The following is a 57,671-nucleotide window of genomic DNA, read 5'->3' as shown; positions in this document are numbered from 1 at the left end:
CGGTGAGCAACGTGGTGGCCGCGCCGACCGCCAGGCCGGCCGCGGCCAGCACCGCGCCGAGCACGGTCGCGCGGACCAGCGCCGCGGCGTCGCCGCCGAGCACACCGCCGTCGATGGCGTAGCGCACCAGCGGCGGGAACGCGATGGCGATCGCGGCGTCCGCGGCCAGCAGCGCCATGACGGTGAGCACCAGCCCACGCACCGGGCGCAGCAGGCGGCCGAGCCGGAAGCGCGGATCCGGCTGGCGAATGCGTTCGGAGTCCATGCCCGGCTGCTCGGTGGCGGGCGGCAGCTGCTCGATGGCCCGGCGCAGCTCGGGGGTCTCGCTGATGTCGGCCGCCGCGGCGCCGAAGCGCCGACCGGCGGAACCGGGAGAGATTCGCGTTTCCGGAGCGGACGTGTCCGGCTCGGGAGCGACGTGCCCGGCGGGCGCGGGCAGCCGGATCACGCGATCGGCGTGCGCGAGCGTCGACTCCCGGTGCGCGAGGATCAGCGTGGTGCGCCCGCCGCGGTCGGGCAGCGCGTCGAAGATCGCGGCCTCGGTCACCGCGTCCACCGCGGAGGTGGCGTCGTCGAGCACCAGGATGCGCGGCCGGGTCAGCAGCGTCCTGGCCAGTGCGATTCGCTGGCGCTGGCCGCCGGAGAGGGTGAGACCGCGCTCGCCGACCACCGTGTCGTAGCCGTCGGGCAGCTCGGCGATGAATTCGTCCGCCGCGGCCTGCACTGCCGCCCGCCTGATCTCCTCGTCGGTGGCATCCGGTCGCCCGAGCGCGATATTGGCCGCGATGGTGTCGGAGAACAGGAACGGATCGTCGAAGACGACGCCGATGGCGGCGCGCAGGTCGGCGGCGCGCACGTCGGCGATGTCGACGGTCTCGGCGCGCGCATTCGCCACGTCGACCGAACCGGCGTGCGGCGCGCCGGCTTCGGTGAACAATCGGATCCGGCCCGCGTCGGGCGCGTAGAACCGGGGAAGCAGCAGGGCGAGCGTGGACTTGCCCGAGCCCGCCGGGCCGATGATCGCCACCGTCTCGCCGGGGCGCACCCGCAGGTCGAGTTCGCGCAGCACCGGACGATCCGGATCGAAGCCGAAACGCAGCGCGTCGATCTCGATGCCGAGCGGGCCGTCCGGCAGTTCGACCGGGCGCTCGGGTTCGGCGATGACCGGCGCGGTGTCGATCACCTGGAAGACCCGCTCGGCCGCCGCCCTGGTCAGCTGGGCCATGACGATCACGGAGGAGAGGATGCGCGCGGTGCCGGTCATGACGGCGACGTAGGCGGCGAACGCGACGAAGGTGCCGATGCCGATATCGCCGTGCAGCGCGAGCAGCCCGCCGAGCGCGATGACCGCGACCATCCCGAGCTGGGGAATCGTCGCGACGGTCGGCGCGAAACCGGCATCGATCCGCGCGGCCCGCATCCGCTCGGCGAACAGCTTGCGGCCGTGCCGCTCCAGCTGATCGACCATCCGCGCTTCCTGGCCGAAGCCTTTGACCACCCGCACCCCGGTGACCGTCTCCTCGACGTGCTGGGCCAGGTCGGCGGCGCGTTGCTGCGCGGACCAGGTGGCCGCGTGCAGTCGCGGACGCATGCGGTAGACCACCAGGCCGATCGCGGGCACCACCAGCAACGCGACGGCGGCAAGCGGCGGGGAGAGCCAGATCATGACGGCGGCGGCGAGCCCGAATTCCAGCAGCGCCATGCCGGACAGCGGCACCATGGCCAGCAGCCCCTGGACGAGCTGCAAGTCGGTGATCGAGCGCGACACCACTTGCCCGGTGCGCAGGGTGTCCTGCCCCACGCCGTCGAGCCGTTGCAACGCGGCGAGCAGCCGCACCCGCAGCGCGTGCTGCACGTCCAGCGACAGTCGCCCGGCCAGCCAGCGCCGCCCGAACCCGGCCGCGGACCGGCTCACGGCCAGTACCAGGATCAGCCCGGCGACGACGCTGATCGCCGCCGTGTCACCGATCCCGGCCGCGTCGACGGCCCGCTTCGTCAGCAGCGGCCCCGCGGTCTCGACAACCGCCCCGCCGAGCACCGCAGCGGCGAGCCCGCCGAGCACCGCGCGGTGCGGTAGGCATTCGTCCCACAGCCTGCGTATCCACCCCGGACTGCATCCCCCGTCCACGTCTTTCGCTCGCCCCCTTCGTCGTACCGTGTTCGTCATCGACGGTACCGACACCGGCCGACAAGTCGTTGTTCCCGGGGCGGCCGGGGATCACAGGTCGCGGGTGCGCAGGTTCCACCAGCTCGCGGCGCCCAGACCGATGGCCCACAGCAGCAGGACCACCACGGCGGCCGGGGTGGGGGCGAGGATGTCGCTGTCGGGATAGGAGCCGACCGCGACCGTGCCGACGGTGGCGGAGACGGGCAGCAGGGTGACCACGCCCGGAATACCGAGACCGCGCGCGATCAGCCAGATCAACGGCTCGGCGAGCACACTCCAGCCGAGCAGCAGCGCCACCGCCCTGGTCGAAGACCGCAGCAGGATGCCCGCGCTCGCGCCGATCAGCGACCAGCAGACCGCGGCGAGCAGCCCACCGCCGAGCACCGCGAAGAACTCTCCCGTGACGGGGACTTTGCCGCGCCCGACGCCGAACAGCGCGCCGGCCGACACCATTTCCACCGCCACCGCCGCCGCCAGCGCGCAGCATCCGACGACGAGGAACTTCGCGGCGGCGAGCCGATCGCGGTCGGGACTGAACAGCGTGGTCACGGCCATGCTGCGGTACTGGTACTCCGCACCGGTCGCCACCGCGCCGAAGACCGCCGCCGCCAGCACCACGAAGGCCAGGCCGACGTAGAGGCCGATCGTCGCCGCGCCGGTGGCGGGCTGGCCGCGCGGATCCGGCGGCCCGGCCAGGCTCGCCGACGCGACGCTCGCCAGCAGCGCGACGACCAGCAGTGCGGCCGCGAGCGTCCGGCCGCGCGGCATGGTGAGCACCTTGCGCGCCTCGGAGTTGACGTTCGGCACGAGGTCCGCGGGCAGAGTGACGATCATCGTGGGATTCCGTACGGCGTCGGCGAGGGTGGCTGCGGGGCGAGGCCCGGGTAGTGCGGCGCGGGCGCGGCGGTGGGTCTGGTCAGCGACGCGAGCACGCGGTCGGGGTGGATCGGGTCGGGCACGATGCTATCGATCCGCACCTGCGCCGCGGTGGCCGCCGTCCTGATCTGAGCTTCGTTCGCCTCGGCGACGGCCAGGCGGCCGTCCGGCCGGATCACCGCGTCGGTGAAGCCCTGGGCGGCGAGCATGGTGGCCAGCGCGATGGGGGTGGACGCGGCGACGACCAGCCGGTCCGGATGCCCGCGCCGCAAGCGCGCCGGAGTGCCCTGATACACCACCGCGCCCTCGCTGAGCACGACCAGCTGATCCGCGGCGGGCAGCACGGCGCCGAGGGTCTCGCTGGTCAGCAGGACGCTGCCGCCGCGGCGGGTGTGCTTGCGCAGGAAGTCGTGCAACCAGCCGCGTTCGGCTGGGTCGGGCCCCTCCATCGGATCGTCCAGCACCAGCAGCGGGGGGTCGCCTAGCAGTGCGGTGGCCAGCGCCAGCCTGGTCTGCTGTCCGGCCGACAGCTCGCGGATCTGCGTCCCGGCGTGCTCGCCCAGCCCGACCAGCTCGAGCACGTCGGTCGCCCGGCTGTCGACGACGTTCGCCGCGGCGGCGTAGATCCACAGGTGGTCGCGTGCGGTGCGGGAAGGATGCAGTCCGCGTGGCGCGAGGACGCCGCCGATCACGCTCGCGGAGCCCGCGCCGTCGCGCCGGGATCCGGGCCCGCCGACCGACACCGTCCCCGAGGTCGGGGCCAGCAGCCCGAGCAGCACGCGCAGGATGGTGGTCTTGCCCGCGCCGCGCGGGCCGACCAGCGCGGCGATGGCGCCGGACGGCACGGTGAAACTGACGTCCGCCACGGCGGTCGCCAGTTCGTACCGCTTGGTCAGTCCCCGGACCGCGAACGCGATCGGCCGCGCCCCGCTCATCGCGGCGTGGCCGGAGGGCGCGGCTTCGCCGGGTCGATCGCGGTGAGCGGATCGGCGTCGACGACCAAGTGGCGGTCGGCGGGCCAGGTGCTGGGCGGCGGCCCGAATGCCTTGCGCGCGTTGGTGATCGTGGCCTTGCCCAAGGCGCGGTTACCCGCGCCGCCGATCACGGCGCCGATACCGGCGGGCAGCACCTTGCCCGCCATCAGCGCGGCGCGCTTGGTGATGAAACGGATGATGAACCGCTTCAGCAGCGAATCGTTCATGCTCGACAATCCGGGGATGCGGTTGGCGAACGCCGTGCCCCAGTTCTTCGCCGACGTGCCGACGCTCTTCTGCACGATCTGCATGCCGCTCTCGCCGAGCACGACCGCCAGCACGAGCGCCCTGCGCTGCTCCTGGTCTTCCGGCGTGATGCCGTGCACCGAGGCCACCGCCAGGGTGAACACCGCCGAGGCCTCCATGAAGAAGGTGGTCTCCGCGCTCACCGCGGCGATGGCCGCGACGGTGCCGACGCCGGGGAAAGCCGCGGTCGCGCCCACCGCGCTGCCGCTGCCGGTCACGGCGAGCAGATACTGCTTCTCCAGCCGGTCGATGATCTGTGCGGGGCTCTCGCCAGGGTGCGAGCGGCGAATGCGGTCCACGTACTTGGCGACCGCGGGGGCCTGCAGGCGGGACCCGGTGTCGAGCAGTTCGACCACCGTCTTCTCGAACGCGCCTTTGAGCATCGGCGGCATCCTCCTCTTCCGGTCTGCTGGGTAGAACTGTATGGCACCGGTTGCCGTCAGCTCGTCATGACAACGAAGTACCCAGCCGCATCGGTTCCACCGGCGGCTGCCTCGCTTTCGACCCGGACGGGTGCGCCTGTTACTCGGGAGGGTGGATCGCGGGCACGCGTTCGCCCGGCGGCGGAGGCGGCGGCGGGGTTCCGTCGCCGAACGGCCTGCCGCCCAGGGCTTCTCGGCCGTGCGGGGTGAGCCAGTTCGCCAGATCGGGGCCTTTGGGGACGATCCCGGTGGGGTTGATGTCCCGGTGCACCACGTAGTAATGCGTCTTGATCTGCTCGAAGTCGATCGTGTCGCCGAAGCCGGGGGTCTGGTACAGATCGCGCGCGTACGCCCACAGCACCGGCATCTCGGTGAGCTTGGACCGGTTGCACTTGAAGTGCCCGTGGTAGACCGCGTCGAAGCGCACCAGCGTGGTGAACAGCCGGACATCGGCCTCGGTGATCGTGTCGCCGACCAGATACCGTTGTGCGGCAAGGCGTTCCGACAGCCAGTCCAGCCGGGCGAAGAGCCGGTCGTAGGCGGCGTCGTAGGCGTCCTGCGCCCCGGCGAACCCACAGCGGTAGACGCCGTTGTTGACGTCGCGGAACACCGCGAGGTTCACCTCGTCGATCTCCGCGCGCAGCGGCTCCGGGTACAGTTGCGGCGCGCCGGGACGGTGGTGCGCGGTCCACTCGGTGGAGAAGTCCAGCGTGATCTGCGCGTAGTCGTTGGTGACCACCTGGCCGGTCGGCACGTCCACGACGGCGGGGACGGTGATGCCGCGCGGGTAGTCCGGGAACCTGGCCAGGTAGGCGTCGCGCAGCCGCGGGATGCCGAGCACCGGGTCGACACCGCCGGCATCCAGATCGAAGGTCCAGCTCAGCTTGTCGTGGGTGGGTCCGCACAACCCGAGCGAGAGCACCGGCTCCAGCCCCAGCAGACGGCGCACGATCAGCGTGCGATTGGCCCACGGGCAGGCACGCGCCGCGACCAAGCGGTAGCGCCCCGGCTCGACCGGGTAACCGTCGCGGCCGTCGGCCGTGATCCGGGTCGTGATGTAGTTCGTGTCGCGTTTGAACTCGCCGGGCTCGACGTAGGAACCGCTTGCACTGGCCGACTTGGTCACATCGACAGTCTTCCAGATCGACCTCGTACGCTGACCGGATGAGTGAAACGAAGGCCACCTGCCTGGAACGAGACGTCACCGAAGGCGGAGCGGAGGTGGCGACCCTCACGCTCGCCCACCCGCCGCTGAACCTCTTCGACCGGGCGATGCTGGACGCCCTGATCGCCGACATCGCCGAGCTGTCGGCGCGGCCGCCGCGTGCGGTGCTGCTGCGCGCCGAGGGCAAAGTGGTCTCCGGCGGCGTCGACGTGCACGTCTTCGACGGCCTGACCCCCGAGCAGGGCGCCGAGTTGTGGCGCACGCTGTTCGCGCAGATCATCCATCCGCTGGAGGCGCTGCCGTGCCCGGTGGTGTTCGCCGCGCACGGGCTGACCCTGACCGCCGCGTTCGAGATCGCGCTCGCCTGCGACATCCTGCTCGCGGCGCCGAAGGCCAAGTTCGGACTGGTGGAGATCGTGGTCGGACTGACCCCGTCGATGGGCGGTCCGCAGCGTCTGGCCGAGCGCGCGGGCTCGGGACGCGCCCGCGAGTTCGTGATGACCGGCGACCTCTACGACGCGGCGACCATGGCCGAGTGGGGCGTGGTCAACGCCGTGCACGAGGACCTCGACGCCGCGGCGCGCGCGCTGACCCACCGGCTGGCCGAGGGCCCGACGAAGGCGAACGCGGCGACCAAGAAGATCATCGAGGCCTGGCGTTCCGGCGGTGTGGCACACGCGGATTCGGTGACACCGGAGGTGTCCGGCGCGCTGTTCGACACCGAGGACCTACAGGGCGGTGTGCGCAGTTTCCTCGAGCAGGGTCCGGGGAAGGCGCGCTACGCGGGCCGGTGACAGCTGGGACACGTTCATCGCCTATTCCAGCGAAGTTGTGACATGCGTCATATAGTCGCAGTGCCTGATAAATCGAGGCACGCGGAGGACGAATGTCGCAGTTGCTCGTCGAATATCCCCTCACCCGCCCGCACGTCTGGGACAACCCGCTGGCCCGGGGCGCCGACGGGGTGCTGCGCTACGGAAACCTCACACCGGCGCTGACCGAACTACTCGACCTGCAAGTGCACGCCTTCGGCAGTCGTGAAGCCGTGGTCGAGGTCGGCGGCCCGCGCCTGACCTACCGGGAGCTGTGGCACTCCGCCTCCCGCATCGCCGGCGGCCTGCAGGAGCACGGCATCGGATACGGCGACCGGGTCGCCGTGCACATGCCCACCGGCGCGCGGTGGGTGCAGGCGTTCCTCGGCGCCCTGCTCAGCGGCGCGGTGCCGGTGCTGGTGCACGACGGGCTTCCGGAGGGGATGGCCGAGCGCGTGATCGCCGACAGCCGCGCGGATTTCGTGCTCGGCGACAAGGCCTGCGCGACCGAGTTGCCCGACGGCGCCGCCTACATCGATGACGGCGCGGCGCTGGGCGACCTCGCGCTGCTGTGCTACACGAGCGGGTCATGCACGCCCAAGGGCGTCGAGCTGACCAACGAGAACCTGCTGTCGGCCGTGCGCTCGGTGGTCGCGGCGCTCGACCTGCCGACCGACGGTCTGCGCAACCTGGTGCTGTTGCCGTTGGCGCACGCCAGCGGCTGTGTCGATCAGCTGTTGCCGACCTTCGCCGTGGGGGGCACCGTGGTGCTCGCCCGGGACACCCGCGGCATGGCCGAAGCCATCACCGCCGAGCGCGTCGACATGGTCTCCGCGACGCCGCGGATCTTCGCGGGCCTGCTGCCCCGGCTCGCCGAACTGCGCGCCGACGGATTGCGCACCGATGGCATCGCGCGGATCAGCAAAGCCGGTCATCGCGCCGAACGCGCCGCGTCTGCGGTCACTTCGGTCGACCTCACGGTCGAATTGCGCGGCGTGTTCCCCGCCGCACGGCAGTGGTCGGTATGGGGCGCGACCGAGACCAGCGGGATCGGTCTGGCGGTGGACGACGCCGAGCGGGCGGACTCGCCCGACACCGCCGCGGTGCTCGGTTTCCCGTTCGGCGGAACGGAATTGGCGCTGTGGGGCCCACGGGCGACCGCCGGGCACGGCGAACTGCTGTGCCGAGGGCCGAATGTCACCCCGCGCTACTGGGACGACCCGACCACGACCGCGGCGCGGTTCACCGGAACCTGGTTCCACACCGGCGATCAGGTGACGATCGACGCCGACGGCTTGGTGCGCAGGCAAGCAGTGCCCGTGGAGTGAGCTCGCCTCACTCCAGCATTCGCTCGCGCAGCCGCCCGAGCAGGTCGGGCGTCAGCCCGATCGTCGCGAGATAGCCGTGCAGATCGCCGTGCAACTCGCGCATCGAGGCGGTGGCGATGTCCAGGTATTCCTCGCGAACGCCGAGCAGGTCGATCGAGAGTTCCTCGCCGCTGAGCAGCTTGTCCGTCATGAGGGCGCGCAGCGCGGGGACGGCACCGTTGCTGAGCAGGTAGTCGGCCTGGACGTCGGCTTCGGTGACGCCGACCGCGCGCAGCAGCGTCGCGACGGCCCACCCGGTGCGGTCCTTGCCCGCCGCGCAGTGCACGAGCACGGCGCCGTCGCCGCGCAGGATGGACTCGGCGAGGGAAGCGATGGCGGCGTGCGCCTCGGGGAGCGCCGGGAACATCCGGTACACCTCGAGCATGTGCGTGTAGGCGGTCCGCGCGGTCGCCTCGTGCGGCGGCGCTTCGGCCATGCGGGAGTCGAACGGCGTGATGGTCAGCCGGACGTCCGCGGGCAGCCGGTCGGCGCCGATGTGGTCGATCTCGCGCTGTCCGCGCAGGTCGTGGACGGCACTGACGCCCAGCTCGCGCAGCGCGGCGTGGCCGGCGTCGTCGAGCCCGCTCAATTGCGCCGAGCGCAGCAGGACTCCGGGGCGGACCTTGGCGCCCTCATCGGTGCGCAGCCCGCCGGTGTCGCGGAAGTTGAACGTGCCGGAGAGGAAGTACTGGTCGGCGGGGGGCGAGAGTGTCACCGATCCAGGCTATCCCCAGCGCGGAACGGAAGGACGCCGGTCGCGGATCGAACCCCGCACGATAAGCTGACCGTTTTGGGCGGTTTCGCTGTGGCATTCGCCACAGGATTTGGGTTGCCCGGCGCCCGGACCGTACCGTTGTCAACGGTCTGTCCAGCGTGCCGGCGGCGCCGAGATCCACCGTCATAGCGCGATTTCCGGGCGACACGGCCTGATCGCATACCGATCCCGGTTGGGTAACAAAACATTCTTTCAGTCCGGAATTACCCATCGAACCCGTTCTCAAACCCCGAAAAATGTCTACCATTGGTGAACGTTGGACCGGGCAGCCAGGTGTTTCCCGAAGTTGCCCGCCCTGTTCAGCGAGTCGCGCCGACGCAGGTGCGTGAGTTCTTTCGCCGAGAGGGAGTCGTCGTTGAGCGCACGTGGAGAAGTGATAACAGAAATCCGGCTACGACCCGCCGTCATCGAGGCGGTCGAGGCGGCGGCGGCCACGCTCGACTACACGGGCCTGCGCGCGCTGCGCGTGCTGCTGCACGCGGGGGTCAGTGCCTACTGGCCGCTGGTCAAGGCCACACCGGAAAAGCAGATCAGGTCGTATGAGATGACCTTGCAGGCGCTGCGCGCCCGCTGGGCGGTCAAGACCGATTGCTTCCCGGATCCGATCGCCACCGACTTCTACCGGGAGAAGGACGCGGAAGTCACCGCCTTCTTGGAGATGTGTGCCGAGTTGTCGGGCACGCAGTGGCTGGAGCCGGTGGAGGCGATCGCCTGCAATGTCGTGTCGATCGTGCAGGGCACGGTGCTGCGCTGGCTGGCCGATTGCAATGACGAGACCATGCTGGTGGTGCTCGACGAGATGGTCAGCGCGCTCGCCACGAAGGCGACGGAGCGCTGACAAATACTGGACGTTTGACCAACTTGGTGGTTGAGTTGTCCTGGTGACCGAGACGTCGCCGATCGCGGGGCTGCACGCGGCCACCGCCGAACTCGACCCGCCGCTGGCCGCCATCGACCTGTCCACCCTGCGCGCGAACGCCGCCGACCTGGTGCGGCGAGCCGGTGGCACGCCGGTGCGGGTGGCCGGCAAATCCGTGCGCTGCCGCGCCGTGCTCGCCGAAGTCCTCGGCGCCGATCTCACCGCGGCGGGCGGCTTCGCGGGCATCATGTCCTACTCGCTGCGCGAGGCGCTGTGGCTCGTGCGCCACGGCGCGCGCGATGTGCTGCTCGGCTATCCGAGCGTGGATCGCGCCGCGCTGGCCGAACTGGCGGCCGACGACACCGCGCTGCGCTCGATCACGCTGATGATCGACGACACCGCGCAACTCGACCTGATCCGCGCCGCCGTCGGCTCCGACCTGGTGCGGCCACGGGTCTGCCTCGACGTGGACGCCTCCCTGCGGATCGGTCCGCTGCATCTGGGTGTGCGACGTTCTCCGGTTCGCACGCCGCGACAGGCGGCCGAGCTCGCGGGCGAGGCGCGGCGGCGTGGCTTCGACGTGGTCGGCGTGATGACCTATGAGGCGCAGATCGCGGGGCTGCCGGACGCGAACGTCGCGGTGCGCTTGGTGAAGCGGGCCTCCGCGGCGGAGATCCGCAAGCGCCGGGCCGAGGTCTTGGACGCGGTCCGGTCTGTGGTCGGCGCGCTCGAGATCGTCAACAGCGGCGGCAGCGGATCCATCGAGGTCAGCGTCGCCGATCCGGACGTCACCGAGGTGACCGCCGGATCCGGGCTGTACGTGCCGACGCTGTTCGACGACTACCGGTCGTTCGAGCCGAGACCGTCGCTGTATTTCGCCCTGCCCGTGCTGCGCAGGCCCGCGTCCGGCATCGCCACCGTCTTCGCGGGCGGCTACATCGCCTCCGGTCCGGCCGGGCGGTCGCGAGTGCCGAAACCGGTGTGGCCGCGCGGATTGAAACTGCTCGGCACCGAGGGGGCGGGCGAAGTGCAGACGCCGCTGTCGGGCGCAGCGGAACTGCGGATCGGGGACCGGGTGTGGTTCCGGCACGCGAAAGCCGGTGAATTGTGCGAGCGGTTCGACACCGTGCACTTGGTCGAGGAGGACGGCTCCCGCGTCGGCGTGCCGACCTATCGGGGCGAGGGCGTCTGCTTCGGCTGACCCGCGCCGGTCAGCCGCAGGAACGCGCCCAGATCGGCGAGTTCGTCGGGGTTCGCGGGCAGATATTCGGTGAGCAGCGGTGAGCGGATGACGATCGCCTTCCACATGGCGCGGCACAGCGCGTGGATCAGGCCGCGCGACAGCAGCGACGGCATGCCGTAGGGGGCGTCGGCGGGGGAAGAGGTGGTCATGGACAGCAGCACCACCGCCGCCTCCCGGCCGCGGAAGCGATCCGGCGTGCCCACCAGGACGTCCTCGATCTTGGCGCGGGCCAGCAGCGTCCGGATGCGTGCTACCTGAGCGGCGTACGGAGCGACCACGAAGATGTCGTGGGGGTGCATCCGGCGTGTGGTCGCGCCGCTGGTCCACGACCTGCCGAGCAGCGCGCGGACGCGGCGCACCACTTCGCGCGCCTCCGCCGGTGACTCGGTGGCGTTGCCGTAGTGGTCCACCAGGACGGTCTCCACGCCGGGGTCCTCGCCGTGCAGTTGCCGGGCCAGGGTGACGGTTTCGTTGGCGCGCAGGCGGCCGTCGTAGTACAGGCGGGAGACCGGTTCGCACACCGCCGGGTGCATCCGCCAAGTGCGGTCAAGGAAGTAGCCGCGCTCGGTGGGTAACGTCTGGCGTCCGTCGGCCAGCCAGCCCAGCACCGATTCGCCGACCGGGGCCGGATGGGCGCCGCGCGCGGCCGACGCCACGGGATCGCCGAGCAGCAGCAGATTGCGCGCGCACCCGGCGACGGACACGGTCTCGGCCAGCGGGAAGCGGCCCGCGTCGGCGATCACGAGCAGGTCGAGGCCGGCGCGGGGCACCGACTCCTCGTTCGCGAAATCGGCCGGTTCGCCGCCGAGCACGCAGCCGCTGATCGCGTTGTCCAGGAAACGCCGAGAGCGGGCGGGGTCGATCACCACCCACTCCGGCGCGACGGACGCCGCGTCCTTCTTGGCGACCAGCTCCGGCAGTACGCCCGCCCGCACCACCGCGTCGAGCAGGTTCTCCACGGCGGCGGGCGTTTGCGCGACGATGCCGATCCGCCACTTGTTCCGAGTGATCAGCCGCTCCAGCACCCTGGCCACGGTCGCCGTCTTCCCGGTGCCCGACGGACCCTGCACCGCGACGTAGGAATGGTCGAGAGCGCACAGCGCGGCGGTGATCGCAGCGGCGTAGTCGCCGTGCACCTCGGGCAACCTGGCGTCACCCCGCAGCCGGGGCCTGCGGCGCGCGAGGACGTCGAACACGGCCGTGCGCGGAGTGTCGGGCAAGGTCATCAGCAATTCCTGGGCAGCGAGTTCGATCGCCAGTTCGGCGTTCTCGTCCCAGGCCGGGAGACCGGGGGCGATCGCGGACGGCAGTTCGTCGTAGGGTTCGCAACCCTCGGGCAGCGATTCCTCCAGGCGGACCGCGTCGTCGAATTCGGTGTCCACCGAGCAGCCGAGCACCGTCGCCGTCGCGGTGGCCCGCCGCCCCGCGTCGGTGACCATGCCGTCCGGCATCGGCTGTTCGTAGAAGGTGTAGACAGCGGTGCCGGGGGTGAGCGCGCTCGGGCCAGGGGCGCCGCTGGGACCGGTGCCGATCCGTCCGGTCAGGGTGAGATAGCGCCGCATCGCCGGGCGGTCGGGGCGGCGATGCCATTTGGTGTCGACGGTGCCCCAGTCGGCGACCAGCACGCCCGGCGCGTCCGCCCATTCCTCCACCGGGTGAGTGAGCCGGTCGGCGTGCGCCCACCACAGCGGCTGCCGCTCGCGGCGGTGATAGCCGAGCGTCGCGGCCATCAGCGCGGCGGGATGCAGCGGATCACCTTGCGCGGCGGCGTATTCCGCGAGCGCGGCCTCCAGCGAGGACGGCCGCGACGCCGGTGGCGAAGGGTCGCCGGTGGCGCGCCGTGCGGCCGGTGTCCCGGTCCGGGTGGCGACTGGTTGTTCGGCCGCGCGATCGAGCAACCAGTCGCGCAACCGCAGCACCGTCCGGCAATCATGTTCGTCGGCCGCGCCGGGTCCCGGCAGCAGGCGGCGCAGCCCGTCGAGCCGGTAGGAGGACTCCCCGACGAGCAACGCGCCGCGGACGATCGGATACAGATCGACCAGCACGCCCTCGCGCAGTAGCTCGTCCACCAGTTCCTCGTTGACGCCGTGCCGCCCGGTGCAGCGCAGCAACGCCGTCCGCACCGCCGAGGAGTAGTGGTAGACGTGCAGATCGGGGTCGATCCGGCGGCGTTGGGTCAGGTAATCCAGCACCTGCTCGAGCACGCGGCGTTCGGCGGTCGCGGCACGGCCGGGTTCACTCGAACCGATCGGGCCGCGCAGCGAGAGACGCACGGCGTCGGGGCCGCCGACCTCGACGACGAGCGGGGTGCGCCCGCCGCCCGCGATGGTGAGCGACAGATCGCCGGGGGAGGGCGCGGGCAGCGCCGCGAGCACGGTCGCGTCGAGCACCGCGTAGGTCGGCTCGCCCGAAACTTCGCGCCGCAGCTGGATTGCCGCCTGGTGGCGCAGCGCGGAGACAGTGCGCGGCGGCACGCCGGGAACCGTGATCTCGGTGGTGGCCAGCCGATCGATGGTGTTCACTCCCGCCTCGCGCAGCCGGGCGCGGGCGGCGGGCCGCATGCCGGCCACCAGCAGCAGGTCACGCGCGGCGAAGAGGGCGTCGGCGCAGGTGCGGCAGCGGCCGCAGGCCAGGTAGCGGGGATCGCCCCACTGCACGGGCAGCAGTTCGCCCAGCTTCTCGTCCACGATGCGGTCCACCCGGTCCCTGCGCGCCCGGTACAGCGGGAGCAGTTCGCTCAGCGCCCGGGCGCTGCTCTGCGCGCCGAGATGCAGCCGGACCAGCGGCGCGGTGAGCGCGCCCGAGTGGTCCAGCGCCTCGGCGCAGGCGGCGAGTTCCAGCGCGGCGGCCACCCGGTCGGCGGTCGTGGGCGCGATGCCGTGCACGGTGTAGCGGACCCGATGTTCGGCCCGCACCAGAAAGTCGGCGGAGCAATGGAATCGGCCGTCGAAGAAGGTCGCGCCGTGCACCACGTGTGCGCCGGAGCGCAAGGCGGCGACCGTGTCGGCGTGCGCGGCGGTCAGTGCCGCGACGCGGCGGCTCGGATCGCCCGGTGCGTCCGGCGGCCGGTCGATCTCGACCACCGCGCCGCCGAACCGCGCGCGGTAGTCGTCGAGCAGGCGCCGCCGGACGTCATCGGTTCCGGAGGCGGGCTCGTATCCGGATGCGGTGCCACCGGGGCCGGCCGGGATGGTGCCGAGTTCGGTGTCGAGGGCGCGCAGCAGGGCGAACTCGCAGTGCGCCGCGCGGACGAGATCGACGGCGGTGCAGACGACACGATCACCGAACACGAACAAACGCGGCCCTCCTGTGTCTTCGCGGGACACCCGCTGCCGGCGTGCGCCGAATTACACACGGACCGCAACACTGTAGCTAGCGCGCCTGACCTCGGCCTACCCTGCCCGGCTCAGGAACGCGGCTTACGGCGCTCGGGCCGCTTGCCGCCCTCGCGCTCGCGACGCTGGCCGCGGCTGAACGCGCGATGCTGCGGCGCACCCTGATCCAGTTGCAGCTGGATGAGCACACCACTGATCCGCGTGCGCCGCAACGCTTCCAGCGTTTCCTCCGGCAGTTGCGCGGGCAGTTCCACCAGGCTGTGGTCGGGGCGGATGCTGATGTGCCCGAAGTCGCTGCGGCGCAGGCCGCCTTCGTTGGCGATGGCGCCGACGATCGCGCCGGGCACCACGCGATGCCGTTTGCCGACGCTGATGCGATAGGTCGCCAGCTCGGTCCCGGTGGCGCGGTGGTGCGTGCCACCCTGCCGCTCCTCGTCGAAACGCCGGACGGGCCGCTCGCGCGGCGTGCGGTCGCGCTGCGGGCGCTCCACCGGCTCCGGCTCGGGCTCCATGAAGAAGTTGTCGCCGTCGTAGGAGCCCACCGCCAGCGCCGCGGCGATGTCGGCCAGCGGAATGTTGTGCTCGCGCTCGTAATCCTCGATCAGCTTGCGGAACAGCGGCAGGTTCGACGAGGTGAGGTTCTCGGTGATGGCGTCGCCGAACTTGCTGACGCGCTGGGCGTTGACGTCCTCCACGCTGGGCAGCTGCATCTCGGTGAGCGGGTGCCGGGTGGCCCGCTCGATCGACTTGAGCAGATGCCGCTCGCGCGGTGCGACGAACAGCAGCGCCTCGCCGCTGCGCCCGGCCCGTCCGGTGCGGCCGATGCGGTGCACATAGGACTCGGTGTCGTGCGGGATGTCGTAGTTGACCACGTGCGAGATGCGGTCGACGTCCAGCCCGCGCGCGGCCACGTCGGTGGCGACCAGGATGTCCAGCGCGCCGGACTTGAGCTGTCCGATGGTGCGCTCGCGCTGGTTCTGCGCGATGTCGCCGTTGATCGCCGCGGCGGAGAACCCTCTGGCGCGCAGCTTCTCGGCGAGTTCCTCGGTGGCCTGCTTGGTGCGGACGAAGATGATCATCGCCTCGAACGACTCGACCTCGAGCACCCTGGTGAGCGCGTCCAGCTTGCGCTGGTGCGATACCAGCACCCAGCGCTGGGTGATGTTGGTGGCCGTCGAAGTCTTCGCCTTGACCGTGATCTCCACCGGATCGTGCAGGTACTGCTTGGAGATCTTGCGGATCGCGGCGGGCATGGTCGCGGAGAACAGCGCCACCTGCTTGTCCGACGGAGTGTCGGCGAGGATGCGCTCGACGTCCTCCTGGAAGCCCATCTTCAGCATCTCGTCGGCCTCGTCGAGCACCAGATACTGCAGCTGCGACAGGTCGAGCGTGCCCTTCTCCAGGTGATCGATCACCCGGCCCGGCGTGCCGACCACCACGTGCGCGCCGCGGCGCAAGCCCGACAGCTGCACGCCGTAGCTCTGCCCACCGTAGATGGGCAGTACGTGCAGGCCGGGAATGTGCGCGGCGTAGCGGCCGAACGCCTCGGCGACCTGGATCGCGAGCTCACGGGTCGGCGCGAGCACGAGGGCGCGCGGGGTGCGACCGGTGGCTTCGAGCCCCATCAGGATCGGGATGGCGAAGGCCGCCGTCTTGCCGGTACCGGTCTGCGCGAGACCGACGACGTCGGCGCCGGAGAGCAGCGGAGGAATCGTCGCGGCCTGGATAGGCGACGGCGATTCGTAACCGACGTCGGCGATGGCCGCGAGGATGCGGTCATCGATCCCCAGATCGGCGAAAGACGGGCCGTCGGTGTCCCTGTCGTTGTCGCCAGAAACGCTGTCGACCTGATTGGTGCTCATTGACCAGGAGTTTACTGCCTCGTACTGGTCGTCCCGGCCACCGCCCCAATACGGTGAGACCTATGCAACTGGACAACTCGCCCGCGCATCGCGATGTGACGCCGGATCAGCTGGACGTTGCGGTCGTCCAGTTCGCCCCGTCGACCGACCCCGCGCGCAACCTCGCCATGGTCCGCGACCATGTGCGAACGGCCGGTGAGCGGGGCGCGCGCGTGGTCGTCGCACCGGAGTACTCGATGTTCGCCGTGACCCGGCTCGACGAGCGGGTCGTCGCCGTCGCCGAGCCGCTGACCGGCCCGTTCGTCACCGGCCTCGGCGCGATCGCCCGCGAGTTCGGCGTGTTCCTGGTCGCCGGAACCGTGGAACAGATCGCGCCCGGCGGCGACCGCATCCGCAACACCTTGGTCGTGCTCGGCCCCGACGGCTCGCTCGTCACCCGGTACCGCAAGGTCCACCTCTACGACGCCTTCGGCCACCTCGAATCGGACGTGGTCGAGCCGGGCGTGCTCGAGGCGCCCGCCACCTTCACCGTCGGCGATGTGACATTCGGCATGCAGACCTGTTTCGATCTGCGCTTCCCGGAAGGCGTGCGCCGGGTCGCCGCCGCGGGCGCGCAGGTGCTGCTGCTGCCCGCCCAGTGGATCCCCGGACCGGGCAAGGTCGACCAGTGGACCACGCTGGTGCGGGCGCGGGCGATCGAGAACACGATCTACGTCGCGGCCGCCGACCAAGCCGCTCCCCGGGGCGCGGGCGCGTCGATGATCGTGGATCCCGCCGGTGCGGTGCTCACCGAACTCGGCGACGAGCCGGGCGTGCTGACCGCGGGCATCGACCTGGCGTATCTGAGCAAGGTGCGCACCACCAACCCCAGTCTCGCGTTGCGCCGATTCGCGATCACCGAGCGCACACCGGAGTAGCGTTCGGAATCGATGGTCTACTCCGATCGGACCTCGGCGGGGCACGCGCTGGGTGCGCATCTGGAACACCTACGCGCGGCGGACCCGCTGGTGCTCGGACTGCCCCGCGGTGGAGTCCCGGTGGCCGCCGCTGTCCGCGACGTGATCGGCGGTGACCTCGACATCCTGCTGGTCCGCAAGCTGGGCGTGCCGTGGCAGCCCGAGCTGGCCCTGGGGGCCATCGGCGAGGACGGTGTCCGGGTGCTGAATCAGGACGTGCTGGCGCACACCGGGATAACGCCGAAGAAGGTGGACTCGATCGAGGCGCGGGAGCGCGCCGAACTGGAGCGGCGCAGGCAGGTGCTGCGCGGCGCGGCGCGGCCGATCCCGCTGACGGAGCGCACGGTGGTGATCGTCGACGACGGCATGGCGACCGGCGCCACGGTGGTGGCGGCCTGCCGGGTCGCGCGCTTGCACCGGCCCGCGCGCGTCGTGGCCGCCGTCCCCGTTTCCTCGACGGAGGCGATGCGCCGGGTCGCCGACGAGGCCGACGAGGCGGTCTGCCCGTGGGTGCCACGCTCGCTCGGCGGCGTCGGCGGCGCCTACCGCGATTTCCACCAGCTCGAGGACGCGGAGGTCACCGCGCTGCTGTGCTGATCAGATCTCGCTGATGCCCTTGCGGTGGCGTTGCGCGAGTTCGGCGTAGAAGCCCGGGTTGAGCTGGACCCACATCTGCGCCTGGGTGCCTTCGATCGGCCGCTTCACCTCGGCGGGGGATCCGGCGGCGAGCACGCCGTCGGGGATCTCCGCGCCGGGCGGCACCAGCGAGTGCGCGGCGATCATGCTGCCCGCCCCGATCTTCGCCAGGTCCAGCACCGTGGTCCCGTTGCCCACGATGGCCTCGGCGCCGACGGCCGCGCCGTGGAACACCACGCTGTGCGCGATCGTCGCGCCGGGGCCGATCTCCATCGGCACGTCCGGCGGCACGTGCAGCACCGCGTTGTCCTGGATGTTGGCGCGTTCCCGGATGACGATCGGCGCCAAGTCCGCGCGCAACACCGCGCCGTACCAGATCGAGGCGCCCGCCTCGACCCGGACATCGCCGATCAGGGTCGCCGTCGGCGCGACGAACGCCGTCGGATCGACCTGCGGCCGTTTGCCTTCGAATTCGTAGAGTGGCACTCGTACACCGTAAATGGTTCGCTCGCCCCGACCTGGAGCGGTATGCGGCGCGGCTCGGCGGCGAATCCGATGTCGGCCGAGGTGACGCTGCCCCGTACGTCGTCGCCGGCCGACTCGCATCGGGCCTGCGAATGGTTCAGTGCGCGGCGTACGCCGTAGAGGTGCGCGCGGCCGCTGCCACCAGCGGTCGGAGCTGGGCGGCGAGACGTTCCGCGGTGACCGCGACGACGTCGACGTCCGTTCCGGTGCGCACCGCGTACCGGCCGTCGGCGACTACGTCGATCCAGCACAGCACGCCGAACGGGCGCAGCTCGCCCGCGCCGCGGCGGGCGGAGACGACCATCTGGCCGATGCCTTCGCGCGGCTGCCGCAGCAGCCTGCGGATCCGGGACGGAGTGGATGGACCGGCGACCGGAACGGTGACCAGGTTGCGGCTGTCCTCGCCGACCTGGGACAGGGGAGCGGTCAGGCGCGGGAGCGTGCCGGGGGCGTTCTCCGGGAGCATCGAGACGATCCGCGGGCACAAGGTCTTCGAGCTGCCCGCGAACAACCGCACGTCGCCGCCGCGATCGGGTGTCGCGCCGGAGCGCTGCGCGGCGACCACCGCGACGTTCCCGGCGGCGGCGCCGAGGATACGGATCGGCCGGGGTTGCGGCCCGCTGCCCGTCGCAGGCGATCCGCCTTTGTCCCGCGGCGCCGGGTCGGGCGCGTCACGCTGACCGAACACCTCGACCCGCAGGTCCGGTTGGGCGAGGATGCGCAGCGCGGCTTCCAGATCGGCGTCGAGCACCTGATCACACCAGCGATCGAGCGCGGGAAGCTGGGCGGTGCGTTCCGCGGTGTCGCGTGCCGACAGGCGCACGGCGAGTGGATAGGGAATGCGATCCCCGTCGGTGCGTGACCAGGCCAGCGCGAACTGGTCCGGGGTCAGCGTCCAGTTCACTCGTACTCGGTCCATTCGCCGAGCACGGGCGGCGTGGTCGGATCGAGCGACCCGATCAGTTCACCGCCGTCGTCGGAGGGCTCGAGGAAGGTGGGGAGATCGTCGAGGTCGAACTCGTCGTCCTCGTCGTCGATCGGCGCCAACCGTGCGCTCGCGGCGTTCGCGGCCACGCTCGAACCCGAGCGCGGGGTGTCGGCGGCGGCCACCGCACCGCCCATCAGGCCGCCCACCGCTCCGGCGCCGAGACCGGTGACCGCCGCGTCGGAGCCGTCGTCGTTCTTGCGCCGCTCGTCGCGCTTGCGCTGTTCCTCGGGCGGAACCTGGCCGCCGACTCCGGGCACGGCGGGCACCGTCACGGGCTCGCTCGTCACCGAGGCGGGCGCGGTGGCCGGACCCGGAGCGCCGGCAGCGGGCGCGGTGGGGAGAACGGAGGCAGCCGCGACCGTCGGGAGCGCCGCCGTCGCGGCGGATACGAGTCTTGGTGCATTCGGAGCCGGTGCGACGTCCGCGACCGTGGCGGCGGTGGTGGTCGGCGCGGCAGCGGCGGCGGGGGACGTGGCGGGTGCCTCGGAGCTGGGCGTCGGATCGGCAGGCGTCGCGAGGACGCCGTGCTCCACCGCGTGGATCGGCTTGGGCGCGTATGTCCCGGACGAAGTGGACGGGGCTTCCGAGGCGACCGGGATGGTTCCGGCGATCTTGCTTGTCGGTGTGGCGGTGGGCGCCGGGGCGGCCGGTTGGTCCGATTCGTCGGGGAAGGCGGGCACATCGGTGCCGGTCCGCGCGAAGACTCCCGCGTAGATGTCGTTCATCGCGCGCACGACGTCCTGGCGGGCGTGCTCGCTCGCCTTCTGCCCCTCGACATTGCTGGTCGCCCGGGACGGATCCAGCAGCGCCGCTCCCAGATCCGGTGCGCCGGTGGGCGGTTCGTTCACCGCGGCGCGCAGCGCCTCCGCCGCGTCGCTCGCCTGCCCGAGGCGCTGGGAGACGACCGCGAACACGTCGGCCAGATCTTGTCCGCCCTGCTCGAACACGCGCACCACCGCGTCCGCGCTCTTGGCCGCCGAGCCGCGCCAGCCGTCGGCGATGGCCGCGCGAATCTCGGCGTGCGCCTGGAAGACGGCGTCGGCGAGGTTCGCCGCCGCGTCGCTCCATGCTTGCCGTCCGCCCGCGAGCACGGCCGGGTTCAGCAACTGGACCTTCGCGTGGATCTCGTCGTGGGTGAGGTTGTCGAACACTTCGACGTTCGGGGCGTACGCGGGGTCGGTGCGCCGGTGGGTGGCCCGCTCGCCCGCGCGCGGCATCTCACGCATGCGCGGCTCCCGTCGCGTCGATCCGTTCGACCGCCCGCGCGAGCGCCTCGTCGGCCTGCCGGTAGACGGCGGCCGCGGCGCGGAAAGTCTGGGCGAGCTCTCGTGCGGCGGCGGCGTAGTCGCGCAGCCGGGCGATCGCGCCGTCGGCCTTGCGCTCGAAACCGGCGCGCAGCGCGTCACCGGAGGCGAACCCACCGAAGCCGGGCAGTGCGGTGGCGGCACTGAGGACGCTGATCTGCTCCTCGACCCGATCGGCGAGCAACTCGTACTGGCGCGCGCACCGTTCGTGCGCGCCGTCGGCGACCAGCAGGCTGTCGATCCAGAGCGATCCGTCGTCGACCGCACGGTTCAGCGCGGCGATGTCGACGCCGGGGGCGGTGACCTCCGCGGGCGGCTCTCCGCCGTACCCGTTCTCCTGCGATGGCATCTGCGCCGTCCCCCTTCCTCGTCCGAAGTGCGGTTCACGGGTGTCGTGCCAACCCCACGACGACACCCTGCATCCAATCCGCGATGTCGGCAGTGACCCGCGCGTGCACCGGCTCGTGCAGCAGGTCGTGCCCGGCGTCGATGTACTCACGTAAATGTACCGATTCGTGGCGGCTAGTCCAGACCCTGATCGCATCGATCGGCGCGCGCCGATCGTCGACGCCGTGCACGGCGAGTACCGGAAGACCCTGCGGCAGCGGCGTTCCCGGCGCGCCCGGCGCACCGCCGCCAAGCGCGCGTTTCGGAACGCCCGAAAGCACCAGTCCCGCCAACGTTTCCGGGGGCAGGGCGGGACGCAGCGGATAGTTCCGTTCCAGCGCCGCCGGACTCGTCGCGCCTGCCTGCTGCGGCACCGCTGCCCCGAGCATGCCCAGCGCGGTCACCGCGCCGAGCGAGTGGCCCATCAGGATCAGGGGCCGGTCGCCGCGTGCTAGTTCGACCAGCCGCGTCGCGTCCGCCACCAGTTCGGCCAGCGTGCCGGGCTTCTCCGGATCGCCCTCGCTCAACCCGTGCCCGGCGGTGTCGAGGGCCCACACCTCACCGGCGGGGTGCAGGGCGCGCGCGAAGCGGTGGTAGTGGCCGCTGTGCTGGCCGATACCGGGCAACAGGACCACGGTGTAGCGGGGGTGTTCGATCGGCCACCGCCGATAGTGCATCCGGCCGCGGGCGCCGTCGAAAAATGGCATCCACCGATAGTGCCAAAGATCGTGACGCGCATGGGACCGCGCGATTCCGCGCCGGAAACGGCTAAGATCCGCGACGACTCCTACCGACCCGAGCCCGAGGTGCCCGCGTTGCGAACTCTCCGCCGTCGAGGCGTCTTCCTCTCGTCCGCCGCCGCGCTCGCCCTCACCGGGGTGTTCGCGCCGAGCGCGGGCGCCGCGCCGCCGATCGCCGCTTGCGACCCCGCCGGCGCGGTCACGGCCGTCGCGGCACAGACGCCGGTGCTCGACTGGGCGGAGAACCTGGGCTACGACGCGCAGGGCAACCTGTGGGTCTCGCGGCTCTACCGCAACGAGGTGCAGCGCTACGACGCCGCGGGCGCGCTCACCGCGACCGTTCCGGTGGAATTCCCCGGCGCGGTCCGGCTCGGCCCCGACGGACTGCTGTATGTCGTCTACGGCGACGCGCCGGTCAGCGTCATCCGTCCCGGCGGCGTGGTCCGGTTCGATCCGGCGGCGGCCGTGCCGCAGCCGGAGGTCTTCGTCTCCGGCCTCACCATGCCCAACGGCGCGGCGTTCGACCCGAACGGCAACCTGTACGTCGCGGGCCTTTCCGGTGTGGTGAAGGTCCGTCCCGACGCATCCGTCGACACCGCGTGGAGCGCGCCGTCGGCCGGACTGGCCGCCAACGGCGCGGTCGTGCACGACGGCGTGCTCTACGTGACCGCCAACGGCGGCCCGCTCGGCCGTGTCATCCGCATCCCGCTCGACGCGCCCGCGTCCCGCAGCACCGTCGCCGACCTGTCCGCGCGGCTGGCGGGCCTGCCGGATTTCGCCGACGACCTCTTGGCCGATCCGAGCGGCATCCTCTACGTCACCACCCTCACCGGCCAATTGGTCCGCGTCGATCCCGCCACCGGCGCCACCTGCACCGTGCTCAACGGCCAGCCGCTCACCGCGGTGGCCGACGTCCCCGGCCGTCCCGGAGAAGTGATCGCCAGTACGGAATCCGGGGCTCTGCTTCGAATCAATCTTTCCCGCTGAGTCCGAGCCGCGGGCCGGGCTAGAACTTCGCGCGGGCAGTATTCGCTGCGGTCGTCCGACTGCTCCGCGTGCTGTCGCTACTCCAGGCGCCATGAACGGCCCGGCAGCGAATCGGGCGAACGGTGGCCCAGCGCCGGGGGTGTGCCGCACGAGTAGGTTCAGGCGCTGCCGCGCGATCCTCAGCGCGCTGACACGTTTTCTCCGGTTCAAGAAACACGGCCCGGCGCGTATAACCAGTGCCGTCACCGGGGTAGCGGCGCGTCGAGGTCATCGGGGTGCGTTGCGGGTTGCCCGCTCGGCGCGACCGGCGATGGTGCGCAGGTGGGCGATGAGTTCCGGGGGCTCGTGGACTTCGAAGTCCGCTTCCAGCGCGAGGAGCCGGTGGGCCAGCCATTCCGGCGCGTCGTCGCGCAGGGCATCGATCCGGCAGGTGTCGGCGTCGATCGCGACGACATCGCCGGGGTCATCGCCCAGCCGTCCCGTCACCTGGTCGGCGGAAGCGTGGATGGTCACGCGGAGCCGGAAGGACGGTGTGCCCCAGTCGGCGCGGCGGCCCGCGACGTAGGCGGCGGCATCGGCGGCGGGCAGTGGGCGCGGGGTGAAGCGGGCGGCGGTGGGCTGCGGACGGTCGATCCGGTCGACGCGGTAGACGCGCCAGGCGGCCCGGTCGAGGTCGTAGCCGACCAGATACCAGCGCCGCCGCGCAGGCACGAGGCCGATCGGCTCGGTGTTGCGCTTGGTCTCGGCGCCCGCCTCGTCGCGGTAGGCGAAACGCACTCGCTCCCGGTTGGTCACGGCCGCCGCGAGCGTGGCGAGCACGTCGGGATCGGCGGCCGGTCCGCCGGCGGCGGGCGGGGTCAGCGCGGCGGCGAGAACCCGCACTCTGCGCCGCAGCTTCGCGGGCAGCACCTGCTCGACTTTGGCCAGCGCACGCACCGACGCCTCCTCGATCCCCGCCACAGCGGACCCGGCGGCGGCTCGCAACCCGACCGCTATGGCGACGGCCTCGTCGTCCTCGACCAGTAGCGGCGGCATCGCCGTGCCCGCCGCAAGACGGTAACCGCCCGTCGCGCCGAGCGTGGCCGTCACCGGATAGCCGAGTTCGCGCAGCCGATCGATGTCGCGGCGCACCGTGCGGTCGGTGACGCCGAGTCGTTCGGCCAATTCGCTGCCCGGCCATTCCCGGGGTGTCTGGAGTAGCGACAGCAGGCGCAGCAGTCGGGCGGGAGCGTCGTTCACGACTTCAGAGGATGCCGTAAATCTAGGACTTGTTCGGTCCTAGTTGTTTCCTAACGTCGTCGCCGTACCGCAGCACCGACCGCCGAGGAGGCATACCGATGACCACCGCCATCCGCCCGTTCCGCATCGAGGTCCCGCAAACCGACCTGGACGACCTGCACGAGCGGCTCGCCCGCACGCGCTGGGCCGCCCAACTGCCCGGCGCCGGTTGGGATCGCGGCGTGCCGGTCGACTATCTGCGCGAGCTGGCCGATTACTGGCGCACCGGGTTCGACTGGCGGGCACGTGAGGCGGCGCTCAACGAGTTCCCGCAGTTCAAGACGCGCATCGACGGGCTCGACGTGCACTTCCTGCATGTGCGCTCGCCGGAGCCGGACGCGATGCCGCTGATCCTCACCCACGGCTGGCCGAACACCTTCGCCGAATTCGCGCAGACCATCGGCCCGCTGGCCGATCCCCGCGCGCACGGACTGGATCCCGCTCAGGCGTTCCACGTCGTGGTGCCCTCGGTGCCGGGTTTCGGCTTCTCCGATGGGCCGCGCGAGCTCGGCATGACACCGGCGAAAGTGGCCGCGATGTGGCTGACGCTGCTGGATCGGCTCGGCTACCGGCGCTTCGGCGCGCAGGGCGGCGATCTCGGCGCCTACGTCACGCCCGAACTCGCCGTCGCCGCGCCGGACCGGGTGATCGGCGTGCACCTCGACGGCGGGATCGGAATGCCCACCGAGGCGGACGTGCCCACCATGACGCCGGACGAGCGCGCCGAGTGGGATCTCATGCAGCGATGGATGACCGGTGGGGTGAACCACCACGTCCTGCTGCACGCCGCACCGCAGACCTTCGCCCATGCGTGGACCGACTCCCCGGTGGGTCTGCTCGCCTGGCTGATGCAGAAGTTCACCGAGTTCGCCCCGCTCGCCGACCGGGTGGAGGACGTGATCGATCGCGACCAGTTGCTGACCAACGTCAGCCTGTACTGGTTCACCGGCACCGCGGCCTCGTCGTCATGGCCGATGTACAACGGCCTCGGTGACGGCGGATTCACCTGGCCGAAGGGACAGAAAGCGGTGCCGACCGGCACCTACGGCGGCGGCTCCGCGCTGATGCGGCGGCTCGCCGAACGGGACAACACGATCGTGCACTGGCCGGAGGGCAACACCGGCAACCACTTCATCGCGATGGAACACCCGGACGCGCACGTCGCCGACATCCGCGCGTTCTTCGCCGCCGTCCGGTAGGCAGCGCCTACGGCGTCGGGGTGGGCTCGCCGCCGGAGCCGCTCGGCGCGGGCTGGGCCGGGGCGGGAGCCGGGGCCGAAGGCGGCGGAGCCGGGTTGTCCGGGACCGTGAACAGACCCACGGTGGGAGTCATCACGCAGTGGGCGAACGGGTAGTCGATGATGCCCCACATCGAGGCGAGCACCGTGCCGGGCCCGCTTCTGACCGTCTTGGACAGCGTCGGCATGCGGTACTCGGTCAGGTCGTCGAGCGGGTCGATGCCGCTGGCGCCGGTGTTCACGTTCACCCAGGCGACGACGAGCCCGGAGGCAAGGGGTGCGCCGGAGTGCGAGGGGGTGGCGCTGAACCGCAGCTCGCCGGGGGCGACGTTCAGGTCGCGGCCGTTGCCCGTCCCTTCGGTCGTCGCGGCGGCGATGATCGTGGTGATCGGCCCGTTGCTGCCGCAGCCGAAAGTGGGCGCGGCGTAGGAGAACGGGGTGAACACGCTGGACACCTCGCGCAGGTGCGCGGCGCCGATCAGGCCCGCGTAGCGGGTGAGCGCGGCGACGCCATCCTGGGCGGACGGGTCGGCGCCCGCGATCTCGGTGAGATGGGCCAAGCCGATGTCCACCGGGTCCCGGGGCTGCTCGGCGGTGGCGGGCGCGCAGAAGGTGAGGACCGCGCCGATGCCGAGGGATGCCGCGGCGGCCGCGGCGCGTGCGATGGTCCTGCCGTTCACTCGTTCTCCTCGATACCGAACCCTGTGGGCACCCGGCCCACCTGCAGCAACGTACCAGCTCGCCGCGGTCGCCGTCCCGGGGAGCGGCGCGGAAGACGCCGCCGCGGGCGACGCTGATGTCCCTTCCTTGTGATCCACTCGACAATGGAGGACTACCGGGGGGTAGGTTTGACTCGGACGTACGAGACACGCAGGGAGATGCGTATGAAACTATCCTTGTCCCCCGACGACGTCGCCTTCCGCGACGAACTGCGCAAGTTCTATCGGACCGAGATCCCGGCCGACATCCGTGAGCGCGTCCGGGACGGCCGTGAGCTGTCCCGCGACGACATCGTCACCGCGCACAAGATCCTCAACGACCACGGCCTCGCGGTGCCCAACTGGCCCGTGGAGTGGGGCGGCAAGGATTGGACGCCGATGCAGCGCCACATCTGGCAGGACGAGATGCAGCTGGCCTCGGTGCCGGAGCCGCTGACGTTCAACGCGCAGATGGTCGGCCCGGTGATCGCCCACTTCGGCTCGCAGGAGCTGAAGGAGCGTTTCCTGCCGCCCACCGCAGCGCTGGACATCTGGTGGTGCCAGGGCTTCTCCGAGCCGGACGCGGGTTCGGATCTGGCGTCGCTGCGCACCACGGCGGTCCGCGACGGTGATTCCTACATCGTCAACGGCCAGAAGATCTGGACCACGCTGGCCCAGTACGCCGACTGGATCTTCTGCCTGGTGCGCACCGACCCGAGCGCGGCGAAGAAGCAGGCGGGTATCTCCTTCCTGCTGTTCGACGTGAAGTCGCCCGGCGTCACCATCCGCCCGATCAAGCTGATCGACGGCGGGTACGAGGTGAACGAGGTCTTCTTCGAGAACGTGCGGGTCCCCGCAGACCAGCTCGTCGGCCAGGAGAACATGGGCTGGACCTACGCGAAGTTCCTGCTCGGCAACGAGCGCACCGGCATCACCGGTGTCGGTCGCACCAAGGTCAAGCTCGGCGTCGCGAAGCAGTACGCGGCGAAGACCAAGTCGGGCAACGGCACCCTGCTGGAGGACCCGATCTTCGCGGCGCGGATCGCCGAACTGGAGAACGAGCTGCTGGCGCTGGAGCTCACCCAGCTGCGGGTGGTCTCCAATTCCACCGACGGCAAGCCGAATCCGGCCTCTTCGGTGCTGAAGCTGCGCGGTTCGGAACTCCAGCAGGCCGCCACCGAGCTGCTGCTGGACATCGCCGGGCCGGACGCCATCCCGGTGGGCGCCGACGACATCGCCTCGCCCGGCTGGGCGCAGCGCAGCGGCCCGTCCTACCTGAATTACCGCAAGACAACCATCTACGGAGGCTCCAGCGAGGTGCAGCGCACCATCATCGCCTCCACGATCCTCGGATTGTGAGGCGCCACCATGGATTTCGATCTCACCGATGAACAGGTCATGCTCCGCGACACGGTCCGTGACCTGCTCGCCCGCAACTACGACGCCGAATCACGGCTGAAGGTGGTCGACTCCGAACTGGGCTGGAGCCGTGACGTGTGGCGCCAGCTCGCCGAACTGGGCGTGCTCGGCCTGAGCTTCGCCGAGGAGGACGGTGGCGTCGGCGCAGGTCCCGTGGAGACCATGGTCGTGCTCGAGGAAGTGGGCCGCAGGCTCGCGCCGGAGCCGATCCTGGACGCGGTGCTGGTCCCCGGTGGCCTGGTCGCCGCGGCGGGCAGCGCCGAACAGCGGCAGCGGATCCTGCCCGAGGTGGCCTCGGGCGCGAAGCTGCTCGCCTTCGCCCATGCCGAGCCCGGGGTGCGCTGGCCAGCGGCCGAGTTGGCGACCACCGCGACGGCGCAGGGCGGTTCGTACACGCTGACCGGTGTGAAGAACCCAGTCGCGCACGGCGACAGCGCCGACGAGCTGGTGGTCAGCGCCGCGCTGCCCGAGGGCGGGGTCGGCCTGTTCCTGGTCGCGCCGGACGCCGCGGGTGTGGTCCGCAAGTCCTACCGCACGGTGGACGGCCAGCGCGGCGCGCAGCTGGAGCTGACCGACGCGCCCGCCGAGCGGCTCGGCGAAGCGGACGCGACCGGGGCGATCGAGTCGGTGCTCACCCACGCGCAGGCGAGCCTGTGCGCGGAGTCGGTCGGCGCGATGGAGGAAGCGTTGCGGCTGACCACCGACTACCTCAAGCAGCGCAAGCAGTTCGGCGTCACGCTGTCGAAGTTCCAGACGCTCACCCAGCGCGCGGCCAACATGTACGTCTCGCTGGAGCTGGCGCGCAGCATGAGCCTGTACGCCACGGCGTCGCTGGCCGACGGGGCCGACGATCCGGTGATCGCGTCGCGCGCACGGCTGCAGGTCGGCCGCGCGGCCAGGCACATCGGGCAGGAGGCGATCCAGATGCACGGCGGCATCGGCGTCACCGCGGAGTACCCGGTGAGCCATTACGTGGCCCGGCTGACCGCGATCGAACGCACCCTCGGCAGCGGGCTCGAGCACCTGCGGGTGCTCAGCTCGCGGGTCGGCGAATACGAGCTGCCCGAACTGTGAGAAGTGGCGCGGTGGTGCGTGCCTGCGCACCACCGCGTCTCACTGGTCGTCCCCCGGCCCGCTCCGCAGTTGCGTGGGCGCCTCGTCCGTCGAGTCGCTGCTCGGCGCTCGCGCCGCGGTCGGCCTCGGCTCATCCGGCGGCGACGGCTGTGTGGTGTCCTCATGCGGATTCCCCGGGGACGGCTCGGCGGTGGTGCTGCTCATGAACCCCGCGAACGGGGTCGGGCGCCGCTGGTCGGCCGGTGCGATCCGCCAGGTGGGCGACGGCGGGATGACGACCTTGGGGGTGGTCGAGCCGGTGGTGTCCTCGTGGACAACGGGTTCGGCGTACTCGCCCGCCTTGAGCGGTGGGGGCGGCACGTAGGTGTCCTGTCGACCGACGCCGCAGGCGCCGATCAGGACGAGTCCGATGGAAACCGCTCCCGCGGCGATCGCCGGACCGGCGATCTTGGCCCTGCTGCTCTCCAACGGTGACGCTCCTCGTGTGTATCGAGTGGACTCACCTTACTCGAGGCCGGTCGGTCGGGCGAGGCGAGTGGGTCGCTGGGGATACGCCGGACGGCGTATTTAAAACAGTTCTGATTCAGATATCGAATTGGTCTCTTCGGCGTGTCGTGGGCACGTGTCGCTATCTTCCGGCGTCCCGGAGTCGTAGCGTGTGTGAGCAAAGTTACGCGTGAGACGCCGGTTCAAGGATGAGAGACACGTTGTGTGAGAACGTGATAGTGGTTCTCTGACCGGCGTCATCGAGGAGTAGATGATGGGAGCTTACTCGACAGCGTCGCGGCGTGGTTCGTCCCGCGCCGCAGAAGATGGCGTGTCGGCAACGGCACAGCATCTCGCGTCGAACCAGCAGGGCCGTTCGCTGTCCACGATCGTGTCGCGGACGCTCGCCTGGCTGATCTTCATCGGCGGACTCGTCGGGGCGGTGCTCGGCATCGCGGGCCTGCACGTCGAAATCACGGTCGCCGGACTCATTCTCGCCTGCACCGCGGGACTGGTTCTGCTCAAACTCCGCGAGGGTGGCGGCGAAGCGGACTGACCGGAAACCGGCCGGTCGCCTGCCGACCGGCTCGGCGTCGAGCGTGAGAAATCAAGGCGCGCAACAGTTCAGGCGCCTACCGTGATCTGTATGAGGATCGAGATCACCACCGACGCCGCCGAGTTCCGCTCGGTCGCGGGGGCGTTCCTGCTCCGCGATCCGCTGCGGCACACCGTGCTCACCACGAGCGTCGCCAACCATGTCACGGGCCTGGATGCCCCGGCCGAGGCATCGCGTTTTCTCTCCGTCCACGGCGAGGACGCCGCGGTGATCGGCGCGGCCATGCGCGTGGCGGGCCGCGACGTGTATCTCGGCGCGCTACCGCCGGACGGGATTCCCGCGGTGGCGCGCGCGCTGGCCGAGGTGGTGCCCGAGAACTCGGGCGTCGAGGGCGTGGTCGCGGACGCCGCCGCTTTCGCCGAGCAGTGGCAGGGTCTGCTCGGGAAGGGCTTTCGCGAGTCCTACCGCGCTCGGCTGCACCGGCTCGGCGCGCTGCGCCTCCCGGACGTGGCCGGAGCGCCGCGCCGCGCCCAAGCCTCCGACGTCGCGCTGTGCGTGGACTGGATGGCGGCCATGGAGCAGGAGTCGGGCGCGGGGCCCCGGCTGGACGAGGCCGCGATCCGGCGCCGGGTGGAGGCCGGCCGCTGGTGGTTGTGGGAACGCGAGGGAGAGCCGGTCAGCCTTGCCGCGCATCAGATCCCGATCCAGGGTTGGTCGCGGATCGGGCCGGTGTACACCCCGCCGGACGCGCGCGGGCACGGTTACGCCTCCGCGGTGACCGCGCACGTCGCGCAGCTGCTGCGAACCGAGAACCTGGACGTGTGCCTGTTCGCCGACCCCGCCAACGCCACGGCCAACCGGATCTACCGAGCGATCGGTTTCCACCCGACCCACGAGTTCGCCCACTACGTGTTCGAATAACCGGCGCCGCTCCCCAGGGGGAACTCAATTCAGCGGCGCGGATTTCCACCAATCCATGAACTCGGCTTCGGTGGCGATGAATCCGGCGCTGTACATCAGCATCGCCGCCCGGCTCGGGTCTGCGGGGAAGGCGGTGACCATTCGCGGGCGCAGGTTCCGGCTGTCGTGCAGGGTGTAGTTGGTGTAACTGCGTCCGCTGTCGTTGGCGGCGGTCGCGCGATCGTTGGCCGGTAAGGCGGCGAGTACAGCCTGCGTGTCGTCGGGGGAGCCGTACAGGTAGAAGTCGAAGGACGCCTTGTTCGGCCCGCCGAAGCAGCTCCACATCATTACCCAAGGGCCGAAATCGGGATCGTCGTGGTCGCGCGTCGTCGCGTCGTCCGGCCCGTGGGCGAAACAACCGGCCTTGTTGTATCCGGTGCCGGAATGCACCAGGCGCTCGGGGGAGGTCTCCGGCAGCATGCCGGGGAACGCGGCGCTCAGCTCCGCCGCGCGTGCGCCGATCGTGGCCCGGTCCGTGGTGGCCGCGCCGCTCGTCGTCGGGCGCTTGGTGGTCGGCGGCGTGGTGGCGTCGGTGCGCTGCGCTGGCACCGTGGTTGCCGGTGCGGCGGAACCGGACGGGGTGTCGCGGAACGAGGCCGCGACGAGCACACCCACCACGCCGAGCGCCATCAGCAGACCGATCCCGGCGCCGATCGAGGCTCTCCGCCGGGGACGCCGTGCCTTACCCGGCGCGAGGACCAGGGGATCCGCGTGGATCGCGGGCGTGGGCCACGGGGCGGCGGGTGCGGCCAGCGCCTGCCATGCGGCGGCCGCGAACTCGGCGCACGAGTCGAACCGATCGGCCGGACGCTTGGCCATCGCCTTGGCCAGCACGCCGTCCAGCGCGTGCGGCAAGCCGGGCCGCAGCCTGCTGACCTCGGGCGGCGGCGCGTTCAGATGCCCCTGGATCACCGCGACCGGATTGGTGGCGTCGAACGGCACCGTGCCGGTCAGCAGCCGGAACAGCGTGCAGGCCAGCGAATACTGGTCGGCGCGGTGATCCAGTGGTGCGCCGGACAGCTGCTCCGGCGCGGCGTAGGCCAGGGTGGCGGTGAAGGTGCCGGTCTGGGTGAGCCGTCCGGTGTCGTCCCGGAACCGGGCTATGCCGAAGTCGGACAGGAACACCCGCTCCTGATCCCCTTCGACGCGCTCGAGCAGGATGTTAGCCGGTTTCACGTCGCGGTGCAGCACCCCTCGGCCGTGCGCGAAGTCCAGCGCCTCGGCCGTCTCGGCGATGATCCGCACCGCTCGCTGCGGCGGCAGCGCCCATGCCTCCAGCGCGGCGGCGTCGGTGCCGTCGATGTAGCGCATGCAGATCCACGGCTGGTCACCCTCGACGCCGCGGTCGAACACCGTGACGATGTTCGGGTGATCCAGTCGCGCGACGAGGTCGGCCTCCCGCTCGAAACGGACGCGGGACTCGGTGTCGTCGAACAGGTCCGGGTTCAACAGCTTCATCGCGGTCAACCGGGGCAGCCGCGGATGCCGGGCCAGGTACACCGATCCCATTCCGCCGCGGCCGAGCAGGCGCTCGATGGTGTATCCCGCGAAGACCTCGCCGGTATTCGGCATCGGTCAGTTCAGCGGAGCCGAGCGCCACCAGCGCAGCAGCTCGTCGACGGTGGTGTGGGAGAAGCCGTCGGTGTACATCAGGTACTGGGTCCGATCGGGGTCGCCGGTGAACGCGGTGACCATCTTGGCGCCGTCGTCGACGTACTTGTAGTTGGTGTAGGACTTTCCGCCGTTGGTGTCGGTGGATTTGGCGGCCGACGAGGGCAGGCCCTTCAACACCGCCTGGACGTCGGCCGGGGTCTTGTAGACGTAGATGCGGTAGTACGGATCCTCGTTGTTGCCGCCCTTGAAGCAGCGCCACTGCGCGGCCCAGTCGCCGAAGTCCGGTTCGCCCTTCGACGGTGACGGCGGCGAACTCGGCGAGGCCAGCCAGCACTCGGCGCCGTTGTATCCCACCTCCTCGGTCTTGGAGGCGGGCACCATGCGCGGGAACTCCGCGCTGACCGACTCGGGGGTCGCGTCCACCAGATTCGGCTTCACCGCCGAAGTGGTCGTCGTGCCCGCGTTGTTCGAGCCCGAATCGGAGACGGCGCCGATGATGCCGAGCACCACCACGATCAGCACGACCACACCCACCACCAAACCGATGATCAGGCCGGTGTTCTTCTTGGGCGGCGGCGCGGCCGAGGGATGGACGTGCGCGCCGTGCGGCGGGGCGAAGGTGGAGAAGCCGGTCTGCTGCTGGGGAAACGGGTTGGCGGCCGTCGGCTGCGGCGCGGGACCGGTGTGCGGGCGCGAGTTCACCACCGGCGCGGGCGGCGGAGTCGCCGGCGACGCCGAGGCGAGCGCGTTCGGTCCGCTGGTCTGCGGCGTGTGCACCTGGTGGCCGGGGCCGCTGACGTAATGGCCTTGCGCAGCCGGATATGGGGAACCCGTGGTCGGAATATGCGGCCCGGTCGCCGGGCGCGGCCCCGCCGTCGGGTGCTGCGGGCCGGTCGCCGGGCGGGGACCGCCCACCACCGGCATCGACGGCACGCTGGAACCGGTCAGCGCCTGTGCGGCGGCCGCGGCGAATTCCGCGCAACTGCCGTACCTGTCGTCGGGGCGCTTGGCCATCGCCTTGGCCAGCACGCCGTCCAGCGCGAAGGGCAGGCCCGGCCGGACGCTGCTCAGCGCGGGCGGCGTGCCCTGCAGATGGCCCTGGATGACCGCGGCGGGGTTCGTCGCGGAGAACGGGCCGGTGCCGGTGAACAGCCAGAACAGCGAGCAGGCCAGCGAATACTGGTCGGAACGGTGATCGAGCGACGCGCCGGTGAGCTGTTCGGGCGAGGCGTAGGCCAGCGTCGCGGTGAAAGTGCCGGTCTGGGTGAGATGACCGGTGTCGTCGCGCAGCCGCGCGATGCCGAAGTCGGTGAGATACACCCGTTCACCGCGACCGGCGGTGGAGCGGGCCAGCAAGATGTTCGCGGGTTTCACGTCGCGGTGCAGCACCCCGTTGCCGTGCGCGTAGTCCAGCGCGTCGGCGGTCTCCTTGATGATCTGTACCGCGCGCTGCGGCGGCAGCGACTTCGGTTCCACCGAGGCGGCGTCGATACCGTCGACGTACTGCATCGAGATCCACAGCTGCTCGTCCTCGAGCCCGCGGTCGTAGACCGTGACGATGTTCGGGTGATCGAGCTGGGCGACCAGATCCGCCTCCCGTTCGAACCGCGCCCGCACCTCCTTGTCGAAGAACATCTCCCGATTCAGCAGCTTCAGCGCGGTCATCCGCGGCAGCCGCGGATGTTTCGCCAGATAGACCGAGCCCATGCCACCGCGGCCGAGTTGCCGCTCGATGACATAGCCGGCGAAAACGTCACCGCTGGCCAGCATGACTGCTCCACTTCCCGCCGCCCGCCGGGACCCACCGGCGAACAGGCGTACAGCAAAAGAACGCGTGGCCGGAGATGGGCCCGACCACGGAAAACATCGAAACCATAGCAGTAGTCGCGCCTTGCCTATCGCTCGTCGAGCGTGGTGGCGCGCGGGCGATCGACGCGGGCCGCGCCGTCCGGCGGAGGCCGTGGGTCCGGAGGTTGCTGGTGCGGTCGCACCGCCGAGCCCGGGCGCATGGGAAGGTTGGGCAATTCGATCAGGCCGGGATGCGCCGGGCGGCGCGGCGGCAGAAAACTCGGGCGCGGTGTGGACGGCCGAGAGGTTCCCTGCGGGATCGGCCGGTGCTGCGGCGCGGCCGGGGCCGTGCGGTACGCAGGCGCGGTCGGGTATCCGTCGGAGTGGATGCCGTGCGGCGCGGTCCGAGGCGCAGCATGTTCGGCGAGGGCGTGTTTCGCCGCGGTGGCGAATTCGGCGCAACTGGCGAATCGGTCCTCGGGCCGCTTGGCCATGGCTCGAGCCAGCACCGGATCCAGCGCGGGCGGCAGGCCGGGACGTGCACGGCTGAGCATCGGGATCGGCGCGTACAGATGGCTGTTCACCACCGCCGCCGGGTTGGCTCCCGGATACGGCGGCGCCCCGGTGAGCATCCAGAACAGCGTGCACGCCAGCGAGTACTGGTCGGCGCGGTCGTCCAGCGGCCTGCCGATCAATTGCTCCGGGGCGCCGAAGGCGAGTGTCGCGGTGATCGTGCCGGACGAGCCGATCGTGCTCTCCGCGCCCCGGATGCCCGCGATCCCGAAATCGGTGAGCAGCACCCGTTCCGGTTGCCCGATCGGCGCCTTGGCCAGCAGGATGTTGGCCGGTTTCACGTCGCGGTGCAGCACCTGGTTCGCGTGCGCGAAGTCCAGCGCCGCCGCGGTGTCGGCCACGATCTGCACCGCGCGCCACGGAGCGAGCACATCGACGTCGGCGCAGGAGGCGTCCGCGCCCGGCACGTACTGCATCGAGATCCACAACTGCTGGTCCTCGGCGCCGCGATCGAACACCGTGACGATGTTCGGGTGATCGAGGCGCGCCACCAGATCGGCCTCGCGTTCGAAGCGGCGGCGGATGTCGGTGTCGGCGTAGAGTTCGCGTTTGAGCAGCTTCAGTGCCGTCAGGCGGGGCAGCCGAGGATGCCGGGCCAGGTACACCGTGCCCATACCGCCATGGCCGAGGACGCGTTTGACGACGTAGCCCGCGAAGATCTCGCCGGTCTGCAACACCGTTACACCCCCTTGTCGAGTCGAGCGCGCGGACACTATCCATGTATCTCGATGAGCCATCGCGATGCAACAGTCCCGGCGCGACGTCGATTGTCGTCGGTAGCAGCCAGTACTGTGGCCCGCATGCGCATTGGAGCACACGTCCGGCTCGACAGCGACCCGATCGGCTTCGGGGAGAAACTCGGCGCCGACGTCATCCAGATGTTCGTGGTCGATCCGCAGAGCTGGGACAAACCCACCCCGCATCCGCGGACCGAGGAGATCCTCGCCAGCCCGATCGAGGTCGTGGTGCACTCCTCCTATCAGATCAACGTCGCGAGCCTGAACAACCGGCTGCGCATGCCATCGCGCAACGCGGTCGCCCAGCAGGCGAAGGCGGCCGCCGACCTGGGCGCGTTCGGTCTGGTGGTGCACGGCGGGCATGTGCGTTCGGACGCCGAACTCGAGACCGGGATCGACAATTGGCGCAAGCTGTTCGAGCGTCAGCAGGACAAGGGCGGTTTCGCGGTGCCGATCCTGATCGAGAACACCGCGGGCGGCAACCACGCCATGGCCAGGCATTTCGATTCCATCGCCCGGCTGTGGGACGCGGTCGGCGATTACGGCGCCGGATTCTGCCTCGACACCTGCCATGCCTGGGCGGGTGGCGAGGAGCTGATCGGCGTCGTCGACCGGATCAGGGCGATCACCGGCCGGATCGATCTGGTCCACTTGAACTCCTCCCGCGACGAATTCGACTCCGGCGCCGACCGGCACGCCAACTTCGCCGACGGCACCATCGATCCGCAACTACTCGCCGAGGTGTGCCGCACGGCGGACGCGCCGGTGGTCCTGGAGACCCCGGCCGACGGCCTCGCCGAGGACCTGGCTTACCTCCGCGAGCACTGTGGTTGATTTGCTGTGCTGGTTTGGCCAGCGCCTACGGCGCTGGGTGTTCGCGGCCCCGGGAAGTCTCGCGTCCGAGCGACCGAGACTCGCGACTACGTCGCATGCGCTCGGTGCGTGAGCCCGACCGCAAGTCAGTGCCCGCATCGGCTCGCGCTCGGTGGGCCGAAGAGGCGGTTCCTGCGCGCCGTTTGCGATCAGCGCGACGAAAACCCTGGTCAGCGGGGTTGTTCGAGTGGTCTGCTCTCCGGAGCAGTAACCGATCTCGACAGCGAAGGTGATCTCATGACGGTCGCACCCGCCATCCCATCCACGGCCTCGGTGACCAGGCTCGGCGCTCGTATCGGCGCGCGGATCGACAACGTCCGGCTCGGCGGCGATCTGGATCCGGCCACCGTCGACGTGATCCACCGCGCGCTGCTGGAGCACAAGGTCATCTTCTTCCGCGGGCAGGACCACCTCACCGAGGACGGGCAGTACGAGTTCGCGCAGCTGCTCGGCGCGCCGACCACCCCGCACCCGACGGTCACCTCGCACGGCGTGAAGAGCTTGGCGATCGATTCCGAGCACGGCCGCGCCAACAGCTGGCACACCGACGTCTCCTTCGTCGACCGTATCCCGAAGGCGTCCATCCTGCGGGCGGTGCACCTGCCCTCCTACGGCGGCGCCACCACCTGGGCATCCACCGTCGCGGCCTACGAATCGCTGCCGGAGCCGCTCCAGCGGCTCGCCGACTCCTTGCGCGCGGTGCACACCAACGTCTACGACTACGCCCGCGTCGAGGAGACCCCGCGCCCCAACACAGCCGCGTACCGCGCCGAGTTCGAGTCCACCTACTACGAGACCGAGCACCCGGTGGTGCGCGTGCACCCCGAGACCGGGGAGCGGGCGCTGCTGCTCGGCCACTTCGTCAAGCACTTCGTCGGGCTGTCCAGCACGGAGTCGCACGCGCTGTTCCGGCTGTTCCAGGACCGGGTGACCCGCCTGGAGAACACCGCCCGCTGGAACTGGGAGCCGGGCGACGTCGCCATCTGGGACAACCGCGCCACCCAGCACTACGCCATCGACGACTACGACGACCAGCCGCGCAAGCTGACCCGCATCACCCTGGCCGGCGACGTGCCCGTCGGCGTCGACGGCTCGTCCAGCACCATCATCGCGGGCAACGCCGAGCACTACTCGATCATCGAGGACACCCAGCTGCTCGCGTCCTGAAACGAGGACCCCGCATGGTTGCCGGTCTCCCGGCCGTTGAGGGGCCATGCGGTATCCCCGTATCACCGTGCGCGCGCTCTCCCAGGGACGCGAGGGTGGGACATACGCAGCTCTGCCGGGTGCTGCCCCAACATCCTCGGGACGACCCAGCCCAACCCGGCCCCGCGAACACCCAGCGCCGCAGGCGCTGGCAAAACCAGCACAGCCCATACTGGTTGCCATGAGTATTCGGCCGCTGGACGGGGTGCGCGTCCTGGAACTCGGCAATTACATCGCCGCGCCGACCGCCGGGCGCATTCTCGGCGACTTCGGCGCCGAGGTGATCAAGGTGGAACGCCCGAAGGCGGGCGACGAGCTGCGCAACTGGCGGCTCTACGGCGGTGACACCTCGATGCTCTACCGGACGATCAACCGGAACAAGAAGTCGATCACCCTGGATCTGCGCACCGAGGCGGGGCGCGGGATCGTGCTCGACCTGATCCGGCGCTGCGATGTGCTGCTGGAGAATTTCCGGCCCGGCATGCTGGAGAAATGGGGCCTGGGCCCGGAGGTGCTGAACGAAGCGAATCCGGATCTGGTGATCACCAGGATCTCCGCCTACGGCCAGACCGGGCCCATGTCGGAGCGTCCGGGGTTCGCCGCGGTGGCCGAGGCGGTCGGCGGCCTGCGGGAACTGGTGGGCGATCCGGATCGTCCGCCTGTGCGCACCGGCGTCTCGATCGGTGACTCCATCGCGGGCATCTACGCCGCGTTCGGCACCGTGATGGCGCTGTTCCAGCGCGAGCGCCGCACCGAGGAGGATGGGCCGGTGCCGCTGCGCGAGCGCGTCATCGACGTGGCGCTGAACGAGGCGATCCTGTCGGTGATGGAGTCGCTGGTGCCGGACTATCTGGCCTACGGCATCCAGCGCGAACGCGTCGGGGGCCGGATGGAGGGCATCGCGCCGAGCAACGCCTACCCGTGCGCCGACGGGACCAGCATCATCATCGGCGGCAACGGTGACGCCATCTTCCAGCGCTACATGGCGGTCATCGAACGGCCCGACCTGGCCGCGGATCCGGATCTGCAGGACAACGCGGGCCGCTGGCGCAATCGCGAGCGGCTGGACGCGGCGATCGGGGAGTGGACGGTCAGGCACACCCGCGCCGAGGCGCTGAAACTGCTGGACGCCGCCGCGATTCCGTGCGGTCCGATCTACACCGCGGCCGACATCGTGGCCGACGAGCAGTACCGGGCACGCAATATGATCCAGTCGTTCACCGTGGACGTCGGCGCGCCGGAGCCGAAGGAGGTCGGTTTTCCCGGCATCGTCCCGGTGATCGGCGAGCGATCCCTGCCCATCCGCAGCATCGGGCCCGACCTGGGTGAGCACACCCGGGAGGTGCTGTCCGGTCTGCTCGGCATGAGCGAGGCCGAGATCGACGCGTTGGAGGCGCGATGAGCACGCGGCCGCACGACCGGAGGCGTCCGAAGGGCCGCGATGCGGGAGAGCCGCGCTCGCCGGGCGCCAGCAGGCCCGTGGTCCAGCCGAATCCGACCGGGGCGGGCGAGAAGCCGTGGGGCGGCGTGATGTGCGGCCACCACCGGGCGCGGGAGCAGCGATGACCGCGCCGGTGTTGCGCGATGTCACGTTGCGCGACGGCCTGCAGCTGACCGGAAAATTGCTCCCCGTGCAGCGCAAGGTGGATATCGTGCGGCGCTTGCTCGCGCTGGGGGTGCCCGCGCTGGAGATCGGCTCGATGGCCCGCCCGGACCTGGTCGCGCCGATGGCGAACACGATGGAGCTGGTCGCCGCGTTGACGCCGGAGGAATTGCGCCGCTGCTGGGTGTGGGTGGCGACGCCGCGCCACGTGGAGAAGGCCGCCGCGGCGGGAGTGCGGAATTTCCAGTACTGCTTCTCGGTCTCCGACGCGCACAACCGGGCGAACATCGGACGCGACACCGAGGCCAGCGTCGCCGCCATGCCGGATGCGGTGCGCCTGGCGCAGGAGGTGGGCGGCTCGATCCAGCTCTGCTTGGCGACGGCGTTCACCTGCCCGTTCGACGGCCCGGTCGATCCGGAGCGGGTTTTGGCCATCGCCCAGGACCCACGCACCGAGGGCGCGGACGACATCGTCCTGGCCGACACGCTCGGACAGGCTCACCCCGGCGAGGTGTCCGCGCTGGTGGCGGCGGTGCGGGACCGGACGCCGCCGCGGCGGATCGTCTTCCACGGCCACGACACCTGGGGCATGGGCGTGGCCAACACCCTCGCCGCCGTCGCGGCGGGCGCGGACATGGTCGACGGCGCGCTGGGCGGCCTCGGCGGCTGCCCCTTCGCGCCCGGCGCCAGCGGCAACACCGCCTCCGAGGACATCCTCTTCGCCACCAGACCGGACTGGTTCACCCCCGCCACCTTGGCCGCGCTGGTCGGCCTCTCGGAAGAACTGCTGGCCGAACTCGGCGAACCCAACCGCTCCCGCGCCTCGGAAGGCGCCCGCTCCGAAGCGTCCGCCTTCGAGTGGGTCGTAGGTAGGGCTTGAAACACAGGGTGTTCCCTGATGGCGTGTGACGGCTCGGCCGGTAAGACTGGACGGCATGACTTCGCAAGCTTTGGGTGCCGACACCGCCGAACTGGCGGCCTCGACCGATGTCGCGGCCCACGCTATCGAACTGACCAAGGTCTACGGATCGGGTGATACCCAGGTCAGGGCATTGGACGGGGTGTCGGCCGAGTTCGCGAAGGGCGAGTTCACCGCGATCATGGGTCCGTCCGGATCGGGCAAGTCGACGCTCATGCACTGTCTGGCCGGGCTCGACAGCGCCAGCTCGGGCACCGTCCGCATCGGTGACACCGACCTCACCACGCTGTCGGACAAGCAGATGACGCGCCTGCGCCGGGATCGGATCGGGTTCGTCTTCCAGGCGTTCAACCTGGTGCCGACGCTGACGGCGCTGGAGAACATCACGTTGCCGCTGGACATCGCGGGCCGCGCACCCGATCGCGAATGGCTGGAGACGGTGGTGCGGCGGCTGGGGTTGGTCGGCAGGCTCACCCACCGTCCCAGCGAGCTGTCCGGCGGACAGCAGCAGCGGGTGGCCTGCGCCCGCGCGCTCGTGGGTAAGCCGGACATCATCTTCGGCGACGAACCGACCGGCAATCTGGACTCGCGCTCCTCGTCGGAGGTGCTGTCGATCCTGCGCGCCGCGGTGGACGAGTTCGGGCAGACGGTCGTCATCGTCACCCACGAACCGCACGCGGCCGGGTTCGCCGACCGGGTGGTCTTCCTCGCCGATGGTCGCATCGTCGACGAGATGCGCGATCCGACCGCCGACACCGTGCTCGACCGGATGAAAGCGTTGGAGCAGGCGTGACCGGCGGTTCGCGGAAGATTCGGGGGCGGGCGTGATGGCCGGAAGTCCGATGCGCAAAGTCGCGCTGCGCAATCTCGCCGCCCACAAGGTGCGGCTGGCGCTGACCCTCTTGTCGGTGGTGCTCGGCACCGCGTTCATCGCGGGTTCGTTCGTGTTCACCGACACCTTGCAGAGCACTTTCGACGGGATCTTCGCCAACGAGGCGAAGGGCGTCGACGTCCGGGTGAGCCCGAAAGAACGCCAGGCGCAAGGCGTTCCGAACAACGTGGTGGACGAGCTGGTGAAGTATCCCGGCGTCCGCACGGTCGCGCCCAGCGTGAACGGGCCGGTGGTGCTGCTCGATCCCACCGGCAAGAAATCCGTGCAGACCGGCGGCGCGCCGACGTTCGGCAGGTCGTACCTGCCGCCGGAACAGGCCGTCGCGGAGCCGGAGAAGTTCCTACAGGGCGTGCCGCCCGCCCGGCCCGGTGAGATCGCGATCAACACCGGCGGGGCCGAGCGGGCCGGGCTGAAGATCGGCGACCGCACCAAGATCCTCATCCCGTCCCAGCCAGAGCCGATCGACGTGACGCTCACCGGCGTCTACGAAATACCGTCCGACACGGGCGGTCTCATCGGGGTGCTGTTCGACGACACGCAGGCGCGCAAGCTGTTCACCGACGGCCTGCACGTCGCCTACGTGGATTTGGCGGCCACCGGCATCCCCGGCGACGAGTTGCGCGACAACCTGGCCGAGGCGCTGCCCGGCTACAAGGTGCAGAACGGCGATCAGGTGCGGGCCGACTTGAAGAAGGAAGTCTCCAACGCGCTCAACTTCATCAACTACTTCCTGCTCGCCTTCGGCGCGATCGCGCTGATCGTCGGCACGTTCATCATCTACAACACCTTCTCGATGATCGTCGCGCAGCGCTTGCGGGAGCTGGCGCTGCTGCGCGCGGTCGGCGCGAGCAGGCGGCAGGTCGGCACGTCGGTGGTGGCGGAGGCGTTCGTCATCGGCTTGATCGGCAGTGTGATCGGTCTGGCGGGCGGGGTCGCGCTGGCATTCGGATTGTCGGCGGTGCTCAATGCCTTCGACCTCGGGTTGCCGACCGGATCGATGGCGGTGCGGCCGCGCACCATCGTGGTCGGGCTGCTGGTCGGCCTCGCGGTGACGATGGTGAGCGCCTACGCGCCCGCGCGGCGTGCCTCGCGCATTCCGCCCGTGCAGGCGATGCGCGAGGAGTTCGCCTCCACCGGTGACTCGCTGCGCCTGCGCACGATCCTCGGTGCGGTGCTCGCGGTGATCGGTGCGGCGCTCGTCGTGCTGGGCGCGCAGCGCACCGGCGGCACGGCGGCCGCCACGGTCGGAGTGGGTGCGCTCGGGCTGATCTTCGCCGTGCTGCTCGCCGCGCCCGCGTTGTCGCGGCCGCTGGTCGGCGGGCTCGGGGTGCTGGTGCGCCCGTTCGGGCCGATCGGCCGGATGGCGCGCAACAACGCGGCCCGCAATCCGCGCCGCACCGCCGCGACGGCGTTCGCCCTCACGCTGGGCCTCATGCTGGTCTCGGCGATCGGCATGCTGGGCGCTTCGGCGAAGGAGAGCGTCGGCGTGCTGGTCGACAAGGGCGTGCGGGCCGATTACGTGCTGGCCGGACCGCAACTGCTCGGTGTGCCGTTCGGCGCTGCCGACGCCGCGCGCACCAAGGTGCCGGGTGTGGCGCAGGTGGTGGGAATGCGGGGCGCGCCGTTCAAGCTCGGCGACGATCAGGTGTTCGTCACGTCGCCGGACGGTCCGCTGGGGGGCGTGCTGAACTACGAGATCGTGCGCGGTAGCGACACTCTCGGCGCCAGGGACGTGCTCGTGTCCGAGGACGAAGCGAACGACCGTGGCTGGAAAGTCGGTGAGCAGGTGACCCCCACCAGCGTCGACGGCAAGAAGGTTCCGCTCACCGTCACCGGGGTGTACAAGAAGAACCCGTTGCTGGGCCCGATGGTCGTGTCGCAGACGGTCTATGACGAGGTGGTCCCGCTCAATTTCCGGACCAACTTCCTGGTGCTGATCAAGGCGCAACCGGGCGCGAACATGAGCGCGATGCGCGCCGACCTGGAGAAGGCCACCGAGCAATTCGTCGTGGTGCAGGTGCAGGACCGCGAGGAGTTTAAGGGCGCCCAGGGCAAGCAGATCAACACCCTGCTGGCCATCCTGTACGGCTTGCTCGCCTTGGCGGTGGTGATCGCGATCCTCGGCATCGTCAACACCTTGGCGCTGTCGGTGGTGGAGCGGCGTCGCGAAATCGGCATGCTGCGCGCGGTCGGTATGCAGCGCGCCCAGGTACGCCGCACGATCTATTTGGAGTCGATGCTGATCGCGGTGTTCGGCGCGATCGTCGGCATGGTGCTCGGGCTCGGCCTCGGCGTCGGATTCCTGCGCACGCTGCGCGATCTGGGGCTCGACCAGATCGCCATCCCGTGGAGTCAGCTGGTCCTGGTGCTGATCAGCTCGGCCGTCGTCGGAGTGCTGGCCGCGCTGTGGCCCGCGGTGCGGGCGGCGCGCACGCCACCGTTGGCCGCCATCGCCGATCTGTGACGGTCCGTGCGGCGCGCGATGCTCGTGCGCCGCACGGAAGCGAGCCCTCGCGTGCTCCGTGGGGCCGTGACCCGCCGAGTCGAACAAGCGCTGACCCGGAGGAAACGCCAAGGCGTGACAGGCGGGTCTCGTGGCACGAGGCCGGACACCGGGGAGTGCGCCGATCACGGCGGCCCGTCACGAGTCCAGCCCAGAAGCGGCCAGTTCACTGGCGGCGGCGGCGAGTCGCGGTGCCTCACAGGTAGTCTGGCGGCGGAGGGAGGGGCCGCGTCCTGCTCGCGGAACTGGGAAGCAAGCTCAGCACGGCCGAGGCCGACCACTACCGCGCCGTACAGCCCACCGCGGAAGCCCGTCGCGGACTCGCCGTGCTGCCCAGAGAGATTCGCGCCGCGCGCCCGCTGCTGGACCAGCTGGCCAGGGACGTGCCCGCCCTGCTCGGCGACAAGCCGGCCCTGCTGGTGTGGGGGATGCGGGACATGGCGTTCCGTCCGAACGCCTATGTCCCGCGAATGCGTGCCACCTTCGCCGATCTCGACATGGTCGAGCTGCCACGCGCGCGGCACTTCATTCAAGAACACGCACCGGACGCGATCACGGCGGCGATCGCCAAGCGTTTTCCGTAAGCACCGTCGACGGAGTTCAAACCGAGCAGGCCGATCACCCGATGCCGAGCCCGGTCGGTTAGCCCGATAGGGGCGAACAGTGGCGCGGCATCGCCACCGGCTACGACCGGCTCGCGATCTTCCGTGGGGATCTCGTCATGGCACCGCATTGTCGAATGGCTCCGGCCGGCAGGAGACGTGGGCGCACCGTGACGGGCGGCCGGGTGCTGCGTTCCGCATGTGCGGCAGTGTCGTCGGTAGGCCGCGAAGATCACGAGATCGCCTGTGCTGCAAGCGAACTCGGATCCGTGCGCGGTGCTGTATGCCCCGTCACATCTTGCTGAAGTTGTCCGTTCGGTGGTGCTAGTTTAAACGGAGGTTATCACTCCACTTAACTCTCGGTAAACGGCCTGATTCAACGGGGAAGGAGGCCGAGTGATGGTCGCTGTGGACTTCGGGGGCGCGGGCGCCGGGCTCGGGGTCGCGCCGGGCGGAGTCGCCGAACGGGTGCGAGCGGCCGTGCGCGGGCGCGGCGGCGAGGCCGCCGGGCAGCTCCTCCTCATCACGGTGCTCTACCTCGGCTATCGCGCGGGGCGGCTGATCACCGCCGACGACACCGGGCGCGCCCTGGTCAACGCGCACCGCCTGCTCGGACTCGAGGACCGGCTCGGCCTGACGGACGAGCAGTCGGTGCAGGCGTTGTTCGTCAACCGCGAATTCCTCGCCGTTCCGGCCAATTTCTATTACGCCGGCGCGCATTTCACCGTGGCCGTCGGAGTCCTGCTGTGGTTGTGGACGTTCCGGCCGGAGCACTATCGCTGGACCAGAAATCTCATGGTGGCGCTGACCGGGACGGCGCTCGTGGTGCACATCCTGGTTCCGCTCGCACCGCCCAGGATGCTGCCCGACCAGGGGTTCGTCGATCTCGCCGCGCGATACGGTCAATCCGTCTACGGCGACGCCGATTCCGGCGGTCTGTCCAATCAGTTCGCGGCCATGCCTTCGCTGCACGTCGGCTGGGCGCTGCTGCTCGGCGTGGCGGTGGTCGCCGCCACCCGCACGCCGTGGCGCTGGCTCGCGCTGGCCCATCCGGCGCTGACCACGCTGGTGGTGGTGGGCACCGCCAACCACTACTGGCTGGACACCGTCGTCGCCGTCATGTTGCTGGCGGTGTCGGCCGTACTACATCCCCTCGTGGTGCCCGCGGCGGCGACGGCATGGGGCGTGATGGGTCCCGTTCCACCGAACCCCGTGCCGACCAGCCCCTGACGGCCCGCCACACGCCCGGCGGCGCTGACCGGAAAAGCGCTGCGCCGCGCGTACCATCGCAGAGCCGTCCTAGTTCGCCCGTCCGGACAAGGAGTTGCCATGGAACTGATGACCATCGCGGATTTGCTGTCTTCGCTGGCGATTCAAGTGTTCGCCCTGTTGGGCGGGTTCCCCGGGGGTTATCCCGGCTGACCCGCTCCGGCCGTGGGCTTTCGCGCCGCGCTTCAGCGCGGCGAGTGTTCCCGCATGAGCGTGGACATGTCCCGGCCGGTGAGTGCCGATTCCGATGAACGCAGCGGGCCGCGGTGGGAACCAGTAAGTCCAGGTCACCGCGGCCCCGGCGTTCTGACAGGGAAACACGGAAGGCGCGGCCGCAGCGCTACGGCCCGGTGATCCGCAGATCACGTAGCGGACAGGGGGGCGCATTCACGGGTCGACCCCACCCATGCCGAGACGTACTTGTCCCCGCGGCGGTGCGGGCGCAGCGCCGGGCGCGACGGACGCTGGAGACCAGGCCGGAGCGAACTACCGGCGCAGATTGCGGTCGAACAGGGCCAGCAGTTCGCGGTAGTGCCGTTCAGCTGCCTCGGGATCGTAAGCGGAAGTATCGGCTTGGGTGTAGCCGTGTTGCGCCCCCTCGTAGACCTCGGTCCGGTGCCGGACGCCTGCGGCCTCGAGCGCCTTGTCGAACTGAGCGATGTGCTCCGCGGTCATGTGGTGGTCCTCGCCCGCGTGGGCGAAGTACAACTCGCCGGTGATGTTTCCGACGGTCAGGTGCGGACTGTCCGTCGTGTCGGTGACGAGCGGTCCGCCGTGGAATCCGGCCACCGCGGCGACCCGCTCGGGGAACATCGCGGCGGCCAGCACCGCCAGCCGCGCACCCATGCAGTAGCCGGTGAGGCCGATCTTCTTTCCGGCGACCAGCGGCGAGTCCGCCAGCCACGCGAGGCAGGCGGCGACATCGGAACGCAAGAGTTCCGGTGTCAGCTCACGAATCATCGGGAAGACCTGTTGAAAGATCTCCGGCCGCTCCGCTGGATCGATGAAATCCGGCAGCTCGACCACGGGCGCACGCCCGTGCCGGTAGTAAGCGTTCGGCAACAGCACGGTGTAGCCGTGGTCGGCGATACGATCGGCCAACGACCGCAGGCTGGGCCGCAGCCCGAAACCGTCCTGGATCACGAGCACACCCGGATGAGCGGCGCCGTCGTCGGGGTAGGCGACATACGCGTCTGCGACACCATCGGCCGTCTGAATGTCGATCGTCCTACCCTGCACCGCAGTCATCGTTTGAATTCTCCTGTCGCCTGGATCGTTTCGAACGTACCTCGAGCAGCATCGGCCGATTCGACTCGCTACCGGTTGCCGGAGCACCGACCGTGGAGCCCTTTCTGCCCGCCACGCACCGGTAGCGGAGCGGTTCGGCGCGTCACTGTGGAGGCGACGAAGTCCACGTCGTCGGCGTAGCAGGCGATGATGGCACCGAGGTCGCGTGCGTTCCATGCTGCCAGCCAGGCGTCGGCGTGGGCTCGGGCTTCTATCGGCCGCGCTGCCTGCGCTAGTGCTGGGTGGCGTTGGCGTGGGCCCAAGTTTGGACGTCGCCGCGGTCGAGAGCCAGTGCGAGCAGTTCCGGGAACTTGTCGGGGGTGCAGGCGAAGGCCGGGATGCCGAGTGCGGCGAGGGCCGCGGCGTTGTCGTGATCGAAGGCGGGCGCGCCGTCGTCGGAGAGGGCCAGCAGCACGACGACCTGGACGCCGGACTCCTGCAGCGAGCGGACGCGGCGCAGCATCTCGTCGCGGATGCCGCCCTCGTAGAGATCGGAGATCAGGACGAACAGCGTGTCGGCCGGGCGGGTGACCAGGGACTGGCAGTAGGCGATGGCCCGGTTGATGTCGGTGCCGCCGCCGAGTTGCGTGCCGAACAGCACCTCCACCGGGTCGTCGAGTTTGTCGGTGAGGTCGACGATCTCGGTGTCGAAGACCACCAGCGAGGTGCGCAGCGACCGCATCGACGCGAGCACCGCGCCGAACACCGACGCGTACACGACGCTGGCGGCCATCGAACCGGACTGGTCGATGGCAAGCACCACGTCCCGCCGCACCGCCTGGGCCTTGCGGCCGTAGCCGACCAGGCGTTCGGGCACCACGGTGCGATGCTCGGGCAGATAGGTGGCGAGGTTCTTGCGAATCGTGCGGTCCCAGTCGATGTCCCGCAGTTTCGGCCGGGTGACGCGGGCGGCGCGGTTCAGCGCGCCCGAGACCGCGGCGACGGTCTGCGCCGCGATGCGCTGCTCGATCTCCCGCACCACCTTCTCCACCACCATGCGCGCGGTGGCCTTGGTGGTCTCCGGCATCACCCGGTTCAGGCTCAACAGGGTGCCGACCAAGTGCACGTCCGGCTCCACCGCCTCGAGCAGTTCCGGCTCGAGCAGCAATTGGGTGAGATCGAGCCGCTCCACGGCATCGCGCTGCATGACCTCGACGACGGCGGCGGGGAAGTAGCTGCGAATATCACCGAGCCAGCGGGCCACGCGCGGCGCCGAACCCTGCAAACCGCCGGTGCGCTTGCCGGGCGAGGTCTCCTCATCGGTGTTGTACAGCGCCGACAGCGCCCGGTCCATGGCCGCGTCCGTGCCGGAGCCCAGCCCGCCCAGTCCTTCCTCCGCCGCCGCGCCGAGCACCAATCGCCAACGCCGGGACTGCGCTTCGTCGGTCATGCCGCGCCCTTCCGGGTATGAGCGGCGACCTCGCTGCGGTCTCGCCGGACTGCCTGTTCCCTCAATGTGTATCCGATCTCCGCACGGGCGGGGCCCTGCGTGGTCACGCTCCGCTGCCGCCTGGCCTGACTGCTCATGCCGCGTCCTTTCCGGCATGCGCGGAGGTCCCATGTAGACGCTGAGCTGCCGCCTCCGGTCCTGATCCGCGCACACTGTCCCCGCCTTGCGGTGTGGGCGAAGGCGGCGTAGTAGTGCTGCGCGGTCGTCCGCGGGTCCGCTCGCTCGTTCTGGGTGCGCTTCCGGGGATGGGCGGTCCTTGCGCGGTGGTGCTGCGCTGTCGCCTGCGGGCCTGGGCGGCTCGTGCTCTGTGTGCTTTCGGTATGGACGGCGTGGTGCTGCCGTGAGACCGACCTCCATGCTTGGCCGCTCATACCGTGACCCCCAGAATCTCCGCTGCCGTCCGCACCGCGATTGTGGCGCGATCGGCGTCGATGCCCGCGACGGCCGCCGTGGGGGAGACCGATCCGCCGTCGCGGACCGCCTGCCCGATGGCGCGGCGCTCACCCGATTCGAACGCGCCGAAGGTGCGGCGTAGCAGCGGCAGCGTCTCGACGAACGTGTCGTCGCCGAGGCCGCGCAGCCAGTCGTCGATGAGCCGCAACAGCTCCCGATCGTGCACCAGCAGCAGGCCGCGACCGCCGAGGAAACCGTCGATCCACGCCGCCTTGGCCGCGGCGGTGGCGCCCACCGACAGCGCGGCGGACAGCCTGCGCGCGGATTCGGCGTCATCGATACGGCCCGCGTCGGCGAGCAAGCGGACCGCGCGCCCCACCAGAGCGCCGTGCACGTCGTCGCGGTCGGCGATCCGGCGCAGCGCGGCGAGCCAGGCGCCGGTGGCCCAGCCGTCGTCCCTGGTGTGGATGGCGGTGTGCGCCGCGTCCAGCAGACCGCGCAGCTCGGTGGCGGCGTCGGTGTCCAATCCGGTGACCGCCGCGGGCAGGCCCGCGCAGATGCGCACCAGCAACCCGTCGGCCACGTGGGCGAGCGCTTTGGTGTCGGTGCCGCGTACGTCGCCGTAGCGCAGCGTGCGGATCAGGCCGGGCAGCGCGGCCAGCAGGTGGGTGACGTCGTGGTCGAGCGCCGCGGTGGATTCCAGCCGGGCGATCAATCCGTCGGTGGCGCCGCCCAGATCGGCCAGCAGCGCGACTTCCAACGCGGTGGTCAATTCGCCGACCGAGCGGTCGGCGCGGCTCGCGGTGTCGAGGATCTTCGCCTCCGCCGCGGTGCGGATGGTGGTGCCCCAGCGCGAGGCCTCGATGATCGAGATCGCGTACTCGGGATGCCACTGCAGCGTCCAGGTTTCCCGGAAGGTGCCGGTGCTGCGCACGTCGCTGATGGTGAGCGTGCCCCACTCGATGTCGAGCACCCGCAGCCGGTGCAGCAGGCGCGACCGCGCGACCTCGCGTTCCTTGCGCAGATCCAGGTCGACGGTGCGGATCGAGGGCTCCTGCTTCATCCGCAGCGACCGGATGGTGGCGCGCAGGTCCGCGTCCAGCGGCACGGTCGGCGTCTGCTCCGGAACGGCGCCCAGCGCCTCGCCGACGACGAGTTCGCCGATCACCAACCGCAGCATCGTCTCGTCGCCGCCGCACAGCACCGACCGGGTGGCCTCGGTCACCTCCGACAGACCGGCCAGCGGGCGACCGCGCAGCGCGGCGAGCGTGTCGGCGAGCCGGACGGCCTCGATGACATGCGCGCTGGAGACGGGCAGATCGTGGGCGCGCAGCACACCGGCGACCTTGGTCAGCCAGCGGGCGATCGGCTGGGCGGTGGCGGTGAACAGGTGGTGGTACCAGCCCGGCGAGGTGACGCCGGCGCCGTAGCCGGAGGTCGTGGACAGCCGCGAGTGCGTCCACGGCACCCAGGTGAGCTTGGCTTTGGTCTTCGGCAGGCCTTTGAGCAACCGGGCGTCGGGCGCGGCGGGACCGAGCGCGCCGGTGAGCGCGGGCGCGTGCCACGCCCCGCACACCACCGCCAGCCGCCGGACGCCGTCTCTGAGCGCTTTGCGCATCGTCTGGCGCATGTAGGCCTCGCGCCGCAGGGTGTGGGCGTCGACGACGAGGAGTTCCGGTGGTTCTGGCACGAGGGTCGGTTCGGCGACCGCCTCCGCGACCGAATCCAATTCCGGCGCAGTGGCATTCGTGGCTCGATCCGGTCCGGGTCGCACGGTCGAAGGTCGGTCGCTCACGGCGCCACCCGACTCGGCGGATTCCCGCAGCGCGCCCATCGCCTCGGTGATCGCGTCGAACGCGGCCGCGTCCGGCACCGATTCCACGACGGCGTCCCACCAGCGTTCGGCGTCGTCGTAGCCGCCGGCCGCGGCCAGCGTGGCGAGCGGATCGAACCGGTCACCGGGCTCGTCCTCCGTCGCCAGCGTGACGCTCGCGGGCAGATCGCAGAACCGCACGGGCACCTCGTTGTCGGCGGCGTAGCGCAGCGCCTGCCATTCGGGGGAGAACACCGCGTACGGCCAGAACGCGGCCTTGGCGGGGGCGTCGGGAACATACGCCAGCAGCGCGACCGGCGGGGCCATCCCTTCCGCGGCGACGAGGCCGACCAGCGGATCGGCGTCGGCGGGCCCCTCGATCAGGATCATGTCGGGCCGGAACTGCGCCAGGGCCAGCCGCAGCGAGCGCGCCGAGCCGGGACCATGGTGGCGGATGCCGAAAACCCTGGTCACGGGGTCTGCTTCGGAGGTCACCCGGTGACCTCGCGGCAGGCGCGGTAGAAGTCCGCCCAGTCCGGTCGCTCGCGGACGACGGCCTCCAGATACTCCGTCCACACCACGGCGTCGGCTACCGGATCCTTGATCACCGAACCGAGCACCGCGCCCGCGATGTCGGAGGCGCGCAGCACACCGTCGCCGAAGTGCGCCGAGAGCGCGATGCCGTTGGTGATCACCGAGATCGCCTCGGCCGTGGACAGCGTCCCGGACGGCGACTTCAGCTTGGTCCGTCCGTCGGCCGTGCTGCCGGAGCGCAGCTCACGGAAGACCCGCACCACTCGCCGCACCTCTTCGGCCGCCGCGGGCACGGCGGGCAATTCCAGCGCCGAACCGAGTTGCTCGACCCGCCTGCTGACGATGGCGACCTCCTCGTCCTCGCTCGCGGGCAGCGGCAGCACCACCGTGTTGAACCGGCGGCGCAACGCGGAGGACAACTCGTTCACCCCGCGGTCGCGATCGTTGGCGGTGGCGATGACGTTGAAGCCCTTGGCCGCCTGCACCTCCGTGCCGAGTTCCGGCAGGGGCAGGGTCTTCTCGGACAGGATGGTGATCAGCGCGTCCTGCACGTCCGAGGGGATGCGGGTGAGCTCTTCGATCCTGGCGATGGAGCCCGTCCGCATGGCCGTGAGCACCGGCGACGGCACCAGCGCCGCGTCGCTTGGCCCTTCCGCGAGCAACCGCGCGTAGTTCCAGCCGTAGCGGATCGCCTCCTCGGCCGTGCCGGAGGTGCCCTGCACCAGCAATGTCGACGCGCCGCTGATGGCGGCGGAGAGATGTTCCGACACCCACGTTTTGGCGGTGCCGGGCACCCCGAGCAGCAACAGCGCCCGGTCGGTGGCCAGCGTCGCGACCGCCACCTCCATGAGCCTGCGCGGGCCGACGTACTTCGGGGTGATCACGGTGCCGTCGGCCAGGGTGCCGCCGAGCAGGTAGGTGACCACCGCCCAGGGCGACAGCCGCCACGACGGCGGGCGGGGCCGGTCGTCGGCGGCGGCGAGGGCGCGCAGCTCGTCGGCATACGCCTGTTCGGCGTGGGGGCGCAGCAGGCCGGGCGTCGGGTCGGTGGTGGTCACTGCAACTCCTCGAGCATCATCGAGCGGTGAATGAGGTCATGGGCGAGCTGGTCGAAGGCCCGCTCCCAGGCGGGATCGTCGCATTTGCCGGCCACCGCGGACAGCGTGCTCGCTGCGGCGACCGGGAGGTGCACCGAGGCCGCGGCGAGCAGCGACCGGTGCGCGCTCGGTGCCGCGCCGTGCGTCTCGGGACGCCGCGCCGCCGCCCGCGCCCGTTCGAACAGCAGCAGCACCACGTGCTGGGCCAGCGCTTCCGGCCACGGATGGCCCATCGCGGGCAGCAGCGCCTCGATCTCCGACAGCCACGACCCGTCCAGCCGCACCAGGTGCGCGGTCCGGTCCGGCAGCGGAAGCAGCGCGAACAGCTCCCGCCTGCGCAGCATCGCCAGGTCGGTGGGCACGCCCGCTTCGAACAGCGCGCGCGCCCACGCCGAGTCGCGTTGCGCCAGTGCGGCGTCCACCCAGCCGTCGAAGATCGGCTGCCGGAACCGGTCCTCGATCGTGGCGCGCACCGCCTGCCGCGGCGTGCCGAGCACGTCGGCCCAGTGCGCGAGCGGGGTGGCGGCGACCACCTGCCGGAGCCGGGCCGCGGCCACGTCGGGCGCGCCGTTCCAGCGGTAGGCGAATTCGACGGTGCGGTCGGTGATCCCGTCGCGCTGCGCGGCGGCGTCGGGCCGGTCCGGCAGCGTGAGCACCACGTTCGTGTGCAGCATCCGGTGCTCGGCGCGGATCCAGGCGCTCGCCCGCGCCCGCATCCGCTGCGAGAACGCCGAGTCCGGCAGCAGCGCGAGCAGTCCGGCTGCGGTGCGGCGCACATCCGCGCGCCGGTCGTCCAGCGCCGTTTCCAGCAGGGGCTCGTCGTCCGGGCCGAGTGCGTCGGCGAGCACGGCCAGCAGTTCGGCCTTCAGCGGCCCGGATTCCTTCGGCCACGCCGCGGTGAGTTGTTCTCGTGCCGCGCCAGGGTCGGCGCGCCGAAGGCCGGCGAGCCAGTCGCGCCGCTCGGGTGGCCGACCGAAAAGCCAAGTGTCCGAAAAAGTTTCGTCATCGGTGGACGGCAGCCGCACCAGGTCGCGCCAGGCCGGATGCCGGGCCGCCAGCCAGCTGCCGCGAGTGCCGGCGAGGCGCAGCAGCGGCTCGCGCAAGGTGGCATTGATCTTCGCGTGCTCGAGCAGTTGCTCGCACAGCGCGTCCGGCGCTCGATAGTCGTGCGGCCGCGCCGCCTCGAACCATTCGGGCAGGAACGCCGAGCGTTCCCGCAGCATGCGCGCCAGGCGTACGGCGGCGGGGCGCGGCAGCGCCGGACGGGGATCGTCCGCCGCGGGCTCCGGCGCCGCCGCGGTGGCGGGCGCTACGCCGCCGCGAGTGTAGAGGTCTTGCAGCGCGGCGGTTTCGAGCAATCGCGACGCGGGATCATGCGGCAACCGCTCGGCCGCTCGCGCGATCGGGGGCGCCAGCGCCGCGAGGTCCGGTGCACGGCGGGCGGTGCCGAGCAACGCGACGGAGGTGAGACCCGCGCTCCCGGTCGGCGCAGGCTGCGGGTGGGTCGCGTCGGGGACGAATGTCTCGGTGGGTGCCAGATCGATCACCTCACCCGCGGTGAACACCGAGATCGGCTCCAAACCGTCGGCGCTCCACTCGCCGGCCACCGTCACCGGATGACCGCCGGAGACGGCCAGCAGCGTCCACGGTTGCTCACCCGGCCGGATCGGCAGCGCGGTCCCGTCGGATTCGGTGACGTACCAGCCCTGTTCGGTGCGGGTGGGCACCACGTCGGCCAGGAGCATCGGCCACGAGCGCAGCCACGGATCGGCCCCGAGCGCGGACGCGTGCGCGGCCAGCGCGGCGGCGATGGTGGCCGGGCGGTCGCGGTCGGCGGGCAGCGTGGTGAATGGTTCGGCGGCGCTGTGCCGTTCGCCCCACAGCGCGCGCAGCGGCGCGGCGCCGGGATAGAAATGGAGCTGGGCGTCGGCCAGTTGCCCCAGGGCGGGAACGTCGGCGGGGAAGCCGGGGGAGCCGAAGGAATGGTCGACCACCACCGCCCAGCGCCTGCTTTCGCGCCCGTACAACCAGGTGCGCCGGGTGTAGAGGCGCTCGTCCTCGGTGATCCGCGCGCCGAACACCATCCATCGGTCGCGGACCGGTACTTCGGCACGCACCGCCTCTGCCGGATTGGGATAACCGACGTGGGTGCGGATACTGGCGCGCAGCGCGGGCGGCGCCGCGTCGAGCTGCCGGTGCGCGGCGATCAGCAGGTGCATGCGCGCGTACTCGCGCAGCATCACCTCCGGCCAGTCGTTTCTGGTGGCCACGACGGCCGGGAGCCTGCGCAGCGCGGCGGCGAGGCCGGGGGCCTGCGCGTCGACCATCCTGGCGGCCACGGCCTCGAAGGCGCGATAGGAGCGATCGGCCTGCGCGAGGCCGGTGCGCACCTGATCACCGAGCCAGACGTCGAGTTCCTCCAACCCCGCCGTCACCCGCACCCGGCGCTGTTCGGCGGTGGCCGGATTCGGGGTGCGTGGCCGGTCGGCGGACGCGGCGGCCCGTGCGGTACGGCCGCCGATCCACGCGGCCGCGTAGTCGGCGGTCTCCGGCGCGACGGCGACCTCGCCCGCGGACCAGCGCAGCAACAACGACAGCGCGTGCTTACAGGGAAACTTCCGGCTCGGGCAGGAGCAGCGGTACGCCGGGCCGGACAGGTCGACGATCGTCTGATAGGGCGTGGCGCCGCTGCCCTGGCACCGGCCCCACAGCGCGGTGCCGTGCTGCCCGCTCTCGCGCCAGCGGCCCACCAGCTTGCGCGCCGCCGACAGCGAATTTGCGTCCGGCGCCAGCGCCGTGACCTGGGCTTCGGTCCACGGCGTCGTCATCGGCCCGCTCCGGCTCGCTGCTGCCTCATCGCCTTCCTTCATTGCTCGGTTGACCGGATTTCTACCCCAGCGCACCGACAAGTGCCGCCACCGGTGCGGCCTCGCGCGCGGAACCGCTTGTCCCGGTTCCGCATTCGCCGTTCGCGTAAATCTTGCGCCGATCGGGCCGCTCTGGCATTCTGTCCTGTTCGGCTCGACCGAGCCACCCGGACCGGGTGTAGACACCATCGAGGCTGCCCGCCGGGGTTGGCGCGAGGGGTGGACATCGAGACGCGGCGCAGGCGTTTCGATGACCATATCCATCCCCGCGGGCAGATTCGCTCGGGCACGATGCGCGATCCGGACGCTATCGGGTAGCGTTTCGCACAGCTTCGACAAGGCGCCGCGCACGGGGTCGGAGGACGTGCTGCGGCTCGATGGTGGAGGGGATTTTTCGCATGCGCCTGGATCCCGACGCTGTCCAGGCCGCCGGTTCCGCGGACGCGCCGCCGCGGCTCTCGGAGGTGGTGGCCAGGCGCCTGGCCGAGGATCCAGCGGTCACGCCGTCGGTCATGCGGACTGTGTTGCGCGCCCTCGGCGCCGCCGAATCAGCCGACGCCGCAACGGCATTCGATCACTCCGGGATCTTCCTCAGCGCCATCCGGGTGTGCGGCTTCCGCGGCATCGGCCCCGAGACCACGTTGCAGCTGCCGCCCGGGCCCGGCCTCACCCTCGTGGTCGGCCGCAACGGCAGCGGCAAATCCAGTTTCGCCGAGGCGGCGGAATTGGCCATGACCGGAGGCAACCGCCGGTGGGACGGTCGATCGGCGGCGTGGCGGGAAGGCTGGCGCAACCTGCACGACGGCACGGCCGCCCGCATCGAGCTGGAGTTGCTCACCGCGGGCGCCACGCCGCGCCTCACCATCGCCAAGGAGTGGGCGGCCGACGCGGACCTGCCGGACGCGCAGTGGACCCAGCGGTATCCGCCCGAGCCGCCGACGGAATTCGACACCGATCGCTGGGCCGCCCAGCTCGAGCTCTACCGCCCCTTCCTGTCCTACAGCGAACTCGGCGCGCTGGTGGACGGGAAGCCGAGCGATCTGTTCGACGCGCTGCACCAGCTGCTCGGCCTCGACGAACTCACCCTGGCGCAGGAACGGATCCGGATGCGCCGCCTCGAGCTGGAACGCGCCGTGCGGGATTCGCGTCAGGAACGCCTGGAACTGCTCGAACTGCTTGCGTCCGTGGCCGACGACCGGGCGGTGCGGGTCGCCGGGCTGCTGCGGCCCGCGCAGCCGGATCTGGCCGCGGTCGGCCGGGAAGTGCTCGGCGCGGTGGACGACCCGGCCGGACCGGACGGTCTGCGCGCGATCGTGCGGCTCGCGCTGCCCGAGGACGCCGAAGTGGAGGCCGTGGCCACCCGGCTGGAGGAATGGGGCGCTGCGCTCGCCGCGGGAACCACCGCCGACGCCGAAGCCGATCTGCGCCTGCTCGACCTGCTGCGCAAGGCGCGGGAACATCAGGCGGCGAGCGGGCCGTGCCCATGCCCCGTGTGCGGCCGCGGCGCACTCGACGCTGCGTGGGCCCGCGAGACCGATGCGGCGATCGAGCGGCTGAGCGCCAGGGTGGACGCGCTCACCACCGCCAGGGTCGAACTCGGCAACGCCGTGCGGGCCGCGCGGGCGCTTCCCGACCTCGTTCCCGCCGAGCTGGATTTCGACCCGCGCAACCCGCCGTCGGTCGACACCACGGCGGTGCGCGAGGCATGGGCCGAGTGGGCCGCGCTGACCACCGCCGAGTACACCGAGGACCTGCCCGCCCGGCTGCGCGCGGCGCACGCGCGCCTGGTGGACGAACTCGACCTGCTGCAACAGGGCACGCGCAAGGAACTCGACCGCCTCGACGAGGTGTGGACGCCGCTGGTGCCGCGGATCGTGGCCTGGCTGGAGGGCGCGCGCGAGGTGGCCGCGCACGCGCCGGAGCTGCGCACCGTGAAGAAGGCCGAGGACTGGCTGAAGTCGGCCACCGCGGGCCTGCGCGGCGAGCGCATGACGCCGCTGGAGACGACGGCCAGGTGGGTGTGGCGCACGCTGCGGCAGCAGAGCAACGTCGAACTGGGCGCGATCCGTCTGCAGGGCAACGCGGGCACCGCGCGCCGCGTGCTGCTCGACGTGACCGTCGACGAGGTGGACGGCGCCGCGCTCGGCGTGATGAGCCAGGGTGAGCTGCACGCGCTGGGCCTCTCGCTGTTCCTGCCGCGCGCCACGGTGGAGCAGAGCCCGTTCCGCTTCGTCATGATCGACGACCCGGTGCAGGCGATGGACCCGGCCAAGGTGGACGGCCTGGCCCAAGTGCTCGCCACGGTCGCCTGGACCAGGCAGGTGGTGGTGTTCACCCACGACGAGCGCCTCGCCGAGGCGGTGCGCCGGATGCAGCTCGACGCGACCGTGCTGGAAGTGCAGCGCCGCGACCGCTCGGTGGTCGAGGTGCGGGTGTCCAGCGACCCGATCCGCCGCTACCTCGACGACGCCCGCGCTCTGGTGCGCACCCCGCAGTTGCCCGCGGCGATCGCCGATGAACTGGTGGCCACGTGCTGCCGTTCCGCGGTGGAAGCGGCCAGTCTGGCCAGGGCGCGGCGCAGCTTGCTCGCCGCGGGCATGGACCACCAAGAGGTGGAACGCCACATCGATGCCGCGCATTCGACCCGGGCGAAGGTGGCGCTCGCGGTCTTCGGGGTCGGCAGTAGGGTCGACGACTTGAACAAGAACCTCATCGCGCGCGAGGGCCGGTGGGTGGTGGACGCGCTGCGCGACGCCACGGCGGGCGCGCACGTGCCGATCGGGCGCGATATGCGCGAGCTGATCGGTGAGACCGAGAAGTTCGTCGCGTGGCTGGCCCGGTGAGGCGCCGGTGACCGGGCGGCGCAGGCCGGTCGGCGCGCGCCGTGGCCCAGGGGGCGGCGGGCGCGCGACCCGGCACGGGCAGCGGGGGCGGAACAACGGCCCGCCCCGTTCGCGCGGGAATCGGCCGTCGGTCGCCGAGCGGCTGGAAACGGTCGATCTGCTGCTGGCGGGATCGGTGACCGCCGCGGGCGGGCTGTGGTCGAGGGCGACGGCCTGGATCCTGCGGATCGCGCTGGAGCAGGCCGTGGACGAACTGTGGTCGCGCCTGGCGCCCGCGCTGGTCCGCTGTCCGATGCGGGCGCAGTTGATCGCGCTGCGCGCCTTCGCGGGACCGGACGTGGCGGCGCGCGTGGCCGTGCTCTGGGCAGCGCTGTCGCGCGCGGCCCACCACCACGATTACGAACTCGCTCCCAG

Annotated in this window: 45 protein-coding genes and 1 pseudogene (2 of these 46 cut by a window edge); 22 read left to right on the top strand and 24 right to left on the bottom strand. The window is 71.0% G+C overall.

Going from position 1 to position 57,671, the window contains the following annotated elements:
- From ACWDMM_RS23820 to ACWDMM_RS23800, 5 genes are all read right to left on the bottom strand, one after another.
- Positions 1-2,167, bottom strand: partial view of an ABC transporter ATP-binding protein gene (locus ACWDMM_RS23820; protein WP_449939631.1) — the 5' portion only. 1,598 nt of this gene lie to the left of the window's left edge; only the first 2,167 of its 3,765 coding nucleotides appear in the window; it begins with the start codon at positions 2,165-2,167; its stop codon lies beyond the left edge, outside the window.
- Between the two features lie 51 nt (positions 2,168-2,218).
- The gene (locus ACWDMM_RS23815) at positions 2,219-3,001 is read right to left on the bottom strand and encodes an ABC transporter permease (protein ID WP_357110022.1); all 783 of its coding nucleotides are present in this window, start codon (positions 2,999-3,001) and stop codon (positions 2,219-2,221) included.
- Positions 2,998-3,978 (bottom strand): ABC transporter ATP-binding protein, encoded by a 981-nt coding sequence (locus ACWDMM_RS23810; RefSeq protein ID WP_449939627.1) that lies wholly within the window; start codon positions 3,976-3,978, stop codon positions 2,998-3,000. The genes ACWDMM_RS23815 and ACWDMM_RS23810 overlap by 4 nt, the downstream gene beginning before the upstream one ends.
- Positions 3,975-4,706 carry a hypothetical protein gene (locus tag ACWDMM_RS23805; protein ID WP_195082086.1) on the bottom strand — a complete coding sequence of 244 codons (732 nt, stop codon included), beginning with the start codon at positions 4,704-4,706 and terminating at the stop codon, positions 3,975-3,977. Before ACWDMM_RS23805 ends, ACWDMM_RS23810 begins: the two co-directional genes overlap by 4 nt.
- A 139-nt stretch (positions 4,707-4,845) precedes the next feature.
- On the bottom strand, positions 4,846-5,871 hold the full coding sequence (locus ACWDMM_RS23800; protein WP_195082085.1) for a glutathione S-transferase family protein: 1,026 nt from the start codon (positions 5,869-5,871) through the stop codon (positions 4,846-4,848).
- 38 nt (positions 5,872-5,909) lie between these two features.
- Between ACWDMM_RS23800 and ACWDMM_RS23795 the strand changes: the two genes are divergently transcribed.
- Together ACWDMM_RS23795 and ACWDMM_RS23790 are read left to right on the top strand one after the other, a co-directional pair.
- Positions 5,910-6,704 (top strand): enoyl-CoA hydratase/isomerase family protein, encoded by a 795-nt coding sequence (locus ACWDMM_RS23795; protein ID WP_449939622.1) that lies wholly within the window; start codon positions 5,910-5,912, stop codon positions 6,702-6,704.
- Between the two features lie 92 nt (positions 6,705-6,796).
- Positions 6,797-8,050, top strand: a complete 1,254-nt coding sequence (locus ACWDMM_RS23790; protein WP_195082083.1) for a class I adenylate-forming enzyme family protein — start codon at positions 6,797-6,799, stop codon at positions 8,048-8,050.
- Between the two features lie 7 nt (positions 8,051-8,057).
- Here the strand turns inward: ACWDMM_RS23790 and ACWDMM_RS23785 are convergent, their stop codons facing one another.
- Complete coding sequence (locus ACWDMM_RS23785; RefSeq protein ID WP_357110028.1) at positions 8,058-8,804, bottom strand: tyrosine-protein phosphatase; 747 nt, start codon at positions 8,802-8,804, stop codon at positions 8,058-8,060.
- A gap of 415 nt (positions 8,805-9,219) precedes the next feature.
- Between ACWDMM_RS23785 and ACWDMM_RS23780 the strand changes: the two genes are divergently transcribed.
- Positions 9,220-9,702, top strand: a complete 483-nt coding sequence (locus ACWDMM_RS23780; RefSeq protein ID WP_195082081.1) for a TetR family transcriptional regulator — start codon at positions 9,220-9,222, stop codon at positions 9,700-9,702.
- A 43-nt stretch (positions 9,703-9,745) separates the two neighbouring features.
- The gene (locus tag ACWDMM_RS23775; RefSeq protein WP_449939619.1) at positions 9,746-10,924 is read left to right on the top strand and encodes an alanine racemase; all 1,179 of its coding nucleotides are present in this window, start codon (positions 9,746-9,748) and stop codon (positions 10,922-10,924) included.
- Here the strand turns inward: ACWDMM_RS23775 and ACWDMM_RS23770 are convergent.
- Both ACWDMM_RS23770 and ACWDMM_RS23765 read right to left on the bottom strand, forming a co-directional pair.
- The gene (locus tag ACWDMM_RS23770) at positions 10,894-14,256 is read right to left on the bottom strand and encodes an AAA domain-containing protein (protein ID WP_449939616.1); all 3,363 of its coding nucleotides are present in this window, start codon (positions 14,254-14,256) and stop codon (positions 10,894-10,896) included. The genes ACWDMM_RS23775 and ACWDMM_RS23770 overlap by 31 nt on opposite strands.
- A gap of 116 nt (positions 14,257-14,372) precedes the next feature.
- Entirely contained in the window at positions 14,373-16,163 is a 1,791-nt protein-coding gene (locus ACWDMM_RS23765) for a DEAD/DEAH box helicase (protein ID WP_195082078.1), read from the bottom strand.
- Between the two features lie 62 nt (positions 16,164-16,225).
- Here ACWDMM_RS23765 and ACWDMM_RS23760 point away from each other — a divergent pair, with 62 nt between their 5' ends.
- Together ACWDMM_RS23760 and ACWDMM_RS23755 are read left to right on the top strand one after the other, a co-directional pair.
- On the top strand, positions 16,226-17,080 hold the full coding sequence (locus tag ACWDMM_RS23760) for a carbon-nitrogen hydrolase family protein (RefSeq protein ID WP_195082077.1): 855 nt from the start codon (positions 16,226-16,228) through the stop codon (positions 17,078-17,080).
- 12 nt (positions 17,081-17,092) lie between these two features.
- Positions 17,093-17,716 (top strand): phosphoribosyltransferase, encoded by a 624-nt coding sequence (locus tag ACWDMM_RS23755; protein WP_195082076.1) that lies wholly within the window; start codon positions 17,093-17,095, stop codon positions 17,714-17,716.
- On the opposite strand, the gene ACWDMM_RS23750 is transcribed toward ACWDMM_RS23755, so the two are convergent.
- From ACWDMM_RS23750 to ACWDMM_RS23730, 5 genes are all read right to left on the bottom strand, one after another.
- Entirely contained in the window at positions 17,717-18,241 is a 525-nt protein-coding gene (locus tag ACWDMM_RS23750) for a gamma carbonic anhydrase family protein (protein WP_195082075.1), read from the bottom strand.
- 136 nt (positions 18,242-18,377) lie between these two features.
- Complete coding sequence (locus tag ACWDMM_RS23745; RefSeq protein ID WP_323124379.1) at positions 18,378-19,199, bottom strand: ESX secretion-associated protein EspG; 822 nt, start codon at positions 19,197-19,199, stop codon at positions 18,378-18,380.
- Positions 19,181-20,494 (bottom strand): WXG100 family type VII secretion target, encoded by a 1,314-nt coding sequence (locus ACWDMM_RS23740; RefSeq protein WP_195082074.1) that lies wholly within the window; start codon positions 20,492-20,494, stop codon positions 19,181-19,183. The genes ACWDMM_RS23745 and ACWDMM_RS23740 overlap by 19 nt, the downstream gene beginning before the upstream one ends.
- Positions 20,487-20,921 carry a hypothetical protein gene (locus ACWDMM_RS23735; RefSeq protein WP_323124380.1) on the bottom strand — a complete coding sequence of 145 codons (435 nt, stop codon included), beginning with the start codon at positions 20,919-20,921 and terminating at the stop codon, positions 20,487-20,489. Before ACWDMM_RS23735 ends, ACWDMM_RS23740 begins: the two co-directional genes overlap by 8 nt.
- Positions 20,922-20,955: 34 nt before the next feature.
- Positions 20,956-21,666, bottom strand: coding sequence for an alpha/beta hydrolase (locus ACWDMM_RS23730; RefSeq protein WP_195082073.1), 711 nt, complete (start codon positions 21,664-21,666; stop codon positions 20,956-20,958).
- 30 nt (positions 21,667-21,696) lie between these two features.
- Between ACWDMM_RS23730 and ACWDMM_RS23725 the strand changes: the two genes are divergently transcribed.
- Entirely contained in the window at positions 21,697-22,686 is a 990-nt protein-coding gene (locus ACWDMM_RS23725; protein WP_195082072.1) for an SMP-30/gluconolactonase/LRE family protein, read from the top strand.
- 267 nt (positions 22,687-22,953) lie between these two features.
- On the opposite strand, the gene ACWDMM_RS23720 is transcribed toward ACWDMM_RS23725, so the two are convergent.
- Positions 22,954-23,925: a helix-turn-helix transcriptional regulator gene (locus ACWDMM_RS23720; RefSeq protein WP_195082071.1), complete on the bottom strand. Its 972-nt coding sequence runs from the start codon at positions 23,923-23,925 to the stop codon at positions 22,954-22,956.
- Positions 23,926-24,023: 98 nt separating this feature from the next.
- Here ACWDMM_RS23720 and ACWDMM_RS23715 point away from each other — a divergent pair, with 98 nt between their 5' ends.
- A complete protein-coding gene (locus tag ACWDMM_RS23715) occupies positions 24,024-25,163 on the top strand; it encodes an epoxide hydrolase family protein (protein ID WP_195082070.1) in 1,140 nt (379 codons plus the stop codon).
- 7 nt (positions 25,164-25,170) lie between these two features.
- Here the strand turns inward: ACWDMM_RS23715 and ACWDMM_RS23710 are convergent, their stop codons facing one another.
- Positions 25,171-25,881 (bottom strand): hypothetical protein, encoded by a 711-nt coding sequence (locus ACWDMM_RS23710; protein WP_195082069.1) that lies wholly within the window; start codon positions 25,879-25,881, stop codon positions 25,171-25,173.
- A 204-nt stretch (positions 25,882-26,085) separates the two neighbouring features.
- Here ACWDMM_RS23710 and ACWDMM_RS23705 point away from each other — a divergent pair, with 204 nt between their 5' ends.
- Positions 26,086-27,258, top strand: coding sequence for an acyl-CoA dehydrogenase family protein (locus ACWDMM_RS23705; protein WP_195082068.1), 1,173 nt, complete (start codon positions 26,086-26,088; stop codon positions 27,256-27,258).
- Positions 27,259-27,267: 9 nt separating this feature from the next.
- A complete protein-coding gene (locus ACWDMM_RS23700) occupies positions 27,268-28,392 on the top strand; it encodes an acyl-CoA dehydrogenase family protein (RefSeq protein WP_449939606.1) in 1,125 nt (374 codons plus the stop codon).
- A 39-nt stretch (positions 28,393-28,431) separates the two neighbouring features.
- Here ACWDMM_RS23700 and ACWDMM_RS23695 read toward each other — a convergent pair whose 3' ends face one another.
- Positions 28,432-28,860, bottom strand: coding sequence for a hypothetical protein (locus ACWDMM_RS23695; RefSeq protein ID WP_195082066.1), 429 nt, complete (start codon positions 28,858-28,860; stop codon positions 28,432-28,434).
- Positions 28,861-29,209: 349 nt separating this feature from the next.
- Between ACWDMM_RS23695 and ACWDMM_RS23690 the strand changes: the two genes are divergently transcribed.
- On the top strand, positions 29,210-29,434 hold the full coding sequence (locus ACWDMM_RS23690; RefSeq protein WP_195082158.1) for a hypothetical protein: 225 nt from the start codon (positions 29,210-29,212) through the stop codon (positions 29,432-29,434).
- 90 nt (positions 29,435-29,524) lie between these two features.
- Positions 29,525-30,355, top strand: coding sequence for a GNAT family N-acetyltransferase (locus ACWDMM_RS23685; protein WP_195082065.1), 831 nt, complete (start codon positions 29,525-29,527; stop codon positions 30,353-30,355).
- A gap of 24 nt (positions 30,356-30,379) precedes the next feature.
- Here ACWDMM_RS23685 and ACWDMM_RS23680 read toward each other — a convergent pair whose 3' ends face one another.
- The 3 genes from ACWDMM_RS23680 to ACWDMM_RS23670 form a co-directional block, all read right to left on the bottom strand.
- Positions 30,380-31,966: a serine/threonine-protein kinase gene (locus ACWDMM_RS23680; RefSeq protein WP_449939602.1), complete on the bottom strand. Its 1,587-nt coding sequence runs from the start codon at positions 31,964-31,966 to the stop codon at positions 30,380-30,382.
- Between the two features lie 3 nt (positions 31,967-31,969).
- Positions 31,970-33,778: a serine/threonine-protein kinase gene (locus ACWDMM_RS23675; protein ID WP_195082063.1), complete on the bottom strand. Its 1,809-nt coding sequence runs from the start codon at positions 33,776-33,778 to the stop codon at positions 31,970-31,972.
- Positions 33,779-33,903: 125 nt separating this feature from the next.
- Positions 33,904-35,046, bottom strand: coding sequence for a protein kinase domain-containing protein (locus ACWDMM_RS23670; protein ID WP_449939588.1), 1,143 nt, complete (start codon positions 35,044-35,046; stop codon positions 33,904-33,906).
- A gap of 123 nt (positions 35,047-35,169) precedes the next feature.
- On the opposite strand from ACWDMM_RS23670, the gene ACWDMM_RS23665 reads away from it, so the two are divergent.
- The 8 genes and pseudogenes from ACWDMM_RS23665 (at position 35,170) to ACWDMM_RS23630 (ending at position 44,934) form a co-directional block, all read left to right on the top strand.
- Positions 35,170-35,940, top strand: a complete 771-nt coding sequence (locus tag ACWDMM_RS23665) for a deoxyribonuclease IV (protein ID WP_067804414.1) — start codon at positions 35,170-35,172, stop codon at positions 35,938-35,940.
- Between the two features lie 276 nt (positions 35,941-36,216).
- Positions 36,217-37,146 (top strand): TauD/TfdA dioxygenase family protein, encoded by a 930-nt coding sequence (locus ACWDMM_RS23660; RefSeq protein WP_357110063.1) that lies wholly within the window; start codon positions 36,217-36,219, stop codon positions 37,144-37,146.
- Positions 37,147-37,366: 220 nt separating this feature from the next.
- Entirely contained in the window at positions 37,367-38,587 is a 1,221-nt protein-coding gene (locus tag ACWDMM_RS23655; protein WP_357110066.1) for a CaiB/BaiF CoA transferase family protein, read from the top strand.
- Between the two features lie 160 nt (positions 38,588-38,747).
- Positions 38,748-39,668, top strand: coding sequence for a beta/alpha barrel domain-containing protein (locus ACWDMM_RS23650; RefSeq protein ID WP_195082061.1), 921 nt, complete (start codon positions 38,748-38,750; stop codon positions 39,666-39,668).
- A 55-nt stretch (positions 39,669-39,723) separates the two neighbouring features.
- Complete coding sequence (locus ACWDMM_RS23645; RefSeq protein WP_195082060.1) at positions 39,724-40,500, top strand: ABC transporter ATP-binding protein; 777 nt, start codon at positions 39,724-39,726, stop codon at positions 40,498-40,500.
- Between the two features lie 34 nt (positions 40,501-40,534).
- Positions 40,535-43,063 (top strand): ABC transporter permease, encoded by a 2,529-nt coding sequence (locus ACWDMM_RS23640; RefSeq protein WP_195082059.1) that lies wholly within the window; start codon positions 40,535-40,537, stop codon positions 43,061-43,063.
- A 305-nt stretch (positions 43,064-43,368) separates the two neighbouring features.
- Positions 43,369-43,686 (top strand): annotated as a pseudogene (locus ACWDMM_RS23635) (haloalkane dehalogenase); the annotation flags it as partial.
- A gap of 417 nt (positions 43,687-44,103) precedes the next feature.
- Positions 44,104-44,934 carry a phosphatase PAP2 family protein gene (locus ACWDMM_RS23630; RefSeq protein ID WP_357110071.1) on the top strand — a complete coding sequence of 277 codons (831 nt, stop codon included), beginning with the start codon at positions 44,104-44,106 and terminating at the stop codon, positions 44,932-44,934.
- A 525-nt stretch (positions 44,935-45,459) separates the two neighbouring features.
- Here ACWDMM_RS23630 and ACWDMM_RS23625 read toward each other — a convergent pair.
- The 5 genes from ACWDMM_RS23625 to ACWDMM_RS23605 all read right to left on the bottom strand — a co-directional run bounded on the left by ACWDMM_RS23625 (position 45,460) and on the right by ACWDMM_RS23605 (position 54,375).
- The gene (locus ACWDMM_RS23625) at positions 45,460-46,221 is read right to left on the bottom strand and encodes a dienelactone hydrolase family protein (RefSeq protein ID WP_357110074.1); all 762 of its coding nucleotides are present in this window, start codon (positions 46,219-46,221) and stop codon (positions 45,460-45,462) included.
- A gap of 271 nt (positions 46,222-46,492) precedes the next feature.
- A complete protein-coding gene (locus tag ACWDMM_RS23620; protein WP_449939581.1) occupies positions 46,493-47,650 on the bottom strand; it encodes a VWA domain-containing protein in 1,158 nt (385 codons plus the stop codon).
- 427 nt (positions 47,651-48,077) lie between these two features.
- The gene (locus ACWDMM_RS23615; RefSeq protein ID WP_397071486.1) at positions 48,078-50,429 is read right to left on the bottom strand and encodes a DUF5682 family protein; all 2,352 of its coding nucleotides are present in this window, start codon (positions 50,427-50,429) and stop codon (positions 48,078-48,080) included.
- On the bottom strand, positions 50,408-51,508 hold the full coding sequence (locus ACWDMM_RS23610; protein ID WP_195082054.1) for an ATP-binding protein: 1,101 nt from the start codon (positions 51,506-51,508) through the stop codon (positions 50,408-50,410). The genes ACWDMM_RS23615 and ACWDMM_RS23610 overlap by 22 nt, the downstream gene beginning before the upstream one ends.
- Positions 51,505-54,375 (bottom strand): DUF5691 domain-containing protein, encoded by a 2,871-nt coding sequence (locus ACWDMM_RS23605; protein WP_449939576.1) that lies wholly within the window; start codon positions 54,373-54,375, stop codon positions 51,505-51,507. The genes ACWDMM_RS23610 and ACWDMM_RS23605 overlap by 4 nt, the downstream gene beginning before the upstream one ends.
- A 437-nt stretch (positions 54,376-54,812) precedes the next feature.
- On the opposite strand from ACWDMM_RS23605, the gene ACWDMM_RS23600 reads away from it, so the two are divergent.
- Both ACWDMM_RS23600 and ACWDMM_RS23595 read left to right on the top strand, forming a co-directional pair.
- Entirely contained in the window at positions 54,813-57,257 is a 2,445-nt protein-coding gene (locus tag ACWDMM_RS23600) for an AAA family ATPase (protein ID WP_357110083.1), read from the top strand.
- Positions 57,258-57,264: 7 nt separating this feature from the next.
- A protein-coding gene (locus ACWDMM_RS23595; protein WP_195082051.1) for a hypothetical protein crosses the window boundary here: on the top strand, positions 57,265-57,671 show its 5' portion. The gene runs 82 nt beyond the window's last position; 407 of the gene's 489 nt are visible here — the first part of the coding sequence; the start codon lies at positions 57,265-57,267; the stop codon falls past the right edge of the window.

It is taken from the genome of Nocardia sp. NPDC003726 (genome assembly GCF_053586955.1).
Note: the sequence above shows the minus strand (reverse complement) of the source record. Positions and strands in the feature narration are given on the sequence as shown.

Coding starts and splice junctions, on each gene's coding strand:
- ACWDMM_RS23815 (WP_357110022.1), bottom strand. CDS start 3,001: ATGATCGTCACTCTGCCCGCGGACCTCGTGCCGAACGTCAACTCCGAG.
- ACWDMM_RS23810 (WP_449939627.1), bottom strand. CDS start 3,978: ATGAGCGGGGCGCGGCCGATCGCGTTCGCGGTCCGGGGACTGACCAAG.
- ACWDMM_RS23805 (WP_195082086.1), bottom strand. CDS start 4,706: ATGCTCAAAGGCGCGTTCGAGAAGACGGTGGTCGAACTGCTCGACACC.
- ACWDMM_RS23795 (WP_449939622.1), top strand. CDS start 5,910: ATGAGTGAAACGAAGGCCACCTGCCTGGAACGAGACGTCACCGAAGGC.
- ACWDMM_RS23790 (WP_195082083.1), top strand. CDS start 6,797: ATGTCGCAGTTGCTCGTCGAATATCCCCTCACCCGCCCGCACGTCTGG.
- ACWDMM_RS23765 (WP_195082078.1), bottom strand. CDS start 16,163: ATGAGCACCAATCAGGTCGACAGCGTTTCTGGCGACAACGACAGGGAC.
- ACWDMM_RS23760 (WP_195082077.1), top strand. CDS start 16,226: ATGCAACTGGACAACTCGCCCGCGCATCGCGATGTGACGCCGGATCAG.
- ACWDMM_RS23755 (WP_195082076.1), top strand. CDS start 17,093: ATGGTCTACTCCGATCGGACCTCGGCGGGGCACGCGCTGGGTGCGCAT.
- ACWDMM_RS23745 (WP_323124379.1), bottom strand. CDS start 19,199: ATGGACCGAGTACGAGTGAACTGGACGCTGACCCCGGACCAGTTCGCG.
- ACWDMM_RS23740 (WP_195082074.1), bottom strand. CDS start 20,494: ATGCGTGAGATGCCGCGCGCGGGCGAGCGGGCCACCCACCGGCGCACC.
- ACWDMM_RS23735 (WP_323124380.1), bottom strand. CDS start 20,921: ATGCCATCGCAGGAGAACGGGTACGGCGGAGAGCCGCCCGCGGAGGTC.
- ACWDMM_RS23730 (WP_195082073.1), bottom strand. CDS start 21,666: ATGCCATTTTTCGACGGCGCCCGCGGCCGGATGCACTATCGGCGGTGG.
- ACWDMM_RS23725 (WP_195082072.1), top strand. CDS start 21,697: ATGGGACCGCGCGATTCCGCGCCGGAAACGGCTAAGATCCGCGACGAC.
- ACWDMM_RS23715 (WP_195082070.1), top strand. CDS start 24,024: ATGACCACCGCCATCCGCCCGTTCCGCATCGAGGTCCCGCAAACCGAC.
- ACWDMM_RS23705 (WP_195082068.1), top strand. CDS start 26,086: ATGAAACTATCCTTGTCCCCCGACGACGTCGCCTTCCGCGACGAACTG.
- ACWDMM_RS23700 (WP_449939606.1), top strand. CDS start 27,268: ATGGATTTCGATCTCACCGATGAACAGGTCATGCTCCGCGACACGGTC.
- ACWDMM_RS23685 (WP_195082065.1), top strand. CDS start 29,525: ATGAGGATCGAGATCACCACCGACGCCGCCGAGTTCCGCTCGGTCGCG.
- ACWDMM_RS23680 (WP_449939602.1), bottom strand. CDS start 31,966: ATGCCGAATACCGGCGAGGTCTTCGCGGGATACACCATCGAGCGCCTG.
- ACWDMM_RS23675 (WP_195082063.1), bottom strand. CDS start 33,778: ATGCTGGCCAGCGGTGACGTTTTCGCCGGCTATGTCATCGAGCGGCAA.
- ACWDMM_RS23665 (WP_067804414.1), top strand. CDS start 35,170: ATGCGCATTGGAGCACACGTCCGGCTCGACAGCGACCCGATCGGCTTC.
- ACWDMM_RS23660 (WP_357110063.1), top strand. CDS start 36,217: ATGACGGTCGCACCCGCCATCCCATCCACGGCCTCGGTGACCAGGCTC.
- ACWDMM_RS23655 (WP_357110066.1), top strand. CDS start 37,367: ATGAGTATTCGGCCGCTGGACGGGGTGCGCGTCCTGGAACTCGGCAAT.
- ACWDMM_RS23650 (WP_195082061.1), top strand. CDS start 38,748: ATGACCGCGCCGGTGTTGCGCGATGTCACGTTGCGCGACGGCCTGCAG.
- ACWDMM_RS23645 (WP_195082060.1), top strand. CDS start 39,724: ATGACTTCGCAAGCTTTGGGTGCCGACACCGCCGAACTGGCGGCCTCG.
- ACWDMM_RS23640 (WP_195082059.1), top strand. CDS start 40,535: ATGGCCGGAAGTCCGATGCGCAAAGTCGCGCTGCGCAATCTCGCCGCC.
- ACWDMM_RS23630 (WP_357110071.1), top strand. CDS start 44,104: ATGGTCGCTGTGGACTTCGGGGGCGCGGGCGCCGGGCTCGGGGTCGCG.
- ACWDMM_RS23625 (WP_357110074.1), bottom strand. CDS start 46,221: ATGACTGCGGTGCAGGGTAGGACGATCGACATTCAGACGGCCGATGGT.
- ACWDMM_RS23620 (WP_449939581.1), bottom strand. CDS start 47,650: ATGACCGACGAAGCGCAGTCCCGGCGTTGGCGATTGGTGCTCGGCGCG.
- ACWDMM_RS23605 (WP_449939576.1), bottom strand. CDS start 54,375: ATGACGACGCCGTGGACCGAAGCCCAGGTCACGGCGCTGGCGCCGGAC.
- ACWDMM_RS23600 (WP_357110083.1), top strand. CDS start 54,813: ATGCGCCTGGATCCCGACGCTGTCCAGGCCGCCGGTTCCGCGGACGCG.